Annotated in this window: 41 protein-coding genes and 1 pseudogene (1 of these 42 running past the window's edge); 9 read left to right on the top strand and 33 right to left on the bottom strand. The window is 40.4% G+C overall.

Annotated elements, in window-relative coordinates:
- Positions 1–102 precede the first annotated feature (102 nt).
- From EO121_RS04650 to EO121_RS04625, 6 genes and pseudogenes are all read right to left on the bottom strand, one after another.
- Positions 103–459 carry a cupin domain-containing protein gene (locus EO121_RS04650; RefSeq protein WP_126939504.1) on the bottom strand — a complete coding sequence of 119 codons (357 nt, stop codon included), beginning with the start codon at positions 457–459 and terminating at the stop codon, positions 103–105.
- A 28-nt stretch (positions 460–487) separates the two neighbouring features.
- Positions 488–799 (bottom strand): annotated as a pseudogene (locus EO121_RS04645) (DUF4261 domain-containing protein); the annotation flags it as partial.
- Positions 800–972: 173 nt separating this feature from the next.
- Positions 973–2229, bottom strand: coding sequence for a Glu/Leu/Phe/Val dehydrogenase (locus tag EO121_RS04640; RefSeq protein WP_127161048.1), 1257 nt, complete (start codon positions 2227–2229; stop codon positions 973–975).
- A gap of 200 nt (positions 2230–2429) precedes the next feature.
- Positions 2430–3203 carry an iron export ABC transporter permease subunit FetB gene (gene fetB / locus EO121_RS04635; RefSeq protein WP_127166390.1) on the bottom strand — a complete coding sequence of 258 codons (774 nt, stop codon included), beginning with the start codon at positions 3201–3203 and terminating at the stop codon, positions 2430–2432.
- Complete coding sequence (locus EO121_RS04630; RefSeq protein WP_127161046.1) at positions 3190–3855, bottom strand: ATP-binding cassette domain-containing protein; 666 nt, start codon at positions 3853–3855, stop codon at positions 3190–3192. The genes fetB and EO121_RS04630 overlap by 14 nt, the downstream gene beginning before the upstream one ends.
- Before the next feature lie 21 nt (positions 3856–3876).
- Positions 3877–4632 (bottom strand): exodeoxyribonuclease III, encoded by a 756-nt coding sequence (locus EO121_RS04625; RefSeq protein WP_126937749.1) that lies wholly within the window; start codon positions 4630–4632, stop codon positions 3877–3879.
- A 328-nt stretch (positions 4633–4960) separates the two neighbouring features.
- Here EO121_RS04625 and EO121_RS04620 point away from each other — a divergent pair, with 328 nt between their 5' ends.
- A complete protein-coding gene (locus tag EO121_RS04620; RefSeq protein WP_127161045.1) occupies positions 4961–6019 on the top strand; it encodes a TIGR00341 family protein in 1059 nt (352 codons plus the stop codon).
- A 157-nt stretch (positions 6020–6176) separates the two neighbouring features.
- On the opposite strand, the gene argH is transcribed toward EO121_RS04620, so the two are convergent.
- A complete protein-coding gene (gene argH, locus EO121_RS04615) occupies positions 6177–7598 on the bottom strand; it encodes an argininosuccinate lyase (protein ID WP_127161044.1) in 1422 nt (473 codons plus the stop codon).
- Positions 7598–8812: an argininosuccinate synthase gene (locus EO121_RS04610; RefSeq protein WP_127166388.1), complete on the bottom strand. Its 1215-nt coding sequence runs from the start codon at positions 8810–8812 to the stop codon at positions 7598–7600. The genes argH and EO121_RS04610 overlap by 1 nt, the downstream gene beginning before the upstream one ends.
- 360 nt (positions 8813–9172) lie before the next feature.
- Here EO121_RS04610 and EO121_RS04605 point away from each other — a divergent pair, with 360 nt between their 5' ends.
- The gene (locus EO121_RS04605; RefSeq protein WP_127166386.1) at positions 9173–9988 is read left to right on the top strand and encodes a transglycosylase domain-containing protein; all 816 of its coding nucleotides are present in this window, start codon (positions 9173–9175) and stop codon (positions 9986–9988) included.
- A 244-nt stretch (positions 9989–10232) separates the two neighbouring features.
- Here the strand turns inward: EO121_RS04605 and EO121_RS04600 are convergent, their stop codons facing one another.
- Positions 10233–11012, bottom strand: a complete 780-nt coding sequence (locus EO121_RS04600; protein ID WP_127166384.1) for a hypothetical protein — start codon at positions 11010–11012, stop codon at positions 10233–10235.
- A 196-nt stretch (positions 11013–11208) separates the two neighbouring features.
- Here EO121_RS04600 and EO121_RS04595 point away from each other — a divergent pair, with 196 nt between their 5' ends.
- The gene (locus tag EO121_RS04595) at positions 11209–13293 is read left to right on the top strand and encodes an OPT family oligopeptide transporter (protein ID WP_127166382.1); all 2085 of its coding nucleotides are present in this window, start codon (positions 11209–11211) and stop codon (positions 13291–13293) included.
- A gap of 192 nt (positions 13294–13485) precedes the next feature.
- Here EO121_RS04595 and EO121_RS04590 read toward each other — a convergent pair whose 3' ends face one another.
- From EO121_RS04590 to EO121_RS04560, 7 genes are all read right to left on the bottom strand, one after another.
- Positions 13486–14334: a metal ABC transporter permease gene (locus tag EO121_RS04590; protein ID WP_127166380.1), complete on the bottom strand. Its 849-nt coding sequence runs from the start codon at positions 14332–14334 to the stop codon at positions 13486–13488.
- A complete protein-coding gene (locus EO121_RS04585) occupies positions 14331–15179 on the bottom strand; it encodes a metal ABC transporter permease (RefSeq protein ID WP_127166378.1) in 849 nt (282 codons plus the stop codon). Before EO121_RS04585 ends, EO121_RS04590 begins: the two co-directional genes overlap by 4 nt.
- An 8-nt stretch (positions 15180–15187) precedes the next feature.
- Positions 15188–15937, bottom strand: coding sequence for a metal ABC transporter ATP-binding protein (locus EO121_RS04580; protein ID WP_127166376.1), 750 nt, complete (start codon positions 15935–15937; stop codon positions 15188–15190).
- Positions 15934–16875 carry a metal ABC transporter solute-binding protein, Zn/Mn family gene (locus EO121_RS04575; protein WP_127166374.1) on the bottom strand — a complete coding sequence of 314 codons (942 nt, stop codon included), beginning with the start codon at positions 16873–16875 and terminating at the stop codon, positions 15934–15936. The genes EO121_RS04580 and EO121_RS04575 overlap by 4 nt, the downstream gene beginning before the upstream one ends.
- A gap of 359 nt (positions 16876–17234) precedes the next feature.
- Positions 17235–18410 (bottom strand): metallophosphoesterase, encoded by a 1176-nt coding sequence (locus tag EO121_RS04570; protein WP_127166372.1) that lies wholly within the window; start codon positions 18408–18410, stop codon positions 17235–17237.
- 22 nt (positions 18411–18432) lie between these two features.
- Positions 18433–19575, bottom strand: a complete 1143-nt coding sequence (gene mutY / locus EO121_RS04565) for an A/G-specific adenine glycosylase (protein ID WP_127166370.1) — start codon at positions 19573–19575, stop codon at positions 18433–18435.
- Positions 19572–20099, bottom strand: a complete 528-nt coding sequence (locus EO121_RS04560; RefSeq protein WP_126939489.1) for an 8-oxo-dGTP diphosphatase — start codon at positions 20097–20099, stop codon at positions 19572–19574. Before EO121_RS04560 ends, mutY begins: the two co-directional genes overlap by 4 nt.
- 89 nt (positions 20100–20188) lie before the next feature.
- On the opposite strand from EO121_RS04560, the gene EO121_RS04555 reads away from it, so the two are divergent.
- Genes EO121_RS04555 through EO121_RS04545 form a run of 3 tightly spaced genes read left to right on the top strand, consistent with a single transcriptional unit; the run spans position 20189 to position 21914 of the window.
- Entirely contained in the window at positions 20189–20971 is a 783-nt protein-coding gene (locus tag EO121_RS04555; protein WP_126939488.1) for a DUF4931 domain-containing protein, read from the top strand.
- On the top strand, positions 20971–21687 hold the full coding sequence (locus EO121_RS04550; protein WP_127166368.1) for a metallophosphoesterase: 717 nt from the start codon (positions 20971–20973) through the stop codon (positions 21685–21687). The genes EO121_RS04555 and EO121_RS04550 overlap by 1 nt, the downstream gene beginning before the upstream one ends.
- Positions 21684–21914 carry a hypothetical protein gene (locus EO121_RS04545; RefSeq protein WP_127166366.1) on the top strand — a complete coding sequence of 77 codons (231 nt, stop codon included), beginning with the start codon at positions 21684–21686 and terminating at the stop codon, positions 21912–21914. Before EO121_RS04550 ends, EO121_RS04545 begins: the two co-directional genes overlap by 4 nt.
- Positions 21915–22085: 171 nt before the next feature.
- Here the strand turns inward: EO121_RS04545 and EO121_RS08865 are convergent, their stop codons facing one another.
- The 10 genes from EO121_RS08865 to EO121_RS04500 all read right to left on the bottom strand — a co-directional run bounded on the left by EO121_RS08865 (position 22086) and on the right by EO121_RS04500 (position 34977).
- A complete protein-coding gene (locus EO121_RS08865; RefSeq protein WP_370447211.1) occupies positions 22086–22166 on the bottom strand; it encodes a putative holin-like toxin in 81 nt (26 codons plus the stop codon).
- Positions 22167–22574: 408 nt separating this feature from the next.
- Complete coding sequence (locus EO121_RS04540; RefSeq protein ID WP_127166364.1) at positions 22575–23237, bottom strand: PepSY domain-containing protein; 663 nt, start codon at positions 23235–23237, stop codon at positions 22575–22577.
- 317 nt (positions 23238–23554) lie between these two features.
- Positions 23555–25189, bottom strand: coding sequence for an L-lactate permease (locus tag EO121_RS04535; protein WP_370447209.1), 1635 nt, complete (start codon positions 25187–25189; stop codon positions 23555–23557).
- A gap of 216 nt (positions 25190–25405) precedes the next feature.
- Positions 25406–26527 (bottom strand): Ldh family oxidoreductase, encoded by a 1122-nt coding sequence (locus EO121_RS04530; protein ID WP_127166360.1) that lies wholly within the window; start codon positions 26525–26527, stop codon positions 25406–25408.
- A 414-nt stretch (positions 26528–26941) separates the two neighbouring features.
- Positions 26942–28099, bottom strand: a complete 1158-nt coding sequence (locus tag EO121_RS04525; protein ID WP_127166358.1) for a M48 family metalloprotease — start codon at positions 28097–28099, stop codon at positions 26942–26944.
- Between the two features lie 16 nt (positions 28100–28115).
- Entirely contained in the window at positions 28116–29468 is a 1353-nt protein-coding gene (gene dnaB / locus EO121_RS04520; protein ID WP_127069107.1) for a replicative DNA helicase, read from the bottom strand.
- A 65-nt stretch (positions 29469–29533) separates the two neighbouring features.
- On the bottom strand, positions 29534–29980 hold the full coding sequence (gene rplI, locus EO121_RS04515) for a 50S ribosomal protein L9 (protein ID WP_127069106.1): 447 nt from the start codon (positions 29978–29980) through the stop codon (positions 29534–29536).
- A complete protein-coding gene (locus EO121_RS04510; RefSeq protein ID WP_127166356.1) occupies positions 29977–32001 on the bottom strand; it encodes a DHH family phosphoesterase in 2025 nt (674 codons plus the stop codon). The genes rplI and EO121_RS04510 overlap by 4 nt, the downstream gene beginning before the upstream one ends.
- 16 nt (positions 32002–32017) lie before the next feature.
- Complete coding sequence (locus EO121_RS04505; protein ID WP_127166354.1) at positions 32018–32965, bottom strand: YybS family protein; 948 nt, start codon at positions 32963–32965, stop codon at positions 32018–32020.
- 98 nt (positions 32966–33063) lie between these two features.
- On the bottom strand, positions 33064–34977 hold the full coding sequence (locus tag EO121_RS04500; protein ID WP_127166352.1) for a ribonuclease J: 1914 nt from the start codon (positions 34975–34977) through the stop codon (positions 33064–33066).
- A gap of 427 nt (positions 34978–35404) precedes the next feature.
- Here EO121_RS04500 and EO121_RS04495 point away from each other — a divergent pair, with 427 nt between their 5' ends.
- From EO121_RS04495 to bioF, 3 genes are read left to right on the top strand one after another with little or no spacing between them, the layout of a single operon-like run.
- On the top strand, positions 35405–35899 hold the full coding sequence (locus EO121_RS04495; RefSeq protein WP_127135869.1) for a hypothetical protein: 495 nt from the start codon (positions 35405–35407) through the stop codon (positions 35897–35899).
- A 6-nt stretch (positions 35900–35905) separates the two neighbouring features.
- On the top strand, positions 35906–36661 hold the full coding sequence (locus EO121_RS04490) for a 6-carboxyhexanoate--CoA ligase (protein WP_127166350.1): 756 nt from the start codon (positions 35906–35908) through the stop codon (positions 36659–36661).
- Entirely contained in the window at positions 36654–37814 is a 1161-nt protein-coding gene (gene bioF, locus EO121_RS04485; protein WP_127166348.1) for an 8-amino-7-oxononanoate synthase, read from the top strand. Before EO121_RS04490 ends, bioF begins: the two co-directional genes overlap by 8 nt.
- A 220-nt stretch (positions 37815–38034) precedes the next feature.
- Here bioF and EO121_RS04480 read toward each other — a convergent pair whose 3' ends face one another.
- The 7 genes from EO121_RS04480 to EO121_RS04450 all read right to left on the bottom strand — a co-directional run.
- Entirely contained in the window at positions 38035–38742 is a 708-nt protein-coding gene (locus EO121_RS04480) for a uracil-DNA glycosylase (protein ID WP_127166346.1), read from the bottom strand.
- A gap of 10 nt (positions 38743–38752) precedes the next feature.
- On the bottom strand, positions 38753–40354 hold the full coding sequence (locus tag EO121_RS04475) for a glycosyltransferase family 39 protein (RefSeq protein ID WP_127166345.1): 1602 nt from the start codon (positions 40352–40354) through the stop codon (positions 38753–38755).
- A 10-nt stretch (positions 40355–40364) separates the two neighbouring features.
- Positions 40365–40934, bottom strand: coding sequence for a DedA family protein (locus EO121_RS04470; protein WP_370447210.1), 570 nt, complete (start codon positions 40932–40934; stop codon positions 40365–40367).
- 54 nt (positions 40935–40988) lie between these two features.
- Positions 40989–41939, bottom strand: a complete 951-nt coding sequence (locus EO121_RS04465; RefSeq protein WP_009353188.1) for a cation diffusion facilitator family transporter — start codon at positions 41937–41939, stop codon at positions 40989–40991.
- A gap of 230 nt (positions 41940–42169) precedes the next feature.
- The gene (speC, locus tag EO121_RS04460; RefSeq protein ID WP_127166341.1) at positions 42170–44356 is read right to left on the bottom strand and encodes an ornithine decarboxylase; all 2187 of its coding nucleotides are present in this window, start codon (positions 44354–44356) and stop codon (positions 42170–42172) included.
- Between the two features lie 85 nt (positions 44357–44441).
- Positions 44442–45740 carry an adenylosuccinate synthase gene (locus tag EO121_RS04455; protein ID WP_127166339.1) on the bottom strand — a complete coding sequence of 433 codons (1299 nt, stop codon included), beginning with the start codon at positions 45738–45740 and terminating at the stop codon, positions 44442–44444.
- Positions 45741–45933: 193 nt separating this feature from the next.
- Positions 45934–47233: the end of a 3'-5' exonuclease gene (locus EO121_RS04450; RefSeq protein ID WP_127166338.1), read on the bottom strand. Its footprint extends 1349 nt past the window's final position; only the last 1300 of its 2649 coding nucleotides appear in the window; its start codon lies off the right edge, out of view — the gene reads right to left on this strand; its stop codon occupies positions 45934–45936.

Raw genomic sequence — 47233 nt, 5'->3', positions numbered from 1 at the left:
ATGCTTATTTTTTTGCAAAAAAATAATGTTGGAAGTGACACCGTAGTGGTGTCACCCCAACATTTATTATAGAGCCAGAAAATACTATAAAGTGCTTTCATATTAATTAGTATAAACAGGATCATAATCAGAAGGCACCGGAGCAACGATACTCACAAAGACAATATCTTCCGTTCCAGTATTTTTTGCACCATGACATTCACCCTTTTTAGATACTATAACTTGCCCCTTTGTAAAAGGCACCTCAGTATCCGGCGTTGGATAAAATACCCCTGTTCCTTGCAATACAACCCATATATCATCAGAATTATGATGATAATGCTTTGGTAAGGTTTGACCAGGTTTAATAACCCAAACTGAACCACCTGTGGAATCAGTTTGATAAAATGGCGTCCTAACAGCCTTCTCCAAACTTTCAACTTTCACAAGTTCCATATCAAAAATACGTTGATTACTCATAACACTCTCACCTTTCATCGATTAACAACTAACGAGTTCCAGAAGCATATTCACCCATATTTACATCAAGCACTGCTCTCACCGGTTGAACTAGGGAATCCTCATACTGCAATGTCCATTGCACATTTGAATCCAATTCCCCATTCTCTAGGCCGCTAATAGTATCACCATCACCAACAGGATTGTCATTTTCTAAAATAAAATACAACATATTATATGCATGAATAACTACATCATCAGGATTCATGCCATGAAAGTGATACTGCACATCAGGCAAGAATAAGGTGCTCATCCCCACCGAGTCAACCATCATATCGTCTGTACCTTGAATGTTAATGAATTATATCCTGCTTCGGATTTAATTCGGTCGAATTCGACTGAATTAAAATTTAGATTATAAACCTCCTCTCACCTTATACAAAATAAATAATATATTATTACCTAAATTATACAATAAATCTGGCTCTCTAGTAAATATTACATCATCTAAGATGAGCAGATAGGGCAGATATATTAACCGTTATATCCTTTAATTTTTAATGCTTCTACTAAACGACGCAATGCCACCATGTACGCAGCCAATCTTGGGTATACTTTAAACTCTTCTTGCATAGCCCATACTTCTTCAAAGCTTTTTTTCATGTTCTTCGATAATTTTTCGTTTACTTCTTCTTCAGACCAGTAGAAGCCAGCTTTGTTTTGTACCCATTCATAATAGGATACCACCACGCCTCCGCCATTCGCTAATACGTCTGGCAATACAGGAATACCTTTTTCAAAGAAGTATAAGTCTGCATCTTTGGTTAATGGTCCGTTAGCACCTTCCAAGATTAATTTTGCTTTTACTTCTTTCATATTGGCTTCGTTCACTTGGTTTTCTAAGGCCGCTAAGTATAGCACGTCTACATCCAATAACAATAAATCTGGATTAGGGATTCTTGTCATACCTGGCTCTTCGTAGCCTTCTAAAGAACGGCCATGAGAGTTTGCATATTCGTAAGCTTTTTCTACATCGATGCCGTTTGCATTGTACAGAGATCCATGTACATCACCGATGGCAACGATTTTAGCACCTTCACGATGCATCAATAAAGCACCAACAGATCCTACATTACCAAAACCTTGTACAGCAATCGTCAAATCTTTAATAGATTTACCTTGTTTTTCCAAGTAGGAAAGCAATGTGAACATACAGCCACGACCTGTTGCTTCATTACGACCTAAAGAACCACCGATGGCTAATGGTTTACCTGTTACGATTCCTGGTGTCCATTGACCAGTTAACGCACTGTACTCATCGACGATCCAAGACATGATTTGCGGATTTGTATTCACATCAGGAGCTGGCACATCTCGTTCTACCCCAATAATAGGAGCAATTTTACGAACGAAACCACGTGTTAAACGTTCCAACTCTCTTTCACTTAGTTCTTTCGGATCTACCTTGATACCGCCTTTGCCACCGCCATATGGTAAATGAGCGATAGCATTTTTGATTGTCATCCACGCACCTAACGCGCGCACTTCATTTTCATCTGCATCTGGGTGAAAGCGAAGACCGCCTTTAGATGCACCAAGAACGGAGCTATGTTGGCAACGGTAGCCAGTAAATACTTCCACATGCCCATCATCCATTTGTACTGGAATCGCCACGTTCATTTCACGTTCAGGGTGACGCAATACTTCATAGTCATTGCGTGGAATGCCCAATGTGTCCGCTGCTAAGTCTAATGTTTGCAGCATATTTTCATAAGGGTTGTAATTTGCCATAATACCACCTCGTTTTACATATAAATAGAATGTGTATACCCTAATAGTAACACAACTCATTCCTTATGACTATAGGCTTTCAAAAAATCCTACTTAATTTATAGGTAAATTAAAACTTTAAAAATATTTTGTAAACATATCTGAGGAAGATAGGGATACTCTCTTAGCAGAGTTACAGATAGTAAAAAAAGCTGATTCTATCACGAATCAGATAGAATCAGCTGCTCTTTCATATTAAAAAATTGTCGACAACTCAAGTATCCTGCTATAGCAATGGCAATGGATACGGTTGAAAAGGTCATGAAAATAACGATAATTTGGTATTTGATGGCCTCCATAGGACTCATTCCCGCCAAGATTAAGCCTGTCATCATCCCTGGCAAGGCCACAATGCCCAATGTTTTCGCACTATCGATGGTCGGTTCTAAGCTAAATATCAGGGCTTCTCGCAAGATGGCTTTACAGGACTGCATAGGAGTAGCTCCCAATGCTAACTTAATCTGAATCTCTTGTTGGCGTCGCTTAAAGCTCGTTATAATTTGGCGGAAACACAATCCTACTGCCACCATAGACCCAGACATGACCATGCCTCCTACAGGAATCATTTGATACGGAGTAAAAGATAGCACGTTTGCCCCCAATAAGATAGCAAGAGTAATTACCGCACCAATGCCAATACTAACCCCTGCAATCCATGAAGCATGTTTGATGCCAAATCCCCGTTTGCCTCCATTGATAGCGGCGCTGATCAGCATCAACAGTAATACACCGCCAGTAAACAAAGGATGGTCCGCACCAAAAATAAAATGCAATACATACCCTACGACTACTAGTTGCACTACCGCTCGCAAGGCACTATGCAATATTTCTAGTTCTAACCGCATTTTCTGCTGATAAGACACGACAACGGCCATGGCGATAAGCACGGTTGCCATCAGTAAGGATTCATTCGATAAGGCATTAAAGCTCCCCATGTAGCACCTCACAATCTGTAATATGACCATCTTTCACAGTGATACGACGTTGCCCCATACGAACACTTTGGTCTAAATTATGGGTCACCTGTAATAAGGTTAAGCCTTCTTTATGTAACTGCATAAGACCTTGTTCTACCCACTCCGTATTTTCTGTATCCAAAGCAGACGTCACCTCATCTAATAGCAACACCTCAGGGGCAAACAGCAAACTACGAATCAAGCAAATTCGTTGCATCTCACCACCTGATAACTCCGTATTCGACTTCTCTAACAGCTGTAGATCCATATGAAACAACTCGAATAGGTCTTTGATTCTTGTTTCGTCAATAGCACGACCTCGCATGGTAAAAGGAAAGGCTAGATTACCTCGCACTGTTTGCCCGAATAAATAGGGCTGTTGGAAACAGTACGCCACTCGTTGGCGATATTCTGTAGGGGCATATTGATCCATCGGTTTACCTTGAAAATAAATCGTCCCTCTCGTAGGAGATATCAAGGAGCTAGCCAATTTCAGAATTGTACTTTTACCACTCCCCGATGGACCTATGATGGTGATGCTTTCACCTTGTTGAACCTCAAAAGAAATATCCCCTAAAATCTGGTGACCATGAAGCATTACAGAGATATTTTCAAAACGTAGTACTGACATAATATACGCCCTTTATACGAATTATAAATCGATAACTAGTTCCACTGGGCAATGGTCAGACCCAAAAATATCTGCATGGATTTTCGCCTCTTGGATTTTATCAGCAATGCTGTTGGATACTAAGAAATAGTCAATTCTCCATCCTACGTTCCGCTCACGAGCTTTGCCCATGTAGGACCACCAGCTGTAGGCATCGACTGCATCAGGATATAAATAGCGGAAGGTATCTGTAAAGCCTGCTGCTAGCAGTTCCGTCATTTTTTCACGTTCTTCATCACTGAAACCAGCATTTTTACGATTTGTTTTAGGGTTTTTCAAGTCGATTTCTTGATGGGCTACGTTAAGGTCACCACACAGAATCACCGGTTTTTTCGCATCTAATGCTAGTAAATACTCGCGGAATGCCACTTCCCATTCCATGCGATATTCCAAACGAGCCAATTCACGTTGGCTATTCGGTGTATAGCACGTAACTAAGTAGAACTTTTCATATTCCGCCGTGATCACACGTCCTTCTTGGTCATGTTCCTCAATGCCAATGCCATTCACTACGGAAATTGGCTTTTCTTTTGTGAAAATAGCCGTACCGCTATAGCCTTTTTTCACTGCACTATTCCAATATTGTTCATGGTTCGGCAAGACCATTTCAATTTGTTCTGGTTGTAATTTTGTTTCTTGTAAGCAGAACATATCTGCATCTAATGCATCGAATGCATCCATAAATCCTTTAGTCATGGCTGCACGTAAGCCATTCACATTCCAAGAGATTAATTTCATTGTTAGTACCTCATAGTATTTAGTAACAAAAATATATATTGATTATATCATAAATTTTCGATATGCGCTTTCCAAATATATCAGATGCCGGCGGTAAGTTTTTGTTGGAAAATAAAAGTTTCTTCCTTTTTCTATCTATTAAATTAATAGATTTCTTTAAAGAAATACTATAAAATTTTGGTATAATGTTAAGGCTAGGCTGGGCGATACGTAATGGATAATTTTCAAAAGAATAACCGATAAGAATTAAAAATACGGAAGATTAGACAGAAATCGCTCTATTATTATCCATGCAAAATAAGATTATATGAAATAAAAGGAGTACCCAATGACAGGAAACTATTCAGCACGTGAATACCGTGATAAATTATATGATGATCTTCATGTTCGATTAAGCGATACAGTCATTTTGATGTGTGCGATCCTTATTGCCTCTATAGGTTTAAATATGAATTCAACAGCTGTTATTATTGGAGCCATGCTGATTTCCCCTCTTATGACACCGATTGTTGGACTAGGATTCGGCTTAGCTATTTTTGATACTCGTTTAATCAAGCAATCTTTAAATGTTTTATTGACTCAAGTAGCGGTCAGTTTGCTTGTCTCAGCTCTGTATTTCTGGATTTCTCCCATATCTTATGCAAGTAGCGAGTTGATTGCTCGAACCTCTCCAACCATTTGGGATGTTCTCATTGCTATTGCAGGTGGGATAGCAGGTGTCATTGGTTCAAGAAAAAAAGAAGCGAACAATATCGTGCCAGGAGTAGCCATTGCAACAGCTCTGATGCCACCTATCTGTACTGCCGGCTATGGCTTAGCTAATGGAAATGTACAATTTATATATGGCGCTCTCTATCTTTTCTTAATTAACTGTGTCTTTATCATGCTAACCAATATTGTTGGAACAAGAATTTTGATGAGAAAATCTCCCTTACGCTCATTTAAAGAGCTAAACATTAAAATGAGAATTGGGTTGATATCCTTGATTGTATTATTAATTCTTCCTGCCACCTATTCAGCAGTCACGCTAACGATGGATCAGGCACGAAAAGAAGGAATCAAGCAGTTTGTAGGAAAAGAGTTCACCAATCATACGGTCATTAGTCAAGTCTACAAGTCAAGCAAAAATGAATTGGTCTTGACGATTGTTGGCAATCCTCTTTCAGAAGAACAATTAGAAACACTCCGCCAAAAACAAGCCTCTTACGGTATTCAATCTGTTCATTTGAAAGTCAATCAAGTTAATCAAATTCATAATTCGACAAAATTGGATAGTGAGAAGACCAAAGAATTTTATGAAAATATTAATAAGTATATCGATCAAAAACTCTCTGAAAAAAATTCACAAAAAGATATTGTAAAAGAAAATGAAGAAGACAAGGATTAAGGATATTGAACTTATCTCAAAAAAAGCAACGGATTTGCCGTTGCTTTTTTGCATAGTTGCGATAGTCTTGCTAAACCAGAATCGCCTCATATACCAGTTACAGATACCACTTTTATACGAATGAGAGAAGACAATATGAATATTATTACAAACCTATTTATTGCAAACGGATTTTTTCTTTCCACTTCGCAATTTGCGTTATTTCTTCTGAAAGCACTTCTTTGCCGATACGGATTTGACGTGCTACGCACTCTGGTGCTGTACCACTGTAGTTGCTGCGACCTGCTACGCAGGCTTCGATGGTGATGGCATCCAAGATATCCGCTTCAAAGTGGTGTGAAATAGCTTTGAAATCTTCCACTGACAAATCTAACAACACACAACCTTTTTCAATGCAATGTTGTACCGCTGCCCCTACAATGGCATGGGCTTCACGGAACGGTACACCTTTTTTCGCCAAGTAGTCCGCCATATCTGTAGCGTTAGAGAAATCATCGTCCAACACCGCTTTTGTATGGTCTCCATTGACTTTCATATGGCGTAACATATCCGCCGTAATCGAGATGGCGAAATGCAAAGTATCAATAGTATCGAAAACCCCTTCTTTATCTTCTTGCATATCTTTATTGTACGTCATTGGTAGGCCTTTCATGGTTGTAAGAAGTCCCATTAAATGACCGTAAATACGACCTGTTTTACCACGTACGAGTTCGCACACGTCTGGATTTTTCTTTTGTGGCATAATGCTAGAACCTGTGCAATGTGCATCGTCTAGTTCGATGAACCCAAATTCTGTACTAGACCAAAGGATTAACTCTTCACTTAAACGGCTTAAATGCATCATCACTTTTGCCCCAAAGCTGAGGAACTCTAGCACATAGTCACGATCGCTGACAGCATCCATACTATTTTCATAAATCGCATCGAAGTGCAATAATTCCTTCGTCATGTTTTGATCGATAGGATACGTAGTACCCGCCAAAGCGCCTGCCCCTAATGGCATCACATTGGCATGTTTAAAGATCAACGGCAAATTATCGAAGTCACGGCTCAACATAGAGAAGTATGCCATCATGTGATGACTAAATAATACTGGTTGCGCCCTTTGTAAATGAGTGTAACCAGGGATAATTACATCTTTGTATTTCTCTGCCACTTCTAAGAAAGCTTGTTGCAAGTTCACAAGCTCCTCACCCATGTGCACTACGGCCTTGCGGATGTACATATGTAAGTCCACTGCCACTTGGTCATTACGGCTACGGCCTGTATGTAGACGTCCACCCGCTTCACCAATCGCATCAGTTAAGCGTTTTTCGATATTCATATGGATGTCTTCTAATGCCACGGAAAACTCGAAGTCCCCTGCATCAATTTGCTTTTCAATAGCCTGTAAACCTGCTACGATAGCATCTTTATCTTCCTGAGAAATGATGTGTTGCTCTGCTAGCATCGTTGCATGAGCAATACTGCCTGCCACATCTTCTTTATACATACGGGAGTCAAAGGAAATAGAGGACGTGAAGTCCTCTACTGCCTTATCCGTCCCTTTGGTAAAGCGTCCGCCCCAAAGTTTCGCCATTATTTTAAACCTGCTTTCTCTTTCATTAATGCATTGATTGTTAAAGGCAATCCGAATAAGTTGATGAAACCTTCTGCATCAGCTTGGTTATATACATCATCTTCTTCAAATGTTACAAATTCTTGGTTGTACAAGGAATATGGAGACGTAGAGCCTGCACTCATGATGTTACCTTTGTACAATTTCAATGTGACTTGACCTGTTACTGTTTGTTGTGTGCTGTCCACGAAGGCTTGCAAGGCGCTCATCAATGGAGCAAACCACATGCCGTCATACACCAATTCTGCGTATTTATTAGCCACCAATTCTTTATAATGGTATGTGGCTCTATCTAGGCAAAGGTATTCTAATTCTCTGTGCGCATACATGATGATAGCTCCGCCAGGATTTTCGTAAACACCACGAGATTTCATGCCCACTAACCGATTTTCTACGATATCTACAATACCGATGCCGTTAGCTGCGCCGATTTCATTCAAAGTTTGTAAAATAGTTAGTGGAGACATGGTTTGACCATTCACCGCCACTGGAACACCTTCTTTAAAGTCGATCGTCACCATAGTTGGTACGTCTGGCGCTTCTTCTGGAGATTTGCTAACTAAATATACATCATTTTTAGGTGCGTTGTTAGGATCTTCTAAATCGCCCCCTTCATGGGATAAATGCCATACGTTTTGGTCCATGGAGTACGGGTGTTTTTTTGTGGCCACTACTGGAATGTCGTGTTTTGCTGCATATTCCATGCAATCTTCCCGGGATTTCAATTCCCATTCACGCCATGGCGCGATGATTTTTGTGTTCGGTGAAAGTGCTTTAATAGTCAATTCAAAACGCACTTGGTCATTCCCTTTACCTGTGGCACCATGAGCGATGGCATCCGCTCCTTCTTGTGCGGCAATTTCCACTAATTTTTTCGCAATTAATGGTCTTGCAAAGGAAGTACCTAATAAGTATTTACCTTCATACACAGCGCCTGCTTTTACCACTGGCCAAATGTAATCGGATACAAATTCTTCTTGCGCATCGATGATGTACGCTTTAGTAGCACCAGACTTGATGGCTTTTTTCTCTACTGCGTCATAATCTTCTGGTTGACCTAAGTTCACGCATACAGCGATCACTTCTGCGCCATAGTTTTCTTTCAACCAAGGAATAATAACAGATGTGTCTAAACCGCCGGAGTAGGCTAATACTACTTTGTTAATGTTGCTCATAATTGACCTCTTTCTTTGTGTAAATGACTGCTGTGCAGTACCTGTTTCTATCTTATGAACGTATTATACAACCATCTGTATAATAATGCAAGTATTTTTTATAAAAATTCTTTTATATACATTTTTATTCTATACACCTATCATTTCATAGTCATTTCCTATAACAAATAGCATTTCATTCTTACAGCACTACACTGTAATTTCAATTTATATGTATTACCGAATGAATCCACAACTCTACATCATTCTAGTTACTTAGTACAATCTTTTTATACATAGATACTAACAGATAAAACGTTTCTATTATTATAATGAATTCGCCCTATTGTTGATACCCCCTAGATATGATATGATGAACCCATGAAAACACTTTTTAAACTCATCCTTGTGCTCGCTTTAGCCGCTGGTGGTTTATATTGGTTCGCTGGGTATACCCCAGAGGATGCTAAAACGACTACGCAACATGTAGCACATACGATAAAAGAACAAACTATAGAACAAGGGGAAGATCAGCTTTCTAGAATCGACCGCATCAAACGTCTCTTTCATTTTAAAGAAGCTGTAGAGGAGGCCATGGATAAACGGGTGCCACCAGAGCATCGCGTTCGCAGCGAAGACATTAGCCCTATTGTAAAACAAGCTTTAGTGGCTACGGAAGATAAACGTTTTTATGAGCATGGAGCGGTAGATTTCTTTAGCATTGGTCGTGCCTTGTATACGAATACCATAGCTGGGCAAACCGTAGAAGGTGGTAGTACCATCACCCAACAATTGGTAAAAAATTTATTCTTATCCTCCAAGCGTATCATGTCTCGTAAGGTGGAAGAGGTATTTCTTGCCTATTTGATGGAGCATTATTACAGCAAAGATGAAATCATCACCATGTATCTTAACACCATTTATTATGGTACCGATTACTATGGTATTAAAGCAGCCTCTGAAGGATACTTTAAGACAGAACCGAAGAACCTGAACTTGAGTCAAGCTGCTGTGCTTGCAGGCATTCCACAGGCGCCATCCTACTTTAATCCGGTCAGCAACATAGATGCGACGAAACAACGACAACGGACGGTATTAACCTTAATGGCACAACAAGGGATTATCTCCTATGCAGACATCGATAAAGCCTATTATAAGCGACTTGATGCTCCGAAGAAACACAGAGTTACTGATTAATCTACCTAGGTTACATATGCTAATACCTGGATGATACAAGTACGCTTATCTTATTACCACATATAAAAGAATCTATGGCAACATAGGACAAAAAAACAGAGGAAAGTTGAACAAAACGTATCAACTTTCCTCTATTTTATTTCGTAGTATGTATTACAAGCTTTAGCTATGAGTATATCGTTTCTATTGACTACCGCCAAACAGGAATACCTAACAACGATACCATGGTTCTGTTACCTTGCGCTTATCTTCCTAAGTTTCCTACTGGTACGTAGATGCTACCACTGGACATAGGTGCGATGGTACCTTGATCGTAAATCAATACAATGTCATGATTTTCACGGGCAAAGAAACTATTTGGCTTACCTGCTGTGACATCTGTATAGATAGCTTTCTTACCTTCTTTCGGTAACTGTTGTAATCCTGCTACAATTGTTTCTTGTGGTAATCCACCAAAATCACTTAAGGACAACGTACGTCCTGTCGTCGTATTAAACGTAAATCCCTTTTCTACATTCACACCATGAGACGCGTTGTCTTCAATGGTATAGGATGTGATGGTAACAGAAAAAATCCCATTTCCGTCCGCTTTGATATCATAGCTCATGTATAAATTTTGCTTTTCTCCATCTACTGCTTTTTCATTCGTTTTGTGCACTTGCTTACGAAGTTTTTCTACATAGTCCGTGATAGTCTTATTGATGGATTTTGTCACGTAAGGGCTTACCGATTGCACTCGTGGATATGTCAGGTCCATATGGTTTTCTTTCACTGTCTCTGGTTTAACTGTTACTTGCAAACGATCTGTAAAGGCTTTCGCCGCTGGCGCTACGATTTGCTTTTTATCTTGTCTAGCTTTCATCGTTTCCTCGCGAATAATGCGATTGGTTTCTGGTGATGCCGTCGTAGAGATACGTTCACCTACCGCAATAGGCATTTCTTTCACCACCGTAATATCTGCTGCCTGCAATGCTATTGGTAAACAAGCGGCCATGAGTACCGCACCAAATATTTTTCTTCTCATAGTCTGTCTCCTTATCACATAGGGTATAATTATATCTCTATTATATACATCAACTACATGAACCGTATATGAAAATTTTTAATATACTTTCCTAAATAGACGTATGTATACAAAATTTACTATATTTTTTATTGAAAGTCCTTGAGAATACTGATACAATGAGTAAGATAGTAGTGTATTTTAAGGAGGTATAACTATGAAGCATGATTTTATGAGTCATGATATTAGCTTGCCGGAATTAACAGTCAGAGGGATGTTACTAGGTGCGATTATTACATTAATCTTCACAGCATCTAACGTATACCTAGGTCTGAAAGTAGGTTTGACGTTCTCATCCTCCATTCCGGCTGCTGTAATATCTATGGCAATCTTACGCTTCTTCAAGGATTCCAATGTTCTTGAAAACAACATGGTACAAACGCAAGCATCTGCTGCGGGTACCTTATCTGCAGTCATCTTCGTATTACCAGGTCTATTGATGATCGGGTATTGGCAAAACTTTGACTTATTGGAAACATTGTTATTATGTGCCTGCGGTGGCTGTCTTGGGGTATTATTTACTATTCCATTACGTCGCGCTATGGTTATGAATAGTGACTTACCATATCCAGAAGGTCGCGCTGCTGCTGAAATTTTGAAAGTAGGTTCTACTGTTCCTGGAGAAACTACAAAACAATCCGGCGGTATGAAAGAAATCGTTTCCGGTGGTGCCTTAGCTGGTATCATCAGCTTTGTCACACAAGGTTTCCGCGTATTTGGCGAATCTAAATCTTTCTGGTTCCCTGTTGGAGCTGGAGCTACACAAATTCCATTTGGTTTCTCCTCCGCTTTATTAGGTGCCGGCTTCTTAATCGGTATTGCCAGTGGTATCGCAATCTTGATCGGTATGATTATTGCTTGGGGTGGTTTCGTACCATACTTAACCAACCATCTACCAAATCCAGATAACTTGGAAGCTATCAAATTCTCTAACACTGTATGGAAAACTAAAGTTCGTTTCATCGGTGCTGGTACAATCGGCGTAGCTGCCATTTGGACATTATTGACATTGATCAAACCAATTATTGAAGGTATCAAATTATCTATCAAATCCATGACGGCTAGCGCAGAATATCGCGATACACACCGTATGGATACAGATATGAAACCATCTACTATCGCTATCGTATTTGCATTAATTATTATTGGCTTAATCATTTGCTTCTACTCTTTCGTATCTGCTCTTCCAATGTCCGCAGGTCTTGCTTGGACACTTGTGATTGCAGGTATTGTAGTGGCATTGTTAATCGGCTTCTTCGTAGCTGCTGCTTGTGGTTACATGGCTGGTTTGATTGGTACTTCCGCAAGTCCAATCTCTGGTATCGGTATCATCGGTATCATCGTATCTTCTCTAGTAGTATTTGCCATCGGTTCTGCCAATGACTTATTATCTACTCCTGAAGGCGTAAAATTCTCCACTGCCTTGGCGATTTTCATGACTTCCGTGGTTATCTCCATTGCAGCCATCTCCAACGATAACTTACAAGACTTAAAAACTGGTCAATTAGTTGGTGCTACACCTTGGAAACAACAGGTGGCTCTATTAATCGGTTCCCTTGCTGGTGCCGTAGCGATTGCTCCAGTACTTGACTTGTTATACCATGCCTACGGTTTCACAGGAGCTATGCCTCGTGAAGGAATGGATCCTGCTCAAGCATTGTCCGCTCCACAAGCTACATTGATGCGTCAAATCGCAGAAGGTATCTTCAATGCTAATATGGATTGGACTTACATCTTCTACGGTATCCTTGTTGGTATTGCCGCTATCGTTGTTAACTTGATTTTAAAATCTACAACAAAATCCTTAACATTGCCACCACTTGCAATTGGTATGGGTATCTACTTACCTCCAACTTTGGAAATGCCTCTTGTAATGGGTGCCATCATCGGTTACTTCGTAAATCGTTACATCACAAAACGTGCGAAAGAACGTGCTGGTGCTTATGCAGATGCTGACGTAGAACAATCTAACCGCCGTGGCGTATTGTTCGCTTCCGGTTTGATCGTTGGTGAAAGTATCATCGGTGTTATCATTGCTGGTATCATCGCCTTCTCCGTAAGTACAGGTGGTAGCGAAGCTCCACTTCAATTGGCTTTCACTGAAGCAAAATCCTATGGTGATACAGCTGAATGGCTAGGCTTTGCAGCATACATCTTTGTTGCACTTTGCTTAATTCGCATCGTAATCGCTTCTAAATTCAACAAAGCAGAAGCAGAAGCAATCGAAAACATGAATAAATAAAACACTACACATATCACAAAAGAGGCTGTAACCCTATGGTTGCAGCCTTTTTATTTCGCTAAAGAAATACACAAATAACAAAGGACTGAAGTAAATTCTAATACATCATTTTACTTCAGTCCTTTTATATTTGTATTATGCTAGCATATACAATGCTACCATTATGTATTCTTTCTAGCATATACAATGCTACTATTTTCCATTGTTTCTACCATATTTATAGATCCATACAAGTCCATAGATACAACCTATAACAGTGGCAATCATACCACCAATGGATACATCCCAAAGGAACGCTAAGGCTACACCGATAGTCGTAGCTATGGTAGATACTATCATACTGATGAATAACATGGCTTTCACAGATCGAGCCAGCATAAATGCCGTCGCTGGTGGACCAATCATACAACCCGTTACCAAGATCGCACCTACCGTCTGAAATGAGGCTACTGTCGTTAAGGAAGTCAATGTCATAAGTCCATAGGACACTGCCATAGGCATCGCTTGATACACCTTAGCACACACAGGATCAAAGGTGGTAAGGATCAATTCTTTCTTAAAGAGTGCAATACATACTGCATTGATAAGACACACCAACATAGCAATCCATAACAACATAGGTCCTAAGTCATAAGCATCTATGGTAAAGCGTTGAAATGTAGCAAAGGCTAAATCGCCTAAAATCGCCGTATCTACATCGAGATGTATGTGTTTACCAAATAAGGTAACTAACACAATAGCTAAGGCAAATAAGAAGGGAAATACGATACCGATAGCTGCATCTGGTCGAATATACCGACGTCGTTGCATCCACTCGACGGCATACACCGTCCCCACTCCCATGGCAGTAGCACCAATGATGAGCCAAGGGGAGTTCAAATCTTTCGTCACCAAAAAGGCTAATACAATGCCTAAAAACACAGTATGTGTTATGGCATCCACCATCATAGATAAACGGCGTAACACCAAAAATGTACCTATGAGGCTACAACTAATTCCTGTGATTGTAGCGATACCCCATATTTCTAAGATATGACTCATCCTAAACACCTCCTCATGAGGCGTTTACCATTAGCCAATACTAAACTTAATAAAATCATACCAGTCATCACAATGATGATAATAGGACCCGTAGGAAGATTGCCCCATAGGGCGCTCACAAATGTACCCATAAATGCCACTACACTACCACTGATAGCTGCAATGATCACTAGAGTACGTAAGGAGTGAGTCCACTGGCGACCAATCATGGCTGGACCAATTAATAAGGAGCTAATTAATATAACCCCTACTGTCCGAATGCCGATAACAATGGTCACCACCAATGCGGCACGGTAAAAAAATCGCACCTTTGACACAGGAATACCCATCAACTGCGCCTCAATAGGGTCAAATACGGTAAGACTCAATTCTTTCCAAAGTATAATAACCCCACCTACAATGCAGGTTCCGCAAATGGCCATCACCCAAATGTCACTTTGCATCATGGTTACAGCTTGACCAAAGATAAATGTATTCAGACCTGCCTGTCCAGCATTTTCCATAGACTGTACTCGCGTTAATAACACTGTACCAAATCCAAAGAAGGCCGCTAAAATCGTAGCTAAGGCTGCATCAAAACGAACTCCTTTTTGGGATGTTTTGTGCATAATCCATTCTGACAAACAGGCCGTGCATATGGCACCTAGTAATAGTACTGTAGTGTCTTTCACGCCTGTTAAAAGAAACCCCGCCACTACCCCAGGTAGTGTAGAATGGGCTACGCCATCGCCTAGTAAACTTTCTTGGCGCAAGACTGCAAAAGTTCCTATGACGCCACATACCAAGCCTAGCATCACCGTCCCCAGTGCTACGATTTGAAATGTATATTGTTGTAATAATTCCATGGTGCCTCCTAGTATGAATATGTCTCATCTAGGATATGGGAACCTACTATATCTCGAACTGGTCCCATGCCCACCAATCTGCGGTTGACGCAGAGAACTTGATCAAAATACGTTTCTAAAGTCTGTAAATTATGATGCACAATGAGCAAGGTTTTACCTGCTGATTGCATTTCTTTCATAATCTTTACTAACACAGATTCTGTGGTCTTATCAATGCCTTTAAAAGGTTCATCTAGCAAGTACACCTCTTGGTTCTCCACCAAAGCACGGGCTAGGAATACACGCTGTTGCTGACCTCCTGACAATTGTGAGATAGATCGCTGTGCATAGTCTAACATGCCTACCGTTTGCAAGGCTTTTGTCGCCTCATCTCGTTCACGTTTCCCTGGTCGTTTAAACCACCCCAGTCTGCGGTAGGTGCCCATTAATACCACCTCAAATACAGTAATCGGGTAATCCCAATCTACTGCTGAAGTTTGTGGTACGTAAGCAATATGGTTATAAATATTATTTGTTTTCGCGCCTCCATAAGCAGAAACTGTTTTAGTATCTAATGTTAACTCAATCGTTCCTTCTACTAATGGCACAAGCCCTAACATGGCTTTCACCAAGGTTGATTTGCCAGCACCATTAGGACCAACTATGGCCGTCATCGTTCCTTGTTCAATCTGAAAGGATACATCTTTCAGCACCACCGTATCATCATAGGCGACTGAAAGATGATCTACTTTCAAAATACACTTGCTGTCACTCATCATTTAAGAGCTCCTACAATGGTATCAATATTGGCTTTGACCATGCCAATGTAAGTGCCGCCTTCTGTGTTAGGAGAACCTAAGGAGTCGGAGTATAATTCACCGCCGATAGCTACGTCCCAACCTTTAGCTTTACATGCTTCTTGTACAGCTTCGATTGTTTTATGAGGAACAGAAGATTCTACGAAGATAGCTTTGATTTTGTGATCTACAATAAATTGTACTAAGTCGTTCATATCTTTTGTACCCGCTTCTGTAGCTGTGCTCACACCTTGCAAACCTTTTACTTCAAAGCCATAAGCACGAGCAAAGTAATGGAATGCATCATGCGCTGTAACTAATACACGAGATTGTTCAGGAATTTCTTTCGTTCTATCTTTAATATATTGATCTGCTGCATCTAATTCTTTCATATATGCTTCGTAATTAGCCACATAATCTTTTTCATGTTTAGGGTCTTTCGCTACCAATGTGTCTTTTACCACTTTTGCAGCTAATTTCCAGTTTTGTACATCGAACCAAATATGAGGATCTTTTGCATCTGGACCTTCTTCTTCAAAGGCTAACAATGTGGATGGATCCATATCTTTAGACACTTCCACTACTGTTTTGTTGGATTTTTTTAATTCTTGGAATACTTGGCCCATTTTACCTTCTAAATGGATACCATTCAAGAAGATTACATCGCCTTTTTGTAAAGTAGATACATCACCCGCACTAGCTTGATACAAATGTGGGTCTACCCCAGCACCCATCAACCCTTGTACTGTTACATGGTCACCACCAATTTTTTGTACTAAATCTGTAATCATTGTTGTAGTAGTTACCACTTGTAATGGCTTACCATCTTGTACCGTATCCGCTTGTTTTCCACAGCCTGCAATAGCCATAATACAAACGGCAAACACAATGAACAACCGCCATAATTTAAATTCTTTCATGGTCTTTCCTCCCTTACTAAACATGTGGGATGTCCCGTACTATCCCTAAATTAAAAATTCCATGAGTCTTACTTAGCTATACTATATCACAACTGATACTATTTCTCAATATAAATTTTTAATTATATCTTTCAAAGATCGAAAGAATTAGCTATTACCTATATTATCATTTATATTTATGATAATGGATATTGTTTACTCTATAATATATCATTAAACATGTCCTATGTGTGCCCAAAAAAGTCCACTTTGAGATGACAATATATTTTTTTGTGATATACTACAGGTACAAAAGTTAATCAAATCCATTGAAACAAAGAACCCCCACAGTTGCCGCTGTGGGGGTTCTGCTTTTTCACTTACAAAATCGTAAACACCGTCACTTCTCTAGCACAGTTCAACCGCACTGGGAACCAATGTCCCGACCCTCGGCTTACATAGGCAAATAATCCTTGCTCTTCGTACAGTCCTTTCCAATAGGGCTTGTACACTGGCACTAGGTTCATCCCCCACAGATTGATCTGTCCACCATGGGTATGTCCAGATAAGGTTAATGGGATATGTCTACGAAATGCTTCAGGAATATAGTTCGGATGGTGCGCCAACAAAATAGGATAGGCATTGTCGGGCATGCCTTTCATAGCTTTGTCCAACAAGCGTACATTTTCCTCTTGCACATCATCTTTAAAGTGGTAATCCATGCCCACTAAGTATACAGGGCGAGGTCCTCCTAATATCTGTTGATGGCTATTGCGATACATGTGCATCTTCGTTTGGTGTAACCGCTTCCACACACGCTCTACATCGACACGGTATTCGTGATTTCCTAAAATGTAATCAATGCCATCAGGAAAATCTTGTACACGGCTATCTAAATACTCTGCCACTTCATCAAGATAGCCTAAATCATCGATTAAATCTCCAGTGATAACCAGTCGATTCGGGTGTTCACTAGCAACGGCATCCACCATTTCTTTCAACTTATCCATACCGATGAAAGGACCCATATGAACATCGCTAAGTTGTCCAATTTTATATCCTTTCAGCACCTCTGGTCTATCTTTTAAAGCCAATTGTATCTTGCATAGTTGCAGTTCACCATTCCCTTGAAAGGCCGCTACTGATCCTGTGACACCTACTACAGCAGGTACCACCACAGCAGTGCGTTTAAAGAAATTCCGCCGTGATTCATCGATAGGACTGTCCCCGCTGTCAGAGCGAGCCCCTAAACGCATAAGTCCGTAGAATACACCGAAGATCGTCAATACTGCAAAGGTGCCGAATAGTGCTACGACCAATCCATTCAGTTCGATCAGAACCGGTCGCACTAGATCCATCACCATGCCACCATGGATGCTGTACATAAGGCGTTGTAGAACAATCGTTCCTATGGCAAGGGCTAACCCCAGTACACCACCATAGATTAGTCCCTTTCGTTTCGAACCGTTTCTAAAAAAAGCTACCCAGTATCCTGTCATAGCTCCAAAAAGAGCCATTCCCAGTACTAGGATGCCTATAAACATATATATTCTCATCTATATCACTCCTCGGTATAGATTAACAAAGATCAATGAATTTACCATGAGGTCCTGCCCAAGGTAAGACGTGAAAGGCCTCTTTACGACAGAGAATCCAATCCTCCTTCAGAGGAATAATCTGACCTTCTGCTACAGCTTGTTGCACCGCTTCATCGCCTTCCAGCACAATCGTATTCGATGAATCTATTGCTACCTCTGTAGCTTCTCCTCGATAGCCTTTCATAGTCCATTTGCGATGACTAAAAATATGCGTCACTTCCTTTATCATAGGTCGTTCCATAGTGACTATAACCCCAATGGATTGTAATACCTCAACTAATTCTACTTTGCGGCTCTCTGCTGTACCACCTTCTATACTTGGAAACTCCCACATATTTTGTAGCAATCCCTCTTTAGGTCTTCGATGGAGCACATAGTAGCCCTCTAGCGTTTGGACAATCCCTACGTAGAGCTGTACAGACTGCACCTTTGTTTTCTTAATCCGTATAGGTAATTGTTGCTCTGTTCCTGCTGCTTTTGCTGCACAATCCTGTACTAATGGACAGGACTCACAGCGGGGTGTTTTAGGAATACAAATCGATGCACCAAAGTCCATGAGGGCTTCGTTAAAGTCGCCTGGTCGATCGTAGGGCATGGTCTCTTCTACCAATGTAGTAATCGCTTTTTTCCCTACGGTACCTAGAATATCTTCATGGATATCGTACAGACGAGCATACACGCGAAGTACATTGCCATCTACGGCAGGTTCACGAAGATTATACGCAATAGAGAGCACTGCTCCTGCTGTATAGGAGCCTACACCTTTTAAGGATTCCATTTCCTTCCGTGTTCTCGGTACTTGACCTCCATAGGTTTCTACTACTTCTTTCACACCTTGGTGTAAATTACGAGCTCTGGAGTAATATCCAAGACCTTGCCATGCCCTAACCACCGTATCTTCTTCGGCACTAGCTAAACTTTCAAGTGTTGGAAATTGCAATACCCAGTTTTCAAAATAAGGACGCATGGCCTCAATTCGAGTTTGTTGAGACATCACTTCCGACACCCAAATCCGATAAGGGTCTTTACTTTCACGCCAAGGTAAATCACGCTTATGCACATCATACCAATCTAACAAATGTTTCGTCCATGCCACTTGGCTTTGCTGTTCTACTTGTTTCACTTCATGCCCTCATATATCCAAGCCGTCACACGGTCTACATCGTCGCTTTCTAGCACCTCTTCTACAATTGCAAATTGCATGGATTCTATCGTACTATTATCTTCTTTGAAAGTAATAACACCTTTCAACTTCTCGCCACGCCAAATCCGTGGAATCCACTCTTCATCACCAGCCCACATATGATCAAAGGGAGTGTTCTCCAACGTAAACCAATGAGGCTCCATCTCTTCCGATTCCAAAGGAATGCCTTGAAATTGTTCCACTATATATACATAACTAATATGGCTCAACTCTGGTGAATAAGGAAACTGAAAGTCCAAGATCGCCACCGCCTGTAAGTCTTCTTGCTTCACTAGCAAAGAGACTTCCTCAAACACTTCACGCACTGCGCAGGCACGGAAACTTTCACCGTCCTCAATTTTACCACCAAATCCATTATAATAACCGGCTCCAAAGCCACGTTTTTTTCGTCCCAATAAAAATAAATCTTCCCGTTTTGGAAAACATAATGTTGTAGGTCTCATAATTCCTCCTATTCTTTTTTTATTATATCATGTTTCACACTTTCATAAACATCATCCCCTATGATACTATAGTACTAGTGAGGTGAACCATGAAAAAACCATTAATTTTTGATATTGCTTTAGGACAAACAAAACCCGACAGCATGCATAATCGCGACGGGCACTGCCCATTTTGCGAACCCTCGCAATTAACCGATATACTAGATACATCTGGATCTATCATTTGGCTCATGAATAAATACCCTGTATTAGAACGCACATGGCCTACTGTTATCATTGAAACGCCACCCCATGTGCACACAGAATATTCTAAATTGTCCTTTTCAGATGCGGTCCACATTTTAGAGTTTGGTCGAACCAAATGGGAAGAAGTAAAAGCCAACCCTCGTTTTACATCGGTCTTATTCTTTAAAAACTATGGCCCCATGTCTGGCGGATCTATCTATCATCCGCATAGCCAAATCATCGGCCTAGAGGACTATGATTATCGTCAAGATATTGACAGAGAACATTTTGATGGATGGCTTATCTATGAACAGGATAAGCTGCGCGTGACCTTATCCAATCGTCCTATCCATGGATTCTTTGAATTTAATATGCGATTTGATCCACAATTAGATACATCTATACTAGCTAACTACTTACAACGTACCTTACGGTATATATTAGAAGGTTTCTCTAAATATACGAAATCTTATAATCTATTTTTCTATGATATAAATGACGGCTTTCACTACCTCAAAATCGTGCCTCGCTATATAACATCGCCTTTAGTTATTGGCTATGGGATTCCCCAAGTATGCCACGAAACACGAGCTTTAGAGGTTATCCGTCACATACAGCCATATTTACACAATCCTTTGGAGGTTTAATGAAAGTTTTTGCCATTGGCGATTTACACCTATCTGGGCAACCACCAACAAAACCTATGACCATATTTGGTCCACACTGGGATAACCACTGGGAACGTATCCAAGCACACTGGCGAGAACATATAAGGCCTGATGACCTAGTCTTTCTAGTCGGGGATATGTCTTGGGCTATGCGACTCAGCGATGCACAAGTGGACTTAGATGCTATCTCTGATTTACCAGGCCAAAAATTTATGATTCGCGGTAATCACGATTACTGGTGGACGAGCCTGCAAAAAATGAATACCCTTATGGAAGGGCGCATCACTTTCTTGCAAGGTAGAGGTCTCTATCTTAACGGGATTGCCTTCGGTGGCACCAAAGGGTATATCTATCCCCAAGATCCTTTCTTTAAAGAAGAAGATGACCGCCACATCTACGAGCGGGAATTAATGCGCACTAAGACCGCTCTGGAAGCGATGGAAACTGCCATCAATGAAAGTGGCGATAACCCTACTCAGGTAACACGCATACTTTTACTACATTATCCACCTACATTGGAAAATCATGCCAATGGATTTACAGACCTATTAGAACAGTACCATATAGATCACTGCATATTTGGTCATTTACACGATAAAACATCATTCCTAAAAGTGCCGTCCCATTGGGGACACACACAATTACACTTAGTCTCAGCGGACGCCGCTAATTTTATGATGAAGGAGATACCATGAGCCGTATCCACAAAGAACACTTACAAGCAGGGTACATCTTTGGTGACCCTCATAACGAAGAATACCTATACCTACCAGCCGGAGAAGTTGGCTCCAGCGATCCTCGTTGCATCTTTGAACAAGGGCCCACAAAAGAAGACCTAACCCTAGAAGAAGCGTGCCGTATCATCGATCGATATACATTAAAACCGTGTAAGCACCCAAACCTAGGGAAGCGGTCATTTTAGAGCGATAGAGAATAAAAATAAGTAGTATTAAGCCGAAAACTATGCTATACTATACACAAGAAAAGAAGAGCCATCAACGTGTCTTAGGCGTTAGGCTCATCTCAAAGGATATAAACAGTGATAAAGCCTAACGTGTTAAGGTGGCAAGACCTTATGCGTTAGGCTTTTCACTTACATATTTAAGTAAGTTAAAAATGCTATAACTAACATTCCAAATTGTATTAGTAAACTAAAAATTTCGAATAGTGTCATAGTATCACCTCCTCCCAATGATTAGGAAGAGATAAACCCAACTCACGTTGATAGTTCTTCTATATTTATAGTATAGCATATTTTTTACATATCGTTGATGTGTAATTAAAATACGTATTAACAAAAATCCCTAAGGAACGCAGTTGCGTGTAGAACACTAGTGGCGTTCCTTTTTTGGTCTAAATAAAGCAATACTAGAAGAGCACGACATGTTCCGGAGCAAACCTAACGTAGTATCAGTTTGTGGAGGAATGTGTCGTGCTCTTCCCTTTGCTAGTAAAAGAAACGCCACTAGTTTCATAACGAAGCCAGTGACGTTTTATAGTAAGGGTATTTTTTGTTTTTGTGTTATGTTTGTGTTATTTGTATTTATATAGTAAGGGAGTTTTAAGGAGAATTTTGCTAGAATTAATATTTGCTAGTTTTTGCTTTTACATTGATAACTTCACCAGTCATTGCATCTACTTTGACTTCAGCTTCTTTACCACTGCCATCGATCATATCTAATTCATAGACTAAACGACCATGATTTTTTTCTACGGACCAATCCATCGCTTCAAATGTGCCACCCACTTTTTCTTGGGCTTTTGTTTCTGCTACTTCTGGCATGATAATATCATTCACATCAAAGGCTTTAGACATACTATGGCTGCCTTTCATAGCTTGACCATACATCATGGAACCATGTTGTTTCGCATGTTTACCAGGTTTCATTGGTTTTACTTCTGTATTCAAAATGTCTCCATTTTCACGGATGTGCATTTCAATTTTTAAGCCATCTGCAATGCCATCTACTTCATAGATTGGATTATGTTTTCCATCATAAGAAATACCTACAATTTGTGCATCTGGATATAAAGATTTGAAAGTTGTTACAACCCCTTTATAATCTACATCACTCAATGGTAATACGCTAGGCACCACACTACCTACACCATTCCAAGAATTAATTTTTGCCATTTGATCCGCAGGAACACCTTGTACTTTCGCAGCATTTACCACACCACTTGCCATCATAAGTCCTGCACCTAGAGCCATCACAGCAGCTCCTAAACGAAACATTTTTTTCATAATTTCCTCCTTCACGTGCCCGATGCATCGTGTCTTGGTTTTTAATTAAGGAATATTCGTTATTTCTAACTTGCTTATATCATATCCTATGAATATGAATCAATTATGAAAAAATAATGAGCCAACCATGAAGTTATGATGAATATTAGATGAAGTTTTGCCCCCTGTTACATACATGTATTCTCACATTTGACAAAGAGCCGCAATATTGATATATCATTATAAAAACTATTTCAAATTATATACACACTATAAATACAAAAAGAGACAACACCGAAATGTTGTCTCTTTATCTGTTTTAGTATGCTAGATGGTAATTAGTGTTTAACTAATGTTAAGATACCTTCCAATTGAGGGAAGAATTCTTGACCGAAGTAAGCAAAAATACCAGAAATAATTAAGTATAACAAGAAGTATTTAGCTACATGAACCATGATGGAACTTGCATCGATGGAATGACGTAATTGATCAGCTTTTTGTGCATCGATTTTGTGTTCTTCGATGAATGTGTTAAGAGCAGGACCTACGGCACCGATGGCAATCGCAATACTTTGTGGGGAGAACATTTTACCAACACCAGCGGAACCAGAGTTAGTTGCTGCCAACCACAATGCTAATGTATCATGACCAGGTGTCAATTGATGAGCCGCTGCTGTTTGCAATGGTCCGAACAATACGTTTGCATTTGTACCAGAACCTGTCAAGAAGGCACCCAATGCACCAATTACAGGAGCAAATGCAGGGTACATACTACCGGTAGCAGCTACTAATGCATTCGCAATCATGCCAGTCATACCAGAGTATGTCATCAATTTTGCAGTTACTACTACAGAAATGATTGTTACATATGTTAATTTCAAAGTTTTGAAAGTATTAGTTAATACTTGTTTTTGAGTTCCAAGACCTGCTTTTTGGATAAAACCACCAATTAAAGCGGAAATGAAAATCATGATACCAGGTGTTGCAATCCATACGAATGTGTAAGGTTTTGCATTTACACCAGCATGGATAGGTACAGATGTTTTAAATACCATCAAAGCATTATATACAGCTGGCACCAATTTAGATGTACCAATTAACAAGATGAAAATCAAAATGAATGGAGATGCTGCAATTAAACCTTCTTTAGCAGATACTGTACGTGCAGCGCCAGTTTCAACTTTGTATTCTGGATCATTAACAGGCATTAATTTTGCGATAGCAATTATGACACCCATGATTACAATAGAAGAACCCATAACGGCTAACTCAGGACCACCTGCATACATGCTAATCAATAATTCAGGAATCGCCAATGCTAAACCAGCTAATAAAGTTTGTACGAATACACCTTTAATTGCTTTCACACCGCCCGCAATGATGCCTACGATGAAGAATGGAGTAATTACGTTTAAGAAGAATAATTGCACTGCAATGAATGTACCCAATTCAGCTGGTTGTAGACCAGTCAAAGATGCCAATGTTGTTGTTGGAATCGCAATAGAGCCAAATGTAGTTGGTACGGAGTTTGCTACTAAACAAGCCAAGATGGATTTCAATGGATCAAATCCTACTGCTACCATCATCGCTGCTGGAATCGCAACGGCTGTACCGAAACCTGCCATACCTTCCATGAAAGCACCAAAGCCCCATGCTAACAATACGGCTAAGATACGCATATCACTAGTTACGGAAGATAACATAACTTTAATAGTTTCCATAGCTTTTGTATGAACTACTAATTGATATGTAAAAATTGCTGCTGTAATAACCAAAAGAATTGGCCAAACTGCAAGAGCTACACCTTCCATAGCTCCTGTGTACATAATATATGCATTTTCTCCATAGTAGAATACAGCTAAAATATATGTACCAATTGCTGCTGCCAAACATGCTTTCCATGCAGGCATTTTTAATACTGCCAATGCTACGATAAGCCATAGGATCGGCAAGACTGCTAAAAATATATCCATATTAACAATCCCTTTCTATAGTGTGAATCACTGTAATTCAAATTCTAGCATACGTACAGTGGTGTATAAACAATAAGAGAGGAAATCTACAGATTCCCTCTCTCATATGTTCTAAGATATTGACTGTTACCAGTCTCTAAGAAGTATTCCTTAGGGATACAAAACTACTAATTCTGCATCGATAAAGATTTGTAATTGTCAGCTACTGACTTCTAATTAGTAGTTGGAAGCAACTGCTTTAGGTGGTTCATAGTCGCCGAAGTATTTTTTAGGATCCAATTTCAACAAGTTACATACGTCGAACAATTCTGCCACAGTTTTATCGATAACTGGAATACCTTCTTTACGGCAAACTTCGATAGCTTCTGCTTCTTTTTCACCATGAGTGTAGATGCGTTCAGCACCTTCAGCTTTAGGAGCTTCACGAAGTTCTTGTAAGAATGTGGAGAAGTGTTTTTTAACGTCTTCTGGGTTACCGAAGATAGCTGGGTTAATAGCCATGAAACCATGACAAATATTGGAACGGCCACCAGTCATACATTTATTGGATGTACCACCTTGAGAGAAGATAGATGCGAAGATTTCGCAAAGCATACCGTAGCCATAACCTTTGTGGGAACCTAATTGTTCAGTGTTGCCACCTAAAGGCATGATACCGCCACCAACGTGGTCAGAGATATTGCCCAATACTTCGCCAGCATCTTGAGATGCTTTACCGTCTTTATTTAATGCCCAACCGTTAGGTAATTCTTTACCCAATTTGTTGTACATTTCTAATTTACCACGAGTTACTACTGTAGTAGATGCGTCGAAGAAGAAGTTGTATGGTTCAGCTGGCATTGTGAAAGCGATTGGGTTGGAACCAAGCATTGCTTTACGAGCAAATGTTGGAACCATGATTGCTTCAGAGTTAGTGCAAGAGAAACCGATTAAACCTTCTTTTAAAGCAAGATCAGCATAGTAACCAGCGATACCATAGTGGTTAGAGTTACGAGCAGATACGATACCGATACCAGATTCTTTAGCTTTTTTAATTGCTAATTCCATAGCGAAATGACCAACTAATTGACCCATTGCGTCATGACCTTCAACAACTGCGGATACTGGAGTTTCGAATACTACTTCTGGTTTTGCTTTAATGTCGATAAGACCTTTTTCAATACCTTTGTGGTAACGAACTACACGTTGCATACCATGGGATTGGATACCGTACATGTCGGACATCATCAATACGTCTTTAATGATGCTAGCTTCTTCAGGACTGAAGCCAAATCCTTCAAATGCGTCTTGACAGAATGCGTTAAGTTTTTCTTCTTGGATGTAAACAAAATTTCCCATCGTTAAAACCTCTTTCCCTAACTAAAAAATATGTGTGACATCGCCTGTACTCCTCTATAGGTGGTCACGACTCTTGATACGTAAATTATAGCACACATGTACACCACATGGAATAGAAATCCCCTATTTATCAGCATTTTAACCTTATCATATATGCATAGTTAAGAGATAAATTAATTGTTTTTATTAATATTTTTCTTAAAAAGTAGCTATTTCAGAGGGTAAACCAATCATTACTTTTAGTTATACCTCATCTTCCTTCTTCATCATAACTTCATTTTCCTATGCTTCTATATCGAATTCCATAAAAGAATATCTATATTTATCGTTCTTCTCTATCGATATCCATCGATAATGCGGAGATGTTGTATAGTCTACTATAACGGTTAGTTGTATGTATCCTTATTATTTTCACTATTTTGATTCTTTTTTATCCTTTTTATCCTTTTTATCCTTTTTATCTTTTTTATCTTTCTTATTCTTTTTATCTGTTTTTTTATCCACTACAACGCCAGATTCATCACTAATAGCTGCATTCATTTCTTTGGCAATATTAAACGCTGCATCATAATTTGGCATAGTCACAATATTAGTCGTTCCAATCGCTACGGTAGATCCATCTACACGGGCACCGCCAATGGCATGATCGTGATACAATCTAGCCAATTTACCAGCCACTAAGTAAGCTCGCATTGGCGCCGTATAATTACCTTTTGCCGTGCCTTCATAGACAGGCTTACCATTGATAAATACTGTTTGTTGTTCTACTTTCACATGATTTTCAGAGTACACGTATAAGCGTTGCAAATTGTCCAATACCCGTTGCGATGTTTTTGGATGGTCGTTAGGATTTAAAATTTTACCAAATCCCTCACGGTAGGTGTCGCCATATTTATTTTTAATCACTTCCATGGCAAGGGCGGCACCGCCTACATTATATGAAGAATCTGCTAAGATGCTAAAACCTAATTCATCAGCATGTTTCTCTTGAGACATAGTGAACACTTGACTATCTAAATATTTTCCAGTAAGTCCCGCCGCAATTTGACCTAAATCTCCAGAGTTAAACGTAGCTGCCCCAATTACTGTAGACAAAATACTGCTTTTCTTAGCTCCATTCACTAGATCTTTGTGCTCTCCATGGCTCAATTCATGACCAATAACATAGGCCAGCGCATCATCATCTAGCAAATCCATAGCCCCTTTGTTAATAGACATAACACGTCCAAAGGTCATGAAGGCATTGAAATCTTCATCTGGGTTAACGTACACCACATAACTGCGTTTCACATGAGGTGATTTTGAAAGTTCATCCACAATATGCTTCGCCCGCATTTGATAAGCATAATTATCATACACACCTGTACGGTCTTTTGTTTTTTCCAGCATCTCTTGTTGACCTTGCTCTGTATTGTCTAGGTCACTCAAATGTTGATGCACAGAAATGCCTCCTAATACACTTTTACCAAGAGTCTCCCACAATCCATGAGCTTCTACTGTAAATATTCCTGTAGATGCAATCCCCATAGTTAACACTGCTGCACACAGCATACGTTTCCAAGTCTGTTTCATTGTCTCTCTCCTCTCATTACATACCAGGATCATCTTCGCGATATGCCAAATCTCTAAATCTCGTGTATGCCCCTTCAAACCATAATTTTACAATTCCTAACTCACCATTACGATGCTTACGGATGATAACTTGTGTTTCTACACCATCACTAGTATCTTCTGTATCTTGATAGTTTTCACGGTTCAAGAAAGCAACGATATCCGCATCTTGTTCTAGAGAGCCAGATTCACGTAAATCGCTTAGCATCGGAGTCTTATCTGCCCGGCTTTCCACACCACGACTTAACTGCGACAAGGCAATCAACGGCACATTAAATTCTCGCGCCATAATTTTTAATTGTCGAGAAATCGCAGATACCTCTTGTTGACGATTATCCGCCATTTTTTTACCGCCATTTTCCATGAGCTGAATATAGTCCACTACCACAAGTCCTAGCTCACCATGTTCTTGAATTAAACGACGTAATTTTTTCTTCATTAATTGCGGCGTCAAACCTGAAGTATCATCGATATATAAAGGTGCTTCTGCTAAATCATTCAAAGCATTAATGGCTTTTCCCCAGTCTTCTTGGCTAAGCTGACCATTTCGGATGCGACCGGAGTTAATTCCAGCTACCGCTGCCAACACACGGGCTACCAGTTGTGTCTTAGACATTTCTAGAGAGAAAAAGGCTACATTTTTCTTCGATTTCATAGCTACATTTTGTGCAATGTTCAATGTGAATGCAGTTTTCCCCATAGAAGGACGGGCTGCTACTAAAATTAAATCCGACTTTTGTAAGCCACTAGTTAAGTTATCTAAGTCTTTAAATCCCGTAGATACGCCAGTCAGTATCCCCTTATGCCGTTGTAATTCATTGATGCGATCAATGGTTTCATATACCACATCTCGCATAGCGCTAAAAGAAGATTCTCCTTTTGTGGTGCCACTCACATCGAGAACCATTTGTTCTGCTCGATTGACGATATCTTCTGTCTCTTCTTCTTCGCGATAGGCCATAGATTCCACCGCATTCGCTACATGGATTAGTTTACGCAAATGAGCTTTATCTCTCACAATTTTCGCATGATCTTCTACGTTGTACGCATCTACAATATCTGTGGTCAAATTCGTAAGGTACAGAATGCCCCCTACGGCCTCTAACTTCTGAGACTTTTTCAACTCTTCAGATAATAATACATAGTCTGCACGCTGATTTTTCCCTACAATGCTTACGAGTGCTTCATAAATGACACGATGATTATCGCTATAGAAATCTTCTGCTTTTACAATAGAGCTGACTGCATCAAAGGCATCTTTATTAAGTAAAATCGCTCCTAGTACGGCTCGTTCTGCCTCTATACTGTGCGGTGGTATTCGTCCTGACATACTATTCTCCCTATACACAACTACACCTATTTGTACAAAAAAGAGGGGCCTAGCCCCTCTTTCTATTAACCTGCAACTACTTCTACAGTAATCTTAGCTGTAATTTCTGGATGCACTCGAACTAACACTTCATGAGTACCCAATGTTTTGATTGGCTCTTTTAAGTCAATTTTCTTTTTATCCACATCAACTTTTACTTGCGCTTGCAATGCATCAGAAATATCTTTACCCGTTACAGAACCGAATACACGGCCACCATCTCCCATTTTTACTGGGATTGTAACGGATACTTTTGATAATTGGCTAGCCAATACAGTAGCTTCATCAGAGTCCACTTGTTTTTTATGTGCTTGAGCACCTAATTTTTGTTTTGCATTGTTCAAGTTTTGTGGTGTACCCTCAAGACCTACGCCTTTTTTAATCAATACATTGCGACCATAAGCTTCAGAAACTTCCACGATTTCACCACGTTTACCAACTTTTTTTACATCTTCTAATAAAATTACTTTCATGATAATTCCTCCTTAACTTCTCTTTGTAATTCTGTCATATGGGATACGGCTACTTCAGTCACCCATTGGCGTGCTTCTTTCATAGACATATTGTAAATTTGAGCACCCGCCACAGTACGATGACCTCCGCCACCGACAGTTTCCATAATTAATTGTACATTCAATTTACCTTGCGACCTAGCGCTGACCCCAATACCACCATCTGGCAGTACATAGAATACAAAACTAGCTTCAATCCCCTCAAGGGTAATCAATTTATCTCCTGTTTGTGCTGCAATCACAGTGGCATTCTTCGCATCCTGTGGTGCCTCTGTAAAAGCCATATTTGCTACTTCTTCTGCCGATGCTAGCATAGCAGAGCGTATACGCATCCCTTCAAAACTATCCATAAATAAATGTCGTACTAAGGATACATCTGCACCTGATCGGCGCAAGAAAGAGGCGGCTTCAAAGGTACGTGCCCCTGTTTGGACCACAAAGTTTTTTGTATCCACTACGATACCTGCATATAAACCACTAGCTTCAATATGCTTAATCTCTACATGTTCTGGGAAATATTGAATTAACTCTGTTACCAGTTCGCTCGTAGACGATGTAGAAGGCTCTAAATACGTTAATAATGGCGATTCAATAAAATCTGAGCCTCGTCTATGATGGTCGATCACAATACGACGATTTGCCTTTTTCAAAGCTAATGGAGCTGCCACCATCTCAGAACGATGCACATCGGTCACGATGACCACAGTATTATCTGTTACAAACTGTGTAGCTTCTTCTTCATCAATAATTAGACCTTGAAAATCTGGATGTTCTACCAGTACTTCTACTAATTTACGAACTGCTGTAGGATGTGAACTCAAGGCAATATGCACTGGTTTATTAAGGGCTCTTGCCATCGCTGCTACCCCTACGGAGGCACCAATGCTATCATAATCTTCTCGGTCATGACCCATGACGAGAACACGATCAGAATCCAGCATAATTTCATGCAATGCGTGAGATACGACCCTAGCACGGACACGAGTATTCTTTTCATTTCCTGATGATTTTCCACCAAAGAATTTCACTTCTTCACCATGGTATACGCAAACTTGGTCACCACCACGTCCTAAGGCGATTTCTAAGGCTGCTTTTGCCTTTTCTCCTTGTACTTTTACCGTATCTTCTGTCAAAGCAATACCCATACTGATGGTTGGAGGTATATGTTTCGATGTAGTTAAGGCCCGAATTTTATCTAATATGCTAAACTTCGACTCCATCATCTGCAACATAGCTGCTTTACTAATACTGAAGGTATACGTATCTTCCGTAGCATTGCGAATAAAACCATCATGTTGATCGATTTCCGTCACAATCAATCGATTCATATCAGACCACAATTGCGTATATTCAATATCGCTCAATCCAGAACGTAAATCTTCAATATTATCCATAGCAATGAACCCAAGAGCTGGCAGCATAGAAATCGCTTTTTGTTTCTCCACTTCGATATCTGTTATGTCATCGAAATAAAATGCCATATACGATTCTAGTTCATCGCTATTAACATCAGAATAATTCGACTTCGGAGCTACCAACGTTTTGTATAATACACGGTAATATTTACCATCAATTTCTTCGTGAAAGAATCCCGACTTGCCCCAATATTTATCAATACGCAAAGTAGGAATAAATCCACTTAATTTCATTGTTTTATCGGAATCCCTTGGTAGCCAATCTCTAAATACGCTATTGCTCCAGCAGATCACATTATGTTCATCAATGATCACAATACCTACTGGCAAGTTTTGTAGCGCAAAGGTCGATGCCTGTGTAATCCCTTTTGCCATACAGTCAAATTGAGCTTTTCTAAAATGTCGACCTCTTCGAATGGTACGTCCCACGTACAAATACGCAGCAATTACCACTATACAAGCCAACATGGCTAGTTGCCAATTCAAATAGAAAATAATACCTAATAAGATAAGAATAAGAACGGCAGCAGTAATTTCAATAGAACTGTATTCAGTTTGTATATCCATACTACCTCCTCTAGGTTTACTCACTTCGTCTGCCCCATCGTTCCTCTAGGTGCAAGAATACATCCAAGGCCCCTAATATAGCGGCAGACTGTGACATCATAATAAATACACCTAGTACAATCCACGGTACAAACTTCGGTGGATGATAACTTTTACTAATACGCCAAGCACAAGATATGCCCCGTATAAATAGCATTATACCACCTAAGTACATCAAATTATAGCCTGCATATTCAAGGAGTGGAATATATTGTTTCACAAAATAAGAAATGACCCCCACTAAAAAAATATGCAATGCCCAATCTGGCACGCGCCAACCTTTAATGGTAGGCATTTCAGGAATCTGATAGGTACCAATACGACTGAGCACAATATAGGTGAGACGATTGATAATATAAGAAATAGCCACACCAGAACAAAATAAACCTGCAATCAGCACTTTCTTCATGATTTCAATTTGATCTTGTAAGGCGGTCATCGCCGTTGTCACTTGTTCCTCTGAAAGCCCCTGCTGCACATACATATCTTGCATGGATACTGTAATTTGTTCTTCCAAAGATGACCACATCTCTGTAGGACTTACTTGCATCACTAGAGCAGATGCCCAAAACTGAACAACTACTGCTAGCATTAATACCACAGCCGGAATCATCAACAATTTAGAAATCGACCAGTGCTTGCGCAATCCATAACCGATTAAAATACCAATCACACCAAAAACTCCCCCTTCTACTAGTGCTGTCAAAGGTCCTAATAAAAAGGCAATGGCGATAATTGCTGATACAACAGATAATAGGCTCCAACGAAAGCCATGGCGTACACCTACGATAGCAATCGTCATAGGCACAAAAATAGATCCAAAAAATCCAAGCATAGGTACACTGAGACCTATCATAGCAAAGACAATCATCAATGCTGTTAAGATACCAGATTCTACGACAGACTTTGTACTCGTTTGATTCATATACTAACTCCACACTATGTCTTTCCCAAAGGTGTAACATAGTCCAATACAATAAATAGACATATGACTTTCGTCATATGCCTATTATATCACATTCCTTATACGTCTTGAATGATTGGTAGAATCATTGGGCGACGACGTGTTTTTTCATAGAAGAATTTTCCTAATGTGTCACGCACCACAGTTTTGATGGTTGTCCAATCTTTGATGTGGTCCATTTCACATTTCTCTACTGCTGCATCTACACGACGTTGTGCTTCGCTTAATAATTCTTCTGCATCACGCACATACACAAAGCCACGAGACAGCATATCGGGACCCGCTACAATCGTTCCAGAAGCACGGTCCATTGCCATAACAACCACGACCATACCTTCTTGCGCTAATTGTTGACGATCACGGATAACGATGTTACCTACATCGCCTACACCTAAACCATCTACAAAGACTTTACCAGCTGGTACACGACCTGCTAAACGACCTGTACGAGTAGTAAACTCAAAAATTTGTCCATTATCGCCTACCAAGACATTGCTAGGTTTTACAATCCCCATGGACACAGCCAGCTCACCATGTTTTTTCAACATGCGGTATTCACCATGAACTGGGATAAAGAATTTAGGTCGTACTAGGTTCAACATAGTTTTTAAATCTTCTTGGCTACCATGACCAGATACATGGATACCACGATCCTTGCCGTATACTACATGAGCACCTTGGCGCAATAAGTTATCGATGGTACGTCCTACAGCCGCTTCGTTACCTGGAATTGGTGTAGCAGAGATGATAACCGTATCATTTGGTGTAATCTCTACAGTACGGTGATTGTTCGTAGACATACGAGATAGCCCTGCCATTGGTTCCCCTTGAGACCCCGTTGTTAAGATCATAATTTCATCAGCGCGATAGCGATTCATTTCATCATCACCGATGATTGTTCCTTCTGGCACTGTTAAGTAACCACGTTCTTGAGCGATTTCTGTCACATTTACCATGGAACGACCTAATACCACTACTTTACGTTTTGTGGCTACCGCTGCATCAATAGCTTGTTGCAATCGGGACACATTAGATGCAAAAGTAGCTAAAATAACACGACCCGTAGCTTCTGCGACAGCACGCATAATCGCTGGTCCTACAGAACTTTCAGATGGAGTAAACCCTGGTTTTTCTACATTTGTGGAGTCGGACATAAGCGCCAATACGCCTTTGTTACCAAGCTCTGCAAATTTGTGAACGTCCATCAATTTGCCATCTACTGGGGTTTGATCCACTTTGAAGTCCCCCGTATGTACCACAGTACCTACTGGAGTTTCTAAGAAAATAGCACACGCATCTGGAATGGAGTGGTTTGTTTGGATAAAGCCCACTTTGAAGCAACCAATTTTAAATTCATCACCAGCTTTTACAACTTGTAATTTTTTAGCTTTTACATGATGTTCTTTTAATTTACCTTCAATCAAGCCACATACTAAGTTCGTAGCATACACAGGTACGTTCACTTCTTTTAATAAATACGCCAAGGATCCAATGTGGTCTTCATGACCATGAGTAATCACCACAGCACGTACTTTATCTTTATGCTCGATTAAATAACTCATATCAGGGATTACAATATCTACCCCTAACATGTCATTTTCTGGGAATGCTAATCCCGCATCTAACACGACAATATCATCGCCATATTGGAAAATGGTCATGTTTTTACCGATCTCACCTAGGCCACCTAATGGAATGATTTGCAATTTATCTTTTCGCGCATGGGAACGATTTATTTGTTCATGTTTTTCCACAGTTGTATTGGCACGTTGTGGTTTACGCGGACCACGATTAGATTGACGGCGCTCGCCATTATCGCCTCGCGGACGACTGGTACGTTCCCCCTCAGCTTTCACAGTGGTACGACGATTTTGACCCGTCGTGCGGCGTGTACGTGTTGTAGAACGTGGTCGTTGTTGCGTAGCTTCACCTACCGGTGCAGCTATATTTGTTCTTTCTTCTTGTATATTCAAAATTTCCTCCTACAGGACTATAGTCGTACTGTCTATACATACTACCATAGTCCAAGACTATATAATCCCACCCTCAGATGGTTAAGCATGTATCGGCATGTAAGCACAAATAAGTATCTATTTCTGTTCGTATTCATACAGCAAAACACTGTGAGAAACCTTTCTCACTATCTATGTCACATTCTTCTACACAGCAAAGCATATACCCTCTATACATACTTCTACTGTGAAACATTTGGGAACCCATAAGGTTCATAAGCCGATCAAAATAATTACCTTTATTATACTATAGAAAATCCACCCTAAGCAACTAAGGCGCCTCTCCCTAATCCATAAAATTTGCAATTGAATATTGCACTATATGCAATTGCGTTTTATAATGTAAACAAATTAAGGTTTTTGAAAGTTTACAATAGGAGGTCACAAAATGAAAAATGTAAGTATTCACACAATTGCAGAGATCGCTATCTTAACGGCGATGATGACAATTCTAGGAGGCATCAAAATTCCCAACTTAATTCCCGGTGTAGAGTTCCAACTATCTGCTCCTTTAGCGGTAGCAATTTGCGCTGCCTTCGGATTCCGCAAGTACATCATCTGCGGCTGTCTTTCTAGTTTGATTGGTCTTGTATTAGGCACACAAAACTTATTAAACGTTGCCATTGCCATGCAATTCCGCCTCATCGTAGGACTCATCTTATGGATTGGCAAAAATCGCATGTGGTCTATTCTTATCTCTGGTCCTATTGCGTCTGCTATCGCCCGTATCACTATTGGTTTATCCTTTGGCAAAATGGTCATTCCTATGCTTATGATGGCAGTACCTGGCATGATTTTCACAGTCATTGTAAGCCCTATCTTCTATAGTATCTTGCGACGTCTACCACGCTTGGCTACTACATTGAAAGTACATCAAGGTTAGTCACTTATGGTTTACAGTATTCGTATGCGCGCTGCTAAGGGCGGCCCTCATGAACAAGGAGGTTCTCACATTTCTGGAGCGGAACGTCTCGTCTCTTTAGAATCCTTATCACGCATTTCAGAAGAATTTTTACAGCGAGCATTACAACACAGCAAAGGTCGTCCAGATTTTATCAATTTACAAATTGATGAGATTCCTGACGAATCCATCATGAAAGTCCCTGCTCTCATGGTGGCTACTACAGAATCAGAAACAATCGAGGAATCTCATCAGGTAGCTACCCAACTATTACAACAAGCGCAGATTCACGAACAGGCGATTCAAAACGCTTTTACCAAACTCAGCAAAAATACAGAAACTGTGAGCGGGGCTTGGCTCATCAATGCTATTACTGGTGAGGTGTATCCCCAAACAGTACGTGTGTCCCGTATGGATGCCGAATCAGATACAGACATACACCACCATTTGCAATATTATGGTTGTTCTTCCATCCATTCTAGGGAGGCTCTCATCCTAGCAAGCAAGGTCCTCGCATCCCCTTACGTACTAGGTGAACTGTGTTGGTCCGATGATCCAGAGTATACGACAGGCTATGTGTCCTATGGCACTACCTACCATCGGTTAAGCCCTATGAAAGTCTATGGTAGTCCTATCGGTGGTCGTGCCTTCTTTATCACTGACGATGCACCGATAGAAGAAGTAATACAGTATTTTACATCCACTCCTACGTGGGTCACAACGAAAGGGATTCACCATGTTTAATCGATACTCCGAAGCCTTAGTCAAGCGCCAAGAGGAATCACAATTTCGTTCTCCTCGCACCTATACTCCTATCGATGCTACTCATGTTATGTATGAAGGTTCCACCTATCTAATGATGGCATCAAATAATTACCTAGGCTTAACCCATCATCCCCACGTGAAAGATCGAGCCTTACAGGCCATCCAACAATATGGTACTGGCTCTGGTGGCGCTCGTCTTACGTCTGGCTCTTTTCCTTTATTTCAAGAACTAGAAACCCGTCTTGCACAGTGGAAAGAATGTGAAAAAGCACTCACTTTCACAGCTGGGTTTATGGCAAATCTAGGGACAATCTCTGCCCTAGTTCATAAAGGAGATATTATTTTTAGTGATGAATTGAATCACGCTAGCCTCATCGACGGATGTCGTCTTAGTGGCGCCAAAGTACAAGTCTACCCCCACAAAGATGTACACGCCCTTGAGCCATTACTAGCTGAGTCTATGCACCATGGTATGCGTTTCATCATCACTGATGGAGTGTTCAGTATGGATGGGGATATAGCTCCCTTGCCTGAACTATTGGAACTTGCAGAACGCTACGATGCCCTACTGATTGTAGACGATGCTCATGCTACTGGCGTCATTGGTGAAGGCCGTGGCACAGCGCATCACTTTCACTGTGGAAACCCACGTATCATCACCACTGGCACTATGAGTAAAGCCTTAGGGTCCATCGGAGGATACGTCTGCGGTAGTCAGACCATCATCGACTATATCATCAACCACAGTCGTCCCTTCATTTTTGCTACCGCTTTGTCCCCTGCTGACATTGGGGCTAGCATCGGCGCCCTAGAAGTATTAGCAGAGGAACCTAGTGTATATCAAAAACTGCGAAGCAATACAGAATATATGCACAAAGCCTTGCAATCACTAGGAATCCCTAGCAGCGATGACACACCGATATTCCCTATCATCATCGGCTCTAACGAAGATACATTAGAAGCCAGTCGCCTATGTGAACAAGAAGGCATAATCCTCAGTGCCATTCGTCCACCTACCGTACCTATCAATACAGGACGATTGCGCTTAACCGTCACTGCTGCACACTCAGAAGAAGAATTAGACAAGGTCATCCAAGTATTACAAAGACTACCAACACAAAAGACCTTATAACAAAGCTCCTCCTGAATTTCCATAAAGGGAGCTACAAAAAAATAAGTTCCAAATAAAATAGAGGAAAGTTGAGCAATATCAACCTTCCTCTATTTTTTAATCCACCACAAGAAAAGCCGTAGTGCTTACTGAAAACTTTCGCGTAGGGCAGTTTTCAGAAGCGCTGCGGCTTTTCTCCTTTTTAGAAGCGCTGCGGCTTTTCACTTTTTTGCATTATCTATTAAGCTTTCAGCTCTTCCTCGATAAAAGCTTGGAATTGCTGTTTATACAACCCCGCTCCTCCATTCGCTGGATGGCGCAAGGTTGCTTGTACATCTATACCATACTCACTGAGTGTAAGACTTGCTTTTTGACCCACTCCAAGGATCTGTGCCTTAGGGAACAAATCTAAGAGCTGTTTCGTATAGGTCCACCCTAAGTCTAATTCTTGCTTTGTAGGTGTCCGATTTGTCAAACCATCTGTGCCCTTATAGGGATGAAAAGGAAAGATATTCCACAACACCACTTCATAAGGATCGATATTAGCTTCTAGCATAGCATTCCAAACCACAGAATCAGTGGGCTCATTGAAGCCCTTTTCTTTTTGTGTCGGTTTTATAATATACTCGCTCTTTGGATTACTAGTTCGTTTCGGCTCCAATCCAGTAAACACCATAGAGGGTCCTACTGTAGGGTGATGCCCTAAAAGCATTCTTTCACAAGTCATAGCAATCCCTGTAAACCGTCCTCCTTGATAGCCCACCGCTTCTGCAATGATAAGAATTTTAGCACGTTCTAATCGCTGCTCCAAATAAGCCTGCAACTGCTTTCTACGAATAGAACTCACTCGTTGATTCGCATCATAGCGTCCATCAAAGTCATTCCACGGATTATACACATGAGGACTAGAAAATCCTTTTAATTGTCGTATCAATCGTTCTACTGACATAGGTACCTCTCTATTTGGAATGCAATAGCACTACTTTATCACTACTTTTATCACGTTCTAAATATTGACCTACTGAAGATTCCTCTAATTCTTTACCATAATTTTTATTGGTAATTATGAGCATCCGCTCCCCAGATTGCAAGCGTTTAAATAACTCTTGTTCCTCAATTTGAGGCATCACATGTTTGCCATTCCACTTCGCACTACGTTGTATATTATACTTCGCCAATCGTTCTGGACTAGGCTCCACACGCACTGGGGTAATATCTAAATAATACGGCACAGATGCTGCATATTCCCCATAATAATACACAGGTCCATGAAAGCTGCGTATCTGTTCATGATAGGCCACAGAAGAACGCAAGCCCAAGAATGGTACCAACCCTTCCATAAGCACAATACCTAGTACTATCAAGGTACCCATCCCCACTGTGAAAGGCATCATCAATCGTTTCCGATACCAATAACACCCACCTAGGAATAGGGTAAGACCTACGACAACAGCTCGAAGAATCCACCAAAATCCCCACGGTGCAAAGAATGTTCCAATCCCAAGAGCCCACCATAATACTAAAGTCGGTCCCAATACCCACCACCAAGCACGGTGACTGGCATCTTTCAAAGAAATAATCCCAAAAGCTCCTAACAAGCTGAAAGGAATCACCGAAATAAAGGCATAAGTCGGATATTTTGTAGCCATAGCCGTATAAAATACAATCGTTCCCCATCCCATAATCATGGTATATAGATAGGCATCAGTTCTTGTTTTCCAACCCCGATACATACCATATAGAATAGCCCCCGTCCAAGGGAGAGAGCCTCCTAGGAAAATAGGTAGATAATACCACCAATGATTTACCTCGGGATGTTCAGATTGAGTCGCTCTCGTTATATTATGAAGTCCTAAAAACCCATTGATAAATTCCATACCGTGAGTATGATACATATATCCATACCAAGGCAAGACAACTGCTAAAAACACGAGGATACCTTGCCATGGAAATAATGCTTTCACCATAGACCAAGATCGTTTAACCCCTGCATACATCAGGAACAACAATCCCGGTAATACCAGCCCTACAGGGCCTTTTGTCAACACTGCAATACCCGCAAAGCCATAGGCTACTGCCATATACCATGGATTCTTAACTAGTAGTCCACGATAAGCATAATAAAAGGTACCTACCGTGGCAAATAACAACACCATATCTGTGATGATACCATGGGCAATGGTCCACACAATAAGAGAGGTACCTAGTATAAATGCAGATAGCAAAGATCCCACTCGTTGCCCTGTTAGGGTGCGCACTCCTTGGTAAACCATAGCCACTGACAAAGCACCAAAAAGACCTGACGGAAAACGCGCTGCAAAGTCTGTCATGCCGAATACAGAATAGGACAAACTTAATAGCCAATAAATCATAATTGGTTTATCAAACCAATAGTGCCCATAAATTTGTGGGGACAACCAATCTCCGGAAAGGACCATCTCTTTTGCGGTTAAAGCGTAATTCGACTCTACTGGATCCGACACTGGTAATAGATGGTTCCCTAGTACATAAACTCCTAAGAAAAAGAGAAATACTACATAGGTTACACGATGTAATTTCATAAGCATCTCCCTATTGTTTACGACGTTTCCAATATTTCAAACCATATACTACAGCTACTATTACAAAGACTACAATCATAGCAATTAATAGTTCATGATTATACTCAATTAAATCTTTCCAATGTTCTCCTAATTTCATACCTAGCCAAACTAACAAGATAGTCCAAGGGATTGTGCCCAAAGTAGTCCAAATCACAAAGGGGGTCATCGGATATTTAGCCACACCTGCAGGAAAGGAAATAAATGTACGCACCCCTGGTAATAAACGGCCAATAAACACAGCGGCACCACCATAGCGATTGAACAATTTTTCTGCAGCACCAAATTTATCTTCATTAAATAAGATATATTTCCCATATTTCATCAATACAGGTCTACCACCATATTCCCCTAGCCAATAGGATACTACAGAACCTACAATACCCGCTACAACACCTACAATAATAGCCGTATTCAAATCAAATACGCCTTGAAATACTAAATACCCTGCGAACCCTAAAATAATTTCACTAGGAATAGGAATGTTCGCATTTTCTAGCACCATGCAAATAAACATGGCTGCATACCCATAGGTCTCCATGATGGTCAATACATAATCCACTGTTGTCTCCTCATCGGAAGATAGTTATTAATCTTAATCTTCATCTTCTTCATCTAATAAATAATCTTTTGCCATCCACTTTTTCGTAGCTGTAAATGTGATCGTCACCCATTTCTCTGCCGGGTCACCACCAATGGCAAGGTCAATTTCATTGCGAATTTCATCTAATTCTACAATGGTTTGTTTTGGGAAATTCTTAGGAATTAAAATATCAATTTCAATCATTTTTACATTCCCGTAGGCTTGTACACTAGTGACATAATCTTTAAATTTATACTTTTCCATGAAAGAATCCATAATAAATTGGATTCGATTATGTAATTTCAAAGGCGCTACACCCATAATTTGTTTCACCGATGGAATGATAATTTTTAAAGCAGACGGCATCATTTGTAACGATAAAATAATGAGCACAATAGGATCCACGTAGACCGCCCATTCTGCATAGCCAAAATGTTCTAGCCCAAAAGCCACTAAAAAGCTAACTAAAATCCCAGCTTCTAACATAGCATCGATGGACCAGCTAATATTATCGAATTTTACCAAATTAGATTGCAATTTTTTATTGATTTGGTGCACATAGAAATAATAGCACGTATCAGCAATGGTAAAAATTGTAGCATAGATGATAGCAGGTCCCACATGAACAGCACGACCGCCACCCAATAAATCCGTCAGTCCCGATAAAAAGGCATAGCTTACAATCAGCAAGGTAAAACTACCTTCTGCAATCAATACCAACGGTTCAAACTGCCAATAACCGAACTGAAAACGCTTGCTCGTTTCATTAGATACTAATCGGGATGTAATGATCATCATCACCTTAATAATCACGGCAATAAAGGACACGACCCCATCTAACAAGATGGCACTAGATCCGCTAAAGACCCCCATCATAGTGCCCCCTATAGCCACAAATGACATGAGTATGGCTGATTGAATTAACAACCGTTGCTCTACTGCATGTTTATCTTGTATTAACATATACACTCCTATTTAATCTAGTGAGCTTTTCGCTCAAGTTTCCTATACCTATGTAAGAATATTTGTATCTGTAACTACTTTATAGCCTATAGGCATTCTGTACGGTCTACACGCTATGAAATAGTTTTATGCATTCATATACAAGTATATATAAAAACGGTGTATCATACAAGTACGATACACCATTTCTATGCATTGTGAGTACAAATTTATATATAGAATCCTCTATACTATCGCGATTCATAGGACTCTTGTAAAACGTAAGCAAAGGCTTTTTTAGTGCCATCCTCTTGCTCTTGCAAGTACACCCCTTGAATTTCCGGGGCAAAGCCAGGCAATCGATTAAGCCCTTCTTCTAAGGCTAAGAAATAATCTCGTGCCGTCTCTGACCAGCGCTCACCTGGCTGAACACAGAGCACTCCTGGTGGATATGGTAAGGCTCCTTCTAACGCTATACGCCCCACTGCCTCAGACACAGGTACTAACTCTCCATGGCCTCGAACGAAATCAAAGTTCGCTTCTTGCGGTGATTTTACATAGTCAGGGAAATAGTCTTGTAAAAATAATTTCCGTTGTAAATCACTCACATTGCGATTCTTATAGAAATCATGCATTTCTTGGCAAAGTTGACGAATTGTATATCCGTCGTAGGCCTTCCAATGTCGATGACTCACATAAGGTAATACCTCTTCCAATGGCGCATCTCTATCGATGAGAGCTTCAAACTCTACTAAGTGGGATACTAGTTGCTCCATCTTTTCCTTTGTTTCCGCTGGTGTCATTAAAAATAATATGGTATTTAAATCGCATTTCTCTGGGATGATATGGCGATCTCGCAAGTAATGCGCCAAAATCGTAGCCGGTATACCAAAAGATTCATAGTCTCCTGTTTCTACATCAATACCAGGTGTAATCAATTGAAACTTACAAGGGTCAATGAAATATTGATTCTCCCCATACCCTTGGAAGGAGTGCCATTTTCCATTCGGTTCAAACCGGAAGTAGGATAGGTCCTCTGTCATGCGTTCCGTATCACCATCTTCCCAACGTTGACCATGCACCATAGGTGGCACTAGTGGTCGTATGTACTGACATCGTGTTAGCACTGATTTACGAGCCTCAATGGCCACTTTCACACACCCTTTCCACAGAAATTGACCGCCTAATCCTTCATGCATTTTAGCATTCACATCTAAGGATGCAAACAAGGGATAAAAGGGAGATGTAGAGGCATGCATCATAAAGGCATTGTTCATCCGTTTATGATTTATATACCGCGCTTGTCCTTTAATGTGTCTGTCTTTTTTATGCACCTGAGAGGCTTGCGAAAAGCCAGCTTGTTGCTTATGTACTGATTGCGTCACGAGAATACCCGGATCATTAGGTCCTAATTCTAATAATAAAGGACTGCAATCTTTCATCATAGGAATAAATTGTTCGTACCCTACCCACGCAGAGTCAAACAAAATATAATCACAAAGATGTCCAATCCGATTGACCACCTGTCGTGCATTATATATCGTTCCATCATAGGTGCCGAGCTGAATCACAGCCAACCGAATAGGCCGTTCTTCCTTTGCTTTCTCTGGGTCTCTTTGCGCCACTAACTGACGGATATAGCTTTCTTCAAAGCAATGGTCTAGAATCCCCCCGATGGATCCAAATGGATTTCGTGCCGTTTCCAAGTACACTGGTGTTGCACCCGCTTGTACCAAGGCACCATGAGAAATAGACTTATGGTTATTTCTATCATAGAGCACCACATCTCCTGGTGCTAACAAGGCATTGAGAACCATTTTATTAGCGGAAGAAGTACCATTCAATACAAAATATGTTTTGTCCGCATTGAATACATCCGCTGCATGCTGTTGTGCATCACAAGCAGGGCCTTCATGAATGAGCAAATCTCCTAACTTCACATCTGCATTACATAAATCACTGGTAAATACGTTCTGCCCATAAAAATTATAGAACGCACGACCTGCTGGATGTTGCTTAAAGAAGTCACCCCCTTGATGTCCAGGACAATCAAATTGAAGATTGCCATTAGTAGAGTACATAGCTAGGGTTCTAAAGAATGGTGGCAACACAGCATATTCATAGCGTATGGCTGCGGTCTCAACATCCTCTGCCATTCTAAGTTCATCTAGTGTATGTGCCGTATATATCCTCATGTTAGGCAAATAATCACCAGCTTCAATGAGGCGATCTCCATTTTTTGTAATGACAAATAGAGGAATGGAAAAAGCTTGCACCTGTGGATGATGCACCATGTCCTTCACATAAGCATCACTGACCACAATGGCCGACACTTCTGTAAAGTCTGCTGTAACTACATCCACCATGGGATATGTTATATACTCTTGCAGGAGTTCTGCCACATCCTGAGAGAGCGCTAGGGATAATCGTTTAATCATGGAATCTCCTTACTTTCAAATACACATAGAATTTGCAACAAATAAAATAGAGACCCGAAACGGGTCTCTACATGGTTTATTGCGATTAGGCAAATACATTCACTAAATCAATCGTTTGATCACGACCAGGACCTACAGATACAATACCTACTTGTACACCAGTTACTTCTGCAATGCGTTCTACATAACGACGTGCTGCTTCTGGCAATTCTTCATACTTGCGGATACCGGAAATATCTGTTTTCCAACCTGGGAATGTTTCGTATACTGGTTCACATTCTGCTAATACATCTAAGCTAGTAGGGAATCCTTGTACAGGCTCACCATTGCGTGTGTAACCTACGCAGATTTTAACTTCATCTAAGCCATCCAAGATATCTAGACGAGTAATCGCCAAGTAATCTAAGCTGTTCAATGCTGCGCCATAGGATACTACGGACAAGTCCAACCAACCGCAACGACGGGAACGACCTGTAACAGTACCAAATTCATGACCTGTTTGACGAAGGTATTCGCCAGTTTCATCTAATAGTTCAGATGGGAACGGACCTTCACCCACACGAGTAGAGTACGCTTTTACTACGCCGAAGATATTTTTTAAGTAGTTAGGACCTACACCAGCGCCCACAGACGCACCACCTGATACTGGATGGGAACTTGTTACGAATGGATATGTACCGTGATCAAGGTCAAGCATCGTTGCTTGGGCACCTTCAAACAATACTTTTTTACCAGATTTGATAGCATCAATCACGGCAAAGTTTGTATCTTTTACAAATGGACGTAATTGTTCTGCATAGCCTAAGTAATCTTTTAAAATTTCTTCAAAATTAACTGGTTCAAAACCATATACAGCTGTTAACATTTTATTTTTCAATTCTACATTGAATTTTAATTTTTTCTCGAATACTTCTGGATCCATTAAATCACAGATACGAATACCAATACGGTTTACTTTATCTGCATAGCATGGACCGATACCATTTTTTGTAGTACCGATTTTAGCATCACCTTTCACAGATTCTTCCGCTTCATCTAAGCGATTATGATACGGTAAAATCACGTGAGCACGGTCAGAAATATATAAGGATTTTGCACTTTTACCTTCTTTTTCAAGGTTTGCAATTTCTTCCAACAATACCTTAGGGTCCACAACGACACCAGTACCAATGATATTCATTTTATCATCGTAAAGAATACCACTAGGCAATAAACGCAACGCGAAAGATTTACCCTCTACGACTACAGTATGACCTGCATTATTACCACCTTGGCTACGTACTACCACATCAGCGCGTTCAGATAAATAATCAACGATTTTGCCTTTACCTTCATCGCCCCATTGTGTGCCAATTACCATACTTGTTGCTACATTGGTTCCCATATGAATTGCCTCCATTACATCATAGAACTTTCTATCGTAACGATTGCTTTCTAGTTTGAAAGCCCTCATTCTGAAAGTTCTTCCATTATTAGTATTACCCTCGTAAATAGGCGTCTAACGTACACTATTTACACTCTATTATAGCATAGATTGAAAACATTGGGGTAGTTATTCCCTACAAATTCCCATATCTTTATAATGAGCCCAACCGCTTTATAAATTCTTCTGGAATGGACGATAAGAATCGACTTGGTTGTTGCCAATACCCATTTGCATTCACCTTTGCATAGGTAATGGTCAAGTGTTTCTTAGCACGAGTTAATGCTACATAAAAAATACGTTTTTCTTCTTCTAATTTACCATCTTTAACCGCAAAGTAGAAAGGAAGTCCCCCATCATATGCACTAGCAATAAAGACATACTCAAATTCACTGCCTTTGGCTTGATGGACCGTAATGATGGGGATACGGCTGTCTCCTTTTCGTCGGAACATGCCCTCTCCTGAGTGAAGCGCCGACATTTCTAATATCTCTTTCACACCATCACGTCCTACATAGTGTGGATGTTCCGCTTCTAACTCTTTCATGATGCGGTATAGTTCACGAATACTAGTCAATCTACGTTCTCCGGTGGGATCTTCTTTTACCTTCTTTTGATAATGTTCCACTACCCCCATATCTTTCATAATATAAGTAAGAATTTCTGTAGGCTTGCTCGTAGTCCACTTGCTTCGTAAAGTATCCATAGAGGCGGCAATATTGGCAAATATATCTCTATATTTATTTACAAATGCCATACGCTGTGCTTTCGTGGGCAGGATATTTTCCTTCATAGCATAGACCAATAATTTACCGGTCGCTATAATATCGTCCATCGCATTATGAGTAGACTGATGATCAATCGGGAAGTATCCACTTAAAAATTCTAGTTTGTGGTTCGGCAAATTCGGATAGAACCGACGATATATGTCTAGGGTATCATAGATGGCTTGTACCCTTGGCATAGCTACACCATGTCGGCTACACTCTTGCTCTAATATTCCCATATCGTACTGCACATTATGACCGACAACCATGGACCCATCAGCAAACTGTCTGAATGCTTCCAGTACAGTTCGTGCATCGCCACCGACCTTTTGTAAGTGCGCATCACTAAAACCATGGACTAATTCTGAATCCCCTACCGGTACGCCAGGGTTGATAAATCGTTCAAACTTATCAATTTGATTGCCCTCTTCATCAATGCGGATGGCCGCCATCTGCACAATACGGTCTTCCATGATATTTACGCCTGTCGTTTCCACATCAAACACTACGATATCTTTGGCGATGAGCCCTTTTTCTAACTGTTCATAGGGCTCTCGAGTAAAGATTTTCGTACTCATAAAATCGGTAATCCGCAACCCAGTTTTTCTCACTGCTGTGCTTTCTAATTCCTCCATACGCTTATCACCAACCCCTTTTACAAAGGTGCGAATGATTCGTTTTGTACTC

The organism is Veillonella sp. CHU732 (genome assembly GCF_003992085.1).
GTDB lineage: Bacteria > Bacillota > Negativicutes > Veillonellales > Veillonellaceae > F0422.
The sequence above is the reverse complement of the archived record's forward strand: the minus strand, read 5'-3'. Positions and strand labels throughout refer to the sequence as shown.

What these genes read in the sequence shown, in the direction of transcription:
- EO121_RS04625 (WP_126937749.1), bottom strand. Translation starts at nt 4,632, where the DNA reads ATGAAATTAATCTCTTGGAATGTGAATGGCTTACGTGCAGCCATGACT.
- EO121_RS04455 (WP_127166339.1), bottom strand. Translation starts at nt 45,740, where the DNA reads ATGGGAACCAATGTAGCAACAAGTATGGTAATTGGCACACAATGGGGC.
- EO121_RS04550 (WP_127166368.1), top strand. Translation starts at nt 20,971, where the DNA reads ATGAAAGTTTTTGCCATTGGCGATTTACACCTATCTGGGCAACCACCA.
- EO121_RS04580 (WP_127166376.1), bottom strand. Translation starts at nt 15,937, where the DNA reads ATGATGAGTGACAGCAAGTGTATTTTGAAAGTAGATCATCTTTCAGTC.
- EO121_RS04475 (WP_127166345.1), bottom strand. Translation starts at nt 40,354, where the DNA reads ATGAAATTACATCGTGTAACCTATGTAGTATTTCTCTTTTTCTTAGGA.
- EO121_RS04540 (WP_127166364.1), bottom strand. Translation starts at nt 23,237, where the DNA reads ATGAAAAAAATGTTTCGTTTAGGAGCTGCTGTGATGGCTCTAGGTGCA.
- EO121_RS04605 (WP_127166386.1), top strand. Translation starts at nt 9,173, where the DNA reads ATGAAAACACTTTTTAAACTCATCCTTGTGCTCGCTTTAGCCGCTGGT.
- EO121_RS04630 (WP_127161046.1), bottom strand. Translation starts at nt 3,855, where the DNA reads ATGTCAGTACTACGTTTTGAAAATATCTCTGTAATGCTTCATGGTCAC.
- EO121_RS04585 (WP_127166378.1), bottom strand. Translation starts at nt 15,179, where the DNA reads ATGGAATTATTACAACAATATACATTTCAAATCGTAGCACTGGGGACG.
- EO121_RS04535 (WP_370447209.1), bottom strand. Translation starts at nt 25,189, where the DNA reads ATGGATATATTTTTAGCAGTCTTGCCGATCCTATGGCTTATCGTAGCA.
- EO121_RS04650 (WP_126939504.1), bottom strand. Translation starts at nt 459, where the DNA reads ATGAGTAATCAACGTATTTTTGATATGGAACTTGTGAAAGTTGAAAGT.
- EO121_RS04495 (WP_127135869.1), top strand. Translation starts at nt 35,405, where the DNA reads ATGAAAAATGTAAGTATTCACACAATTGCAGAGATCGCTATCTTAACG.
- EO121_RS04560 (WP_126939489.1), bottom strand. Translation starts at nt 20,099, where the DNA reads ATGAGACCTACAACATTATGTTTTCCAAAACGGGAAGATTTATTTTTA.
- EO121_RS04590 (WP_127166380.1), bottom strand. Translation starts at nt 14,334, where the DNA reads ATGAGTCATATCTTAGAAATATGGGGTATCGCTACAATCACAGGAATT.
- EO121_RS04465 (WP_009353188.1), bottom strand. Translation starts at nt 41,939, where the DNA reads ATGTTAATACAAGATAAACATGCAGTAGAGCAACGGTTGTTAATTCAA.
- EO121_RS04610 (WP_127166388.1), bottom strand. Translation starts at nt 8,812, where the DNA reads ATGAGCAACATTAACAAAGTAGTATTAGCCTACTCCGGCGGTTTAGAC.
- EO121_RS04570 (WP_127166372.1), bottom strand. Translation starts at nt 18,410, where the DNA reads ATGAGAATATATATGTTTATAGGCATCCTAGTACTGGGAATGGCTCTT.
- EO121_RS04505 (WP_127166354.1), bottom strand. Translation starts at nt 32,965, where the DNA reads ATGAATCAAACGAGTACAAAGTCTGTCGTAGAATCTGGTATCTTAACA.
- argH (WP_127161044.1), bottom strand. Translation starts at nt 7,598, where the DNA reads ATGGCGAAACTTTGGGGCGGACGCTTTACCAAAGGGACGGATAAGGCA.
- EO121_RS04530 (WP_127166360.1), bottom strand. Translation starts at nt 26,527, where the DNA reads ATGGGAAATTTTGTTTACATCCAAGAAGAAAAACTTAACGCATTCTGT.
- fetB (WP_127166390.1), bottom strand. Translation starts at nt 3,203, where the DNA reads ATGGGGAGCTTTAATGCCTTATCGAATGAATCCTTACTGATGGCAACC.
- EO121_RS04525 (WP_127166358.1), bottom strand. Translation starts at nt 28,099, where the DNA reads ATGAAACAGACTTGGAAACGTATGCTGTGTGCAGCAGTGTTAACTATG.
- speC (WP_127166341.1), bottom strand. Translation starts at nt 44,356, where the DNA reads ATGATTAAACGATTATCCCTAGCGCTCTCTCAGGATGTGGCAGAACTC.
- EO121_RS04600 (WP_127166384.1), bottom strand. Translation starts at nt 11,012, where the DNA reads ATGAGAAGAAAAATATTTGGTGCGGTACTCATGGCCGCTTGTTTACCA.
- bioF (WP_127166348.1), top strand. Translation starts at nt 36,654, where the DNA reads ATGTTTAATCGATACTCCGAAGCCTTAGTCAAGCGCCAAGAGGAATCA.
- EO121_RS04510 (WP_127166356.1), bottom strand. Translation starts at nt 32,001, where the DNA reads ATGGATATACAAACTGAATACAGTTCTATTGAAATTACTGCTGCCGTT.
- EO121_RS04480 (WP_127166346.1), bottom strand. Translation starts at nt 38,742, where the DNA reads ATGTCAGTAGAACGATTGATACGACAATTAAAAGGATTTTCTAGTCCT.
- EO121_RS08865 (WP_370447211.1), bottom strand. Translation starts at nt 22,166, where the DNA reads ATGACACTATTCGAAATTTTTAGTTTACTAATACAATTTGGAATGTTA.
- EO121_RS04575 (WP_127166374.1), bottom strand. Translation starts at nt 16,875, where the DNA reads ATGAAAGAATTTAAATTATGGCGGTTGTTCATTGTGTTTGCCGTTTGT.
- EO121_RS04595 (WP_127166382.1), top strand. Translation starts at nt 11,209, where the DNA reads ATGAAGCATGATTTTATGAGTCATGATATTAGCTTGCCGGAATTAACA.
- EO121_RS04640 (WP_127161048.1), bottom strand. Translation starts at nt 2,229, where the DNA reads ATGGCAAATTACAACCCTTATGAAAATATGCTGCAAACATTAGACTTA.
- EO121_RS04490 (WP_127166350.1), top strand. Translation starts at nt 35,906, where the DNA reads ATGGTTTACAGTATTCGTATGCGCGCTGCTAAGGGCGGCCCTCATGAA.
- dnaB (WP_127069107.1), bottom strand. Translation starts at nt 29,468, where the DNA reads ATGTCAGGACGAATACCACCGCACAGTATAGAGGCAGAACGAGCCGTA.
- EO121_RS04545 (WP_127166366.1), top strand. Translation starts at nt 21,684, where the DNA reads ATGAGCCGTATCCACAAAGAACACTTACAAGCAGGGTACATCTTTGGT.
- EO121_RS04620 (WP_127161045.1), top strand. Translation starts at nt 4,961, where the DNA reads ATGACAGGAAACTATTCAGCACGTGAATACCGTGATAAATTATATGAT.
- EO121_RS04555 (WP_126939488.1), top strand. Translation starts at nt 20,189, where the DNA reads ATGAAAAAACCATTAATTTTTGATATTGCTTTAGGACAAACAAAACCC.
- EO121_RS04470 (WP_370447210.1), bottom strand. Translation starts at nt 40,934, where the DNA reads ATGGAGACCTATGGGTATGCAGCCATGTTTATTTGCATGGTGCTAGAA.
- rplI (WP_127069106.1), bottom strand. Translation starts at nt 29,980, where the DNA reads ATGAAAGTAATTTTATTAGAAGATGTAAAAAAAGTTGGTAAACGTGGT.